At 70.8% G+C, this 55705-nt stretch carries 55 protein-coding genes and 2 pseudogenes; 27 read left to right on the top strand and 30 right to left on the bottom strand.

Annotated elements, in window-relative coordinates; all coding sequences use genetic code 11:
• Positions 1-28: 28 nt before the first annotated feature.
• Together DFR74_RS27110 and DFR74_RS27105 are read right to left on the bottom strand one after the other, a co-directional pair.
• Positions 29-748: a VIT1/CCC1 transporter family protein gene (locus tag DFR74_RS27110; protein WP_067508726.1), complete on the bottom strand. Its 720-nt coding sequence runs from the start codon at positions 746-748 to the stop codon at positions 29-31.
• 31 nt (positions 749-779) lie between these two features.
• On the bottom strand, positions 780-1157 hold the full coding sequence (locus tag DFR74_RS27105; protein ID WP_147265947.1) for a hypothetical protein: 378 nt from the start codon (positions 1155-1157) through the stop codon (positions 780-782).
• A gap of 194 nt (positions 1158-1351) precedes the next feature.
• On the opposite strand from DFR74_RS27105, the gene DFR74_RS27100 reads away from it, so the two are divergent.
• Positions 1352-2068: a chromo domain-containing protein gene (locus tag DFR74_RS27100; protein WP_147265946.1), complete on the top strand. Its 717-nt coding sequence runs from the start codon at positions 1352-1354 to the stop codon at positions 2066-2068.
• Here DFR74_RS27100 and DFR74_RS27095 read toward each other — a convergent pair whose 3' ends face one another.
• The gene (locus DFR74_RS27095) at positions 2069-3070 is read right to left on the bottom strand and encodes an AraC family transcriptional regulator (RefSeq protein ID WP_067508720.1); all 1002 of its coding nucleotides are present in this window, start codon (positions 3068-3070) and stop codon (positions 2069-2071) included.
• 69 nt (positions 3071-3139) lie between these two features.
• On the opposite strand from DFR74_RS27095, the gene DFR74_RS27090 reads away from it, so the two are divergent.
• From DFR74_RS27090 to DFR74_RS27080, 3 genes are all read left to right on the top strand, one after another.
• On the top strand, positions 3140-4642 hold the full coding sequence (locus DFR74_RS27090; RefSeq protein WP_067508718.1) for a flavin-containing monooxygenase: 1503 nt from the start codon (positions 3140-3142) through the stop codon (positions 4640-4642).
• Between the two features lie 309 nt (positions 4643-4951).
• Positions 4952-5365 carry a DUF7144 family membrane protein gene (locus tag DFR74_RS27085; protein ID WP_067508797.1) on the top strand — a complete coding sequence of 138 codons (414 nt, stop codon included), beginning with the start codon at positions 4952-4954 and terminating at the stop codon, positions 5363-5365.
• A gap of 36 nt (positions 5366-5401) precedes the next feature.
• Entirely contained in the window at positions 5402-6457 is a 1056-nt protein-coding gene (locus tag DFR74_RS27080; protein WP_067508716.1) for a DNA glycosylase AlkZ-like family protein, read from the top strand.
• 133 nt (positions 6458-6590) lie between these two features.
• Here DFR74_RS27080 and DFR74_RS27075 read toward each other — a convergent pair whose 3' ends face one another.
• The 5 genes from DFR74_RS27075 to DFR74_RS27055 all read right to left on the bottom strand — a co-directional run bounded on the left by DFR74_RS27075 (position 6591) and on the right by DFR74_RS27055 (position 10636).
• Positions 6591-7073, bottom strand: coding sequence for a hypothetical protein (locus tag DFR74_RS27075; protein ID WP_067508713.1), 483 nt, complete (start codon positions 7071-7073; stop codon positions 6591-6593).
• A gap of 64 nt (positions 7074-7137) precedes the next feature.
• The gene (locus DFR74_RS27070) at positions 7138-8202 is read right to left on the bottom strand and encodes a DNA polymerase III subunit beta family protein (RefSeq protein ID WP_067508711.1); all 1065 of its coding nucleotides are present in this window, start codon (positions 8200-8202) and stop codon (positions 7138-7140) included.
• A 94-nt stretch (positions 8203-8296) separates the two neighbouring features.
• The gene (locus tag DFR74_RS27065; protein ID WP_067508709.1) at positions 8297-9013 is read right to left on the bottom strand and encodes a VTT domain-containing protein; all 717 of its coding nucleotides are present in this window, start codon (positions 9011-9013) and stop codon (positions 8297-8299) included.
• Positions 9014-9335: 322 nt separating this feature from the next.
• Complete coding sequence (locus DFR74_RS27060) at positions 9336-10364, bottom strand: cation diffusion facilitator family transporter (protein ID WP_067508707.1); 1029 nt, start codon at positions 10362-10364, stop codon at positions 9336-9338.
• Positions 10365-10462: 98 nt separating this feature from the next.
• Positions 10463-10636, bottom strand: a complete 174-nt coding sequence (locus tag DFR74_RS27055; RefSeq protein ID WP_228791172.1) for a hypothetical protein — start codon at positions 10634-10636, stop codon at positions 10463-10465.
• Positions 10637-10661: 25 nt separating this feature from the next.
• On the opposite strand from DFR74_RS27055, the gene DFR74_RS27050 reads away from it, so the two are divergent.
• On the top strand, positions 10662-11162 hold the full coding sequence (locus DFR74_RS27050) for a CGNR zinc finger domain-containing protein (RefSeq protein ID WP_067508703.1): 501 nt from the start codon (positions 10662-10664) through the stop codon (positions 11160-11162).
• 7 nt (positions 11163-11169) lie between these two features.
• Here DFR74_RS27050 and DFR74_RS27045 read toward each other — a convergent pair whose 3' ends face one another.
• Together DFR74_RS27045 and DFR74_RS27040 are read right to left on the bottom strand one after the other, a co-directional pair.
• Positions 11170-11583 carry a hypothetical protein gene (locus DFR74_RS27045; protein WP_067508701.1) on the bottom strand — a complete coding sequence of 138 codons (414 nt, stop codon included), beginning with the start codon at positions 11581-11583 and terminating at the stop codon, positions 11170-11172.
• 341 nt (positions 11584-11924) lie between these two features.
• Positions 11925-12581, bottom strand: coding sequence for a TetR/AcrR family transcriptional regulator (locus DFR74_RS27040; RefSeq protein ID WP_067508699.1), 657 nt, complete (start codon positions 12579-12581; stop codon positions 11925-11927).
• Positions 12582-12685: 104 nt separating this feature from the next.
• Here DFR74_RS27040 and DFR74_RS27035 point away from each other — a divergent pair, with 104 nt between their 5' ends.
• The 8 genes from DFR74_RS27035 (at position 12686) to DFR74_RS27000 (ending at position 22413) form a co-directional block, all read left to right on the top strand.
• On the top strand, positions 12686-14140 hold the full coding sequence (locus DFR74_RS27035) for a cytochrome P450 (RefSeq protein WP_067508697.1): 1455 nt from the start codon (positions 12686-12688) through the stop codon (positions 14138-14140).
• Positions 14137-14328 (top strand): ferredoxin, encoded by a 192-nt coding sequence (locus DFR74_RS27030; RefSeq protein ID WP_067508695.1) that lies wholly within the window; start codon positions 14137-14139, stop codon positions 14326-14328. Before DFR74_RS27035 ends, DFR74_RS27030 begins: the two co-directional genes overlap by 4 nt.
• Positions 14329-14379: 51 nt before the next feature.
• Positions 14380-15804, top strand: a complete 1425-nt coding sequence (locus DFR74_RS27025) for a DUF1254 domain-containing protein (protein ID WP_067508693.1) — start codon at positions 14380-14382, stop codon at positions 15802-15804.
• A 151-nt stretch (positions 15805-15955) separates the two neighbouring features.
• Positions 15956-17077: an acyl-CoA dehydrogenase family protein gene (locus tag DFR74_RS27020; RefSeq protein WP_067508795.1), complete on the top strand. Its 1122-nt coding sequence runs from the start codon at positions 15956-15958 to the stop codon at positions 17075-17077.
• Between the two features lie 312 nt (positions 17078-17389).
• The gene (locus DFR74_RS27015; RefSeq protein WP_147265945.1) at positions 17390-17839 is read left to right on the top strand and encodes an Rv3235 family protein; all 450 of its coding nucleotides are present in this window, start codon (positions 17390-17392) and stop codon (positions 17837-17839) included.
• Positions 17840-17988: 149 nt separating this feature from the next.
• Positions 17989-19491 (top strand): hypothetical protein, encoded by a 1503-nt coding sequence (locus DFR74_RS27010; protein ID WP_067508690.1) that lies wholly within the window; start codon positions 17989-17991, stop codon positions 19489-19491.
• 471 nt (positions 19492-19962) lie between these two features.
• Entirely contained in the window at positions 19963-21282 is a 1320-nt protein-coding gene (locus DFR74_RS27005) for a hypothetical protein (protein WP_147265944.1), read from the top strand.
• A 291-nt stretch (positions 21283-21573) separates the two neighbouring features.
• Positions 21574-22413 carry a DUF72 domain-containing protein gene (locus tag DFR74_RS27000; protein WP_198161725.1) on the top strand — a complete coding sequence of 280 codons (840 nt, stop codon included), beginning with the start codon at positions 21574-21576 and terminating at the stop codon, positions 22411-22413.
• 6 nt (positions 22414-22419) lie between these two features.
• On the opposite strand, the gene DFR74_RS26995 is transcribed toward DFR74_RS27000, so the two are convergent.
• Positions 22420-23091, bottom strand: coding sequence for a TetR/AcrR family transcriptional regulator (locus DFR74_RS26995; RefSeq protein ID WP_067508684.1), 672 nt, complete (start codon positions 23089-23091; stop codon positions 22420-22422).
• Between the two features lie 244 nt (positions 23092-23335).
• Here DFR74_RS26995 and DFR74_RS26990 point away from each other — a divergent pair, with 244 nt between their 5' ends.
• Positions 23336-24007, top strand: a complete 672-nt coding sequence (locus tag DFR74_RS26990; protein ID WP_228791176.1) for a hypothetical protein — start codon at positions 23336-23338, stop codon at positions 24005-24007.
• A gap of 61 nt (positions 24008-24068) precedes the next feature.
• Here the strand turns inward: DFR74_RS26990 and DFR74_RS26985 are convergent, their stop codons facing one another.
• Entirely contained in the window at positions 24069-25766 is a 1698-nt protein-coding gene (locus tag DFR74_RS26985; protein ID WP_067508791.1) for a GMC family oxidoreductase, read from the bottom strand.
• Between the two features lie 115 nt (positions 25767-25881).
• The gene (locus DFR74_RS26980; protein ID WP_067508682.1) at positions 25882-26487 is read right to left on the bottom strand and encodes a TetR/AcrR family transcriptional regulator; all 606 of its coding nucleotides are present in this window, start codon (positions 26485-26487) and stop codon (positions 25882-25884) included.
• A 101-nt stretch (positions 26488-26588) separates the two neighbouring features.
• On the opposite strand from DFR74_RS26980, the gene DFR74_RS26975 reads away from it, so the two are divergent.
• Positions 26589-27731, top strand: coding sequence for an acyl-CoA dehydrogenase family protein (locus tag DFR74_RS26975; RefSeq protein WP_067508680.1), 1143 nt, complete (start codon positions 26589-26591; stop codon positions 27729-27731).
• 1 nt (position 27732) lies between these two features.
• Here DFR74_RS26975 and DFR74_RS26970 read toward each other — a convergent pair whose 3' ends face one another.
• The gene (locus DFR74_RS26970) at positions 27733-28905 is read right to left on the bottom strand and encodes an esterase/lipase family protein (protein WP_067508678.1); all 1173 of its coding nucleotides are present in this window, start codon (positions 28903-28905) and stop codon (positions 27733-27735) included.
• Positions 28906-29153: 248 nt separating this feature from the next.
• Between DFR74_RS26970 and DFR74_RS26965 the strand changes: the two genes are divergently transcribed.
• Positions 29154-30392 (top strand): PucR family transcriptional regulator, encoded by a 1239-nt coding sequence (locus tag DFR74_RS26965; protein WP_067508676.1) that lies wholly within the window; start codon positions 29154-29156, stop codon positions 30390-30392.
• Positions 30393-30452: 60 nt separating this feature from the next.
• Here DFR74_RS26965 and DFR74_RS26960 read toward each other — a convergent pair whose 3' ends face one another.
• Positions 30453-31727 (bottom strand): diguanylate cyclase domain-containing protein, encoded by a 1275-nt coding sequence (locus tag DFR74_RS26960; protein WP_067508674.1) that lies wholly within the window; start codon positions 31725-31727, stop codon positions 30453-30455.
• Between the two features lie 297 nt (positions 31728-32024).
• Between DFR74_RS26960 and DFR74_RS26955 the strand changes: the two genes are divergently transcribed.
• Positions 32025-32294: a DUF2277 domain-containing protein gene (locus DFR74_RS26955; RefSeq protein WP_067508672.1), complete on the top strand. Its 270-nt coding sequence runs from the start codon at positions 32025-32027 to the stop codon at positions 32292-32294.
• 72 nt (positions 32295-32366) lie between these two features.
• Here DFR74_RS26955 and DFR74_RS26950 read toward each other — a convergent pair whose 3' ends face one another.
• Positions 32367-33512 (bottom strand): acyl-CoA dehydrogenase family protein, encoded by a 1146-nt coding sequence (locus DFR74_RS26950; RefSeq protein WP_067508670.1) that lies wholly within the window; start codon positions 33510-33512, stop codon positions 32367-32369.
• 121 nt (positions 33513-33633) lie between these two features.
• Between DFR74_RS26950 and DFR74_RS26945 the strand changes: the two genes are divergently transcribed.
• Positions 33634-34341: a TetR/AcrR family transcriptional regulator gene (locus DFR74_RS26945; RefSeq protein WP_084537558.1), complete on the top strand. Its 708-nt coding sequence runs from the start codon at positions 33634-33636 to the stop codon at positions 34339-34341.
• A gap of 7 nt (positions 34342-34348) precedes the next feature.
• On the opposite strand, the gene DFR74_RS26940 is transcribed toward DFR74_RS26945, so the two are convergent.
• Positions 34349-35068 (bottom strand): Mut7-C RNAse domain-containing protein, encoded by a 720-nt coding sequence (locus tag DFR74_RS26940; RefSeq protein WP_067508668.1) that lies wholly within the window; start codon positions 35066-35068, stop codon positions 34349-34351.
• A gap of 44 nt (positions 35069-35112) precedes the next feature.
• On the bottom strand, positions 35113-35844 hold the full coding sequence (locus DFR74_RS26935) for a PaaX family transcriptional regulator C-terminal domain-containing protein (protein ID WP_067508666.1): 732 nt from the start codon (positions 35842-35844) through the stop codon (positions 35113-35115).
• A 165-nt stretch (positions 35845-36009) separates the two neighbouring features.
• On the opposite strand from DFR74_RS26935, the gene DFR74_RS26930 reads away from it, so the two are divergent.
• Complete coding sequence (locus tag DFR74_RS26930) at positions 36010-37641, top strand: acyl-CoA dehydrogenase family protein (RefSeq protein ID WP_067508664.1); 1632 nt, start codon at positions 36010-36012, stop codon at positions 37639-37641.
• Positions 37642-37662: 21 nt separating this feature from the next.
• Positions 37663-38691 carry a crotonase/enoyl-CoA hydratase family protein gene (locus tag DFR74_RS26925; RefSeq protein ID WP_067508662.1) on the top strand — a complete coding sequence of 343 codons (1029 nt, stop codon included), beginning with the start codon at positions 37663-37665 and terminating at the stop codon, positions 38689-38691.
• A 7-nt stretch (positions 38692-38698) separates the two neighbouring features.
• On the opposite strand, the gene DFR74_RS26920 is transcribed toward DFR74_RS26925, so the two are convergent.
• From DFR74_RS26920 to DFR74_RS36770, 4 genes and pseudogenes are all read right to left on the bottom strand, one after another.
• Positions 38699-38902, bottom strand: a complete 204-nt coding sequence (locus tag DFR74_RS26920; protein ID WP_067508660.1) for a hypothetical protein — start codon at positions 38900-38902, stop codon at positions 38699-38701.
• A gap of 95 nt (positions 38903-38997) precedes the next feature.
• Positions 38998-41610 carry a LuxR C-terminal-related transcriptional regulator gene (locus DFR74_RS26915; protein ID WP_067508657.1) on the bottom strand — a complete coding sequence of 871 codons (2613 nt, stop codon included), beginning with the start codon at positions 41608-41610 and terminating at the stop codon, positions 38998-39000.
• Positions 41611-41722: 112 nt separating this feature from the next.
• Complete coding sequence (locus DFR74_RS26910) at positions 41723-42178, bottom strand: GAF domain-containing protein (protein ID WP_067508655.1); 456 nt, start codon at positions 42176-42178, stop codon at positions 41723-41725.
• Between the two features lie 312 nt (positions 42179-42490).
• Positions 42491-42826: pseudogene (locus DFR74_RS36770) on the bottom strand (LuxR C-terminal-related transcriptional regulator); the annotation flags it as partial.
• Here DFR74_RS36770 and DFR74_RS36765 point away from each other — a divergent pair.
• Positions 42809-43138, top strand: a pseudogene (locus DFR74_RS36765) (hypothetical protein); the annotation flags it as partial. The pseudogenes DFR74_RS36770 and DFR74_RS36765 sit on opposite strands and share 18 nt — an antisense overlap.
• A gap of 3 nt (positions 43139-43141) precedes the next feature.
• Here DFR74_RS36765 and DFR74_RS26900 read toward each other — a convergent pair.
• Both DFR74_RS26900 and DFR74_RS26895 read right to left on the bottom strand, forming a co-directional pair.
• Positions 43142-44251 carry a TerD family protein gene (locus tag DFR74_RS26900; protein WP_170160803.1) on the bottom strand — a complete coding sequence of 370 codons (1110 nt, stop codon included), beginning with the start codon at positions 44249-44251 and terminating at the stop codon, positions 43142-43144.
• 217 nt (positions 44252-44468) lie between these two features.
• Complete coding sequence (locus DFR74_RS26895; protein WP_198161724.1) at positions 44469-45161, bottom strand: glycosyltransferase family 2 protein; 693 nt, start codon at positions 45159-45161, stop codon at positions 44469-44471.
• 198 nt (positions 45162-45359) lie between these two features.
• On the opposite strand from DFR74_RS26895, the gene DFR74_RS37350 reads away from it, so the two are divergent.
• A complete protein-coding gene (locus tag DFR74_RS37350) occupies positions 45360-45890 on the top strand; it encodes a hypothetical protein (RefSeq protein ID WP_067508651.1) in 531 nt (176 codons plus the stop codon).
• Positions 45891-46075: 185 nt separating this feature from the next.
• Entirely contained in the window at positions 46076-46657 is a 582-nt protein-coding gene (locus tag DFR74_RS26885; RefSeq protein WP_067508644.1) for a TerD family protein, read from the top strand.
• Between the two features lie 6 nt (positions 46658-46663).
• On the opposite strand, the gene DFR74_RS26880 is transcribed toward DFR74_RS26885, so the two are convergent.
• The 4 genes from DFR74_RS26880 to DFR74_RS26865 all read right to left on the bottom strand — a co-directional run bounded on the left by DFR74_RS26880 (position 46664) and on the right by DFR74_RS26865 (position 51168).
• Positions 46664-48307, bottom strand: a complete 1644-nt coding sequence (locus DFR74_RS26880; RefSeq protein ID WP_195125664.1) for a SulP family inorganic anion transporter — start codon at positions 48305-48307, stop codon at positions 46664-46666.
• Entirely contained in the window at positions 48304-50127 is a 1824-nt protein-coding gene (locus DFR74_RS26875) for a phosphoenolpyruvate carboxykinase (GTP) (protein WP_067508640.1), read from the bottom strand. Before DFR74_RS26875 ends, DFR74_RS26880 begins: the two co-directional genes overlap by 4 nt.
• Positions 50128-50220: 93 nt before the next feature.
• The gene (locus DFR74_RS26870; protein ID WP_067508638.1) at positions 50221-50520 is read right to left on the bottom strand and encodes an ArsR/SmtB family transcription factor; all 300 of its coding nucleotides are present in this window, start codon (positions 50518-50520) and stop codon (positions 50221-50223) included.
• 171 nt (positions 50521-50691) lie between these two features.
• Positions 50692-51168 (bottom strand): MarR family winged helix-turn-helix transcriptional regulator, encoded by a 477-nt coding sequence (locus DFR74_RS26865; RefSeq protein WP_084537555.1) that lies wholly within the window; start codon positions 51166-51168, stop codon positions 50692-50694.
• A gap of 57 nt (positions 51169-51225) precedes the next feature.
• On the opposite strand from DFR74_RS26865, the gene DFR74_RS26860 reads away from it, so the two are divergent.
• The 4 genes from DFR74_RS26860 to DFR74_RS26845 all read left to right on the top strand — a co-directional run bounded on the left by DFR74_RS26860 (position 51226) and on the right by DFR74_RS26845 (position 54853).
• Complete coding sequence (locus DFR74_RS26860) at positions 51226-52236, top strand: methyltransferase (protein WP_067508636.1); 1011 nt, start codon at positions 51226-51228, stop codon at positions 52234-52236.
• Positions 52237-52299: 63 nt separating this feature from the next.
• Complete coding sequence (locus tag DFR74_RS26855; RefSeq protein ID WP_084537554.1) at positions 52300-53235, top strand: metal ABC transporter substrate-binding protein; 936 nt, start codon at positions 52300-52302, stop codon at positions 53233-53235.
• Positions 53232-53981, top strand: coding sequence for a metal ABC transporter ATP-binding protein (locus tag DFR74_RS26850; protein WP_067508634.1), 750 nt, complete (start codon positions 53232-53234; stop codon positions 53979-53981). The genes DFR74_RS26855 and DFR74_RS26850 overlap by 4 nt, the downstream gene beginning before the upstream one ends.
• A gap of 50 nt (positions 53982-54031) precedes the next feature.
• On the top strand, positions 54032-54853 hold the full coding sequence (locus tag DFR74_RS26845; RefSeq protein WP_067508783.1) for a metal ABC transporter permease: 822 nt from the start codon (positions 54032-54034) through the stop codon (positions 54851-54853).
• Positions 54854-54980: 127 nt separating this feature from the next.
• Here DFR74_RS26845 and DFR74_RS37345 read toward each other — a convergent pair whose 3' ends face one another.
• The gene (locus DFR74_RS37345; RefSeq protein WP_067508632.1) at positions 54981-55373 is read right to left on the bottom strand and encodes a type II toxin-antitoxin system death-on-curing family toxin; all 393 of its coding nucleotides are present in this window, start codon (positions 55371-55373) and stop codon (positions 54981-54983) included.
• On the bottom strand, positions 55370-55558 hold the full coding sequence (locus DFR74_RS26835; protein WP_147265942.1) for a CopG family transcriptional regulator: 189 nt from the start codon (positions 55556-55558) through the stop codon (positions 55370-55372). Before DFR74_RS26835 ends, DFR74_RS37345 begins: the two co-directional genes overlap by 4 nt.
• Positions 55559-55705 lie beyond the last annotated feature (147 nt).

Here is a 55705-nt window from a genome sequence, read left to right as displayed (position 1 = left end):
GACACCGCGCGCGGCGAAGGTCAGAACGTCAGACCGCGACGCCCGCGACCTGCCCGATCCCGTACGTGATCACCATCGCCAGCGCGCCGCCGAGCACGACCCGTCGGATCGCCTTGCGCCGCGGACTCCCGCCCAGGCGCGCGCTGATCGACCCGGTGAGCGCCAGCGCCACCAGCACCGTCACGAAGGTCACCGGGATGCGCGCGGTGACGGGCGGCAGCAGGATCGCCAGCAGCGGCAGCAGCGCGCCGAGGGTGAACGAGACCGCCGAGGACAGCGCGGCCTGCCAGGGATTGGTGAGTTCGGTCGGATCCAGCCGCAGTTCGGCCTCGGCGTGGGCGGTGAACGCGTCGTGCGCGGTCAGCTCCTCGGCGACCTGCCGGGCGGTCTGCGGGGTGAGGCCCTTCGCCTCGTAGATCTCGGCCAGCTCCCGCAGCTCGTAGTCGGGATAGTCGCGTAATTCCTTGCGCTCCTTGGCCAGTAGCGCCTGTTCGGAATCCCGCTGCGTGCTCACCGACACGTATTCGCCGACCGCCATCGACAACGCGCCCGCGGACAGGCCCGCGATACCCGCGGTGAAGAGCGTGGTCGTGTTGGTGGTCGCGGCCGCCACACCGACCACCAGACCCGCGGTCGACACGATGCCGTCGTTCGCGCCGAGCACCCCGGCGCGCAACCAGTTCAGCCGAGTCGCGAAGCCCTGCCCGTGCGGCTCGTGCGGCGGATCTCCGATGCCCGTCTCGTCCATACCCGGAGGATATCCCCGGACGGGCGCGCGGTCAGTGACGCACGCGGCGCGGCCTGCGCACCGGGACCGGATGCGGGACAAGCTTGCGGTGCGCGAACTGCATCACCCCGAGCAGGGTGAGCGCGAGCAGGGCGGCCAGGTAGTCGCCGAACGCGAGGGACAGCACTGCGAAACCTCCGAGGATGGGTACTTCCAACAGGGCGCACCAGCCGAGGATGCGCAGGCGGGTGGCGTTGGCGTCGAGCCAGCGCACGCCGTCGTCGATGATCTCGCCCGCCGTGTCGGGGCAGACCATGCCGTCGCCGACCTGCACGAACCGGTGCACCGCGTCGTCGCGCTCCAATTCGCCCAGCCAGGTCCGGTCGATGAGGCGTTTGCCTTCTTCGGCCACCTCTCGGACAGTGTCCACTCCGACCCCTTCCGAGTCGATACTCGGGGCAGAAGTCTAGGCCCACGCGGCCGAGGTTCCTAGAGGCGATGTCCGGCGCCGCCCGATGTCCGGCCACGCCGATCCCCAAGGCGCACAGTGTCGTCGATGGGTGACGGCGCCGTCAATGGGGCTACTGCCCGCGCGGCCGGAGGGCGACTGGCATGCTGACCGGCATGATCAAGATGCGGTCTTCGCGTGTGCGTGTAGTGGCGGGAATCGCGGCGGGTGTTCTGCTCGTCGCGGGATGCGGTGGCAACGACGAGAAGTCGGCGAGTTCCGCACCGCCCCAGACGCCGCGCGACCAGCTGCTGCTCACCGCGGACGAATTTCCCGGCGACGCAAAGAAAGTCGACCTGCCCAAGGAGCGTCTCGAGGCCGCCGCCGCGGATCTCACCGGCGCGCAGCAGAATTCCACCATCACCCCCGAGGAGTGCGCCACCACCCAGGCCGACCTGAGCGCCGCGACCAAGGACCTGCTCTCGGACTCCGAGATCATCGGCGCCACCGACGAGAAGGCCGGGCTGATGTTCATGGAGTTCGTCTCCGAGGGCGCGGGCGACTTGGCCACGGTGCGCGACGGCAACGCCAAGTGCGGTGAGGTGACCGTGACGTCGACCGTCGAGGGGCGCCAGATCAGCACCGTCGCCAAGGTGGAGAACCTGGCTTCGCCGGGCGATCTGGACGGTATCGACTCGCTGGTCTACCGCTCCTCGAGCACCTCCACTGTCGGCGAGGGCCGCCCGCTGACCTCGGTGGCGTACATGGGCATGGCCGTGCTGCGCGACACCACCGTGGTGGTGCGGGTCGGCGCGCTCAGCGATGCGGTGGATCAGGCGGTCTTCGACCAGCTCTTCCTGGACGCCGTCCGCAAGGTCGAGCAGGCCGACTGATCACCGCGCGCGCCGCACGCCGGTGGGCGTGCGGCCCCACCAGCGCCGGCAGCCGCGGGTGAAGGTCGCCTGTTCGGCGAAGCCGAGCAGCGAGGCGATCTGGCCGATCGGCAGATCGGTGGTGGTGAGGTAGCGGTGCGCCTCGTCGCGGCGCACCTCGTCGAGCACGGCGGCGAAGGTGGTGTGCTCGACGGCCAGCCTGCGTTGCAGGGTGCGGGGGTGCATGGTGAGAAGCCCTGCCACCGAACCGATCTCGGGTGCGGAGGTGCCGAGCAGCTGGCGCACGGCGGCGCGCACGCGCGGCGTGACGGCGGGGCCCGCGTCGGCGGTCTGCGCGGACAGGAACGCCATGGCCAGCCGGTGCAGGTGCTCGTCGCCGCCGGTCAGCGGGCGGGCGGCCAGGGCGGTGGGCATGCGCAGGATCGCGGCCGGTCTGCCGACGCGCACGGGCGCGGCGAAGAACTCCTCGTAGGCCGACAGCGGCGCGGGCGGGTGGTACGGCAGTTCCACCGAGCGCAGCCCGTAGCGCTCGCCCACCAGGCGCTGGATGGCGCGGTGCACGAACCCGAGACCCACGTCGGTGCCCTGGACCGGGTTCGGCAGTCCGGGCGCCACGCCGTAGCGCAGGGCGAGCACGCCGCGTTCGCCGTACGGGTCGGGCTCCAGGGTGAGGCTCAGCGAGCGGGCGTGCACGAACAGGTAGCGCGAGGTGCATTCCAGCACGTCGCCCAGGGTGGGGGAGTTGCGGATCGCCAGCGCCAGCGGGCCCAGCATGTCCAGGTCTTGGCGGCGCGCGATGAACAAGCCCAGGTCCGGGCGGTTCAGGTGGTGGGCGGCCAGTTCGAAGGCCGCGGCGACCGCCATATCGGACACCAGCAGCTCGTCGGTGTCCAGCGCCGCCACGGGCAGGCCCGCCGCGATCGCGTACTCCTCCGCGTCGCCGCCCAGCTCCGCGACGGCGGCGCGGAAGCCGCGCAATCCGGCCGATCTGATCACCGACATGTCGTACAGAGTCAAATACTTGTCGTGTGAAGTCAAGCATGACCGCCGGTTCTCCCGCACACTGGTGCCATGACCGAGACCGCTGTCGCCCCGGAACACCTGGATGTCGTCATCGTCGGCGCGGGACTGTCGGGCATCGGCGCCGCCTACCGGCTCCAGACCGAATGCCCCGGCAAGAGCTACGCTGTGCTGGAGGCGCGCGACGCCATGGGCGGTACCTGGGACCTGTTCCGGTACCCGGGCATCCGCTCGGATTCCGACATGTTCACCCTCGGCTACCCGTTCGCGCCGTGGCGCGACGCGAAGTCCATCGCCGACGGGCCCTCGATCCTGCGCTACATCCGGCAGACGGCTGCCGAACACGGCATCGACGGCCGAATCCGCTACCGCACCAAGGTGATCGGCGCCGACTGGTCCGGCGCCGACGCGCGCTGGACGCTCACGCTGGCCGAGCGCGACGCCGACGGCCGCACCGTCGAGCGCACCCTCACCTGCGGGTTCCTCTACACCTGCGCGGGCTACTACGACTACGACCGCGGCCATGCGCCCGAATTCCCCGGCGCCGGCACGTTTTCCGGGCGGATCGTGCACCCGCAGTTCTGGCCCGAGGACCTCGACTACGCCGGTCAACGCGTGGTGGTGATCGGCAGCGGCGCCACCGCCGTGACGCTGGTGCCCTCGATGGCCGAGAGCGCCGCGCACGTGACCATGTTGCAGCGCTCGCCCACCTGGATCAGCGCCGTGCCCGGCCGCGACAAGTACGCCGACAAGATCCGTGAAGTGCTGCCACCGGGCTTGGCGCACACCGTGATCCGCACCAAGAACATCCTGTTCAGCATCGGCTTCTACCAGTACTGCCGCCGCCGTCCCGGCTCGGCGCGCAAACTCCTCACCGGGCTCACGACGCGAATCCTGAAGGACGAGAAGGCCGTCGCCGAGCACTTCACGCCCACCTACGACCCGTGGGATCAGCGGCTGTGCGCCGCGCCGGACGCCGACTTCTTCCGCGCGATCCGCAAGGGCAAGGCCGAGGTGGTCACCGATCACATCGAAACCTTTGTGCCGGAAGGCATCCGGCTGAAGTCGGGCCGGGTGCTGCCCGCCGACGTGATCGTCACGGCCACCGGGCTGCGATTGCAGGCGTTCGGCGGGATCGCCCCGACCGTGGACGGTGTGCCCGTGCCGCTGTCCGAGCAGTTCGTCTGGCAGGGCGCGATGCTCACCGGCATTCCCAACTTCGCGGTGTGCATCGGCTACACCAACGCGTCGTGGACGCTGCGCGCCGATCTCACCTCCCGCCTGGTCTGCAAGGTGCTGCGGCACATGGACGCCAAGGGCTACCCGGCGGTGGTGCCGCAGGTGCGCGGTGAGCTGGCCGAGCGGCCGCTGCTCGATCTCGCCGCCGGCTACGTCCAGCGCTCCATCGGCGACTTCCCGCGCCAGGGTGACCGGCATCCGTGGCGGGTGCGGCAGAACTACCTGCTCGATTCGGCGACCACGCTGCGGACGAATCTGGACAAGTCGCTGCGGCCGGTCGCGCGAGAGGACGCACGAATGCTCGCGTCGCGGTGAGGTCGCGCTACCCCGCATCGCGCCAGCGCCCGGTCCACGGCGACCTCACTGATATCCGCGCTCTTACTTCTCTCGGCGCCGGAATCCGTGCGGGCGAGCGGTTCGCTCATCCGATCGGGTGACGTTCGTTTGCCGGAGCTCACGCCCGGCACCGGGACGCGGTCGAGACGCGCTGCGGGTTCCGGACCTGGTAGCGCTGACCGCCCCTCCGCCCGCGCGCCCACCGGCGTTGTTCACCCGGAACGGGTGAGGAATCACCGGGCGGTACCGGTTGGGATGGACATCCAGGATTCTCCTTCGCGGAAGGGCATGCAGATGACCACTCCCCAAACCCAGCATCCGGTCCGCCAGGGCATCGCGGCGGGCACCTCGATCGGTGCGGCGATCCTGCTCCTCACCGTCGGCGTACTCCAGATCTTCGAGGGGATCTCCGCGGTGGCCGAGGACGAACTGTTCGTCGTGGGGCCGGAGTACGTGTACCAGTTCGACGTCACCGCCTGGGGCTGGATCCACATCGTGCTCGGCGCCGTCCTCGTGGTCTGCGCGCTCGGGCTGATGACCGGCACCACGTGGGGCAAGGTCGCCGCCGTCATCATCGCGGCGCTGTCGATCGTCGCGAACTTCCTGTGGTTGCCGTACTACCCGTATTGGTCGCTGCTCATCATCGCGCTGAATATCGTGGTGATCTGGGCGGTGTCCACCTGGCGCACCGACGCGACCTAGTAGGCGGCCGGGCGGGTCGCCGGGACGGAGGCGGACATGCCCGCCGCGACCGCACTGGACCGGACACGATGGCTCGGCCATCGCTGGCGAGCGCACGGACTCGCCGGCGAGGCCGCGTGGGACGACCTGCTGCTGCTCGGGTTCCAGGACAGCCGGGGCGACGGCGCGCGACAGTCGCTGCGGGTGCGGGCGGATCGGGAGTCACTCGACCGCACCGTCACGCCGGCCGGGCCGCTGATCGTGTGGTGGACGGTGCGCGGCGCGCCGCACGCCCACCGGCTCGAGCACATGGACTTCCTGCGCGACGCGCTCGCCCCGGTCGACAGCGATGAAGGCGGCGCGGACTATGTCGACGCCGTGACCGAAGTGGCGGCGGCATTGCGCGAGGTGGTCGTCGCACCGATCGGCAAAGGAGAGGCGAGCACGGCCGTCACCGGTCGTGTGTCGCGTAAGCACATCGCGTGGTGCGAGCGGTGTGGTGCCGAGCATGTTGGCGATGCGGTGTTCCGTGCCGCGGGCCGCCAGGCGCAGCTCGTCCTGGCGTCGGACGAGACCCGCACGACGCTGTTGTATCCCACCCCGCCGCACCCGGATTCGGACCGGCCCGGATCGCGGGGCGAACTGTTGCGCGCGTTTTTCCGGGTGAACGGCCCGATCACCCGTCCGCTGTTCCGCGACTGGCTGGGCGCGGACGTGGACGAGGCTTGGCGCGATCCGGACCTCGCGCTGGTCCGCGTCCGCGTGGACGGCCACCGCTACGAACTGCCCGAACGGCTGGTGGACGAGCTCGTCGCCGCGCCGCCCGCCGAGGGCGTCGCGCTGGTCCCGGCGCACGACCCGTACCTGCGGCAGACCGACCGGGCGCTGCTCGTCCCCGACACCACCCGCCGCGCCCAGGTGTGGCGGGCAGTCTCGGCCCCCGGCGCGATCCTGGTGGACGGCGAGGTCGCAGGCACCTGGCGCTACCGTCGCACCGACCACCGGATGACGCTCACCCCCTTCGATCCCCTGCCCACCCGGGTGCGCACGGACGCCGAAGAAGCGGCTCACCGGACGACGGGGGACGATCGGCTCGAACCGGACTGGGCGTAGGGCCCAGTCGCGGCGCTCCGTCGAGTGCTTCCACAGATCGGACCATCGCCCTGCGACGGCTCGATCACCAGGCCATGGGCTCGACGGCAGGCAGGGGCGGCAGCGCGCGGCCGACGTGCGCGCAGGCCCCTACTCAGCGAGGTGCGGAAGCCCGGGGTTCGGTCCGGCCCGCGTCGATGTCGGCCTCGATCTCGTCCAGCGCCGTGCGGATCATCGCGCCGTAGGCGTCGTCGGCGAGCGCGTCCACGTGGGCGCGGGCGGCGGCGAGTTCGTCGCGGGCGGCGGCGAAGGAGCCGAGGCGGCGGAAGTTGTCGGCCAGGTTCAGGTGCAGGGAGGGGGAGAAGCCGCGCGCGGTCGGGCCCGCGCCTGCGGCCGCCACTTGCTCGTCGGTGACGCTGTCGGCGGCGTCGAGGGCGCGGATATCCCAGGTCAGCGCCCGCGCGGGATCGTCGTGCAGGTCGGCGAGGTAGTGCGCGAGCGCGCAGCGGTGCAGCGCGTCGCCGAGCGGGCCGATCTCGCGCCAGAGCGCGGTGAGCTCGGTGCGCGCGGCGTCGCGCTCACCCGCGCGGCCACGTTCGACGGCGGCGGTGATGGCGTTCATGGTGGGGTCGGTCATCGAGAGTCCTTTCGGAACGGGCGGTTTCGAGGGGGCGCAGGACACGTGCGTTCCGCAGTGGTGGTCATCGGTCATCAGGGTCCAGCGACACGCCATCGGCCCTCACCGGGCCCGGCGGCAGCATCGGCATGGCGAGGCTGGTCAGCGCGCCGTCGGTCGCGGAGCGGACCACGGCGGGCAGGTCGTGGCCGGCCAGGTCGAGCATGATCTCCGGGCCGAGGGCGGTGTCGATCGCGGGCCGCAACACGGCGGGGGAGAAGGTGATGCGCAGCGGATCCCCGGTGACGGCCGCCGGCAGGGCGCTCCCCGCCAGACGCAGCTCGCCACCGGTGATGTCGAAGGTCAGCGCCTCGGCGTCGGTCTCCAACCGTGCGAGCAGCTCCGCTCGCTGCACGAGTACGCGGGTACGCACCTCGGGGAGCCCGGTCAGCACCGCGCGATAGTCGGGATACTCCTCGGCGATGCCCGCGCAATGCCGCTGAATTCCGCCGTCGGACAACTGCACACCGTGGTCGGTCGGCGTCAGCACTATCTCTCCCGCACCCGACAACCACCTGTCGAGCGGTTCGAGGGCGGCGGCCTCGACCACGCGCGACCAGCGGTCGGTACTCGCGCGCACCGGCGCGAGCCCGCGGGTGGAGAGCCGGTAGCGGTCGGTGGCGGTGAGGGTGAGCGCGGTCGCGTCCGATTCGATCAGCACACCGGCCAGCACCGAATCCCCGCTCGCCGCGGCCGTCACCACCTGGGCCAGAGCCCCGGCCAGCGCCGGGCCGGGCACCGCGACAACGCTCGCCGCGAACGCCGACTTGACCTCGGCCGCCACCGCCGCGGCCTCGGCCGCGCGGCGCGCCAGTGCGGCGGCGTGTTCGTCGAGCAGCCGTCCCGCGAGATCCCGGTCGCCCGCGAGCACCCGCGCGATCGTGTCCAGCGGCACCTCCACACCGCGCAACCGCCGGATCAGCGCGGCGCGCTCGCCCTGGGACCGCGTGTAGTACCGGTACCCGGTGACGGCGTCGACCTCGGCGGGCACCAACAATCCGCAGTCGTCGTAGAAGCGCAGCGCGCTCGCGGTCAGGCCGCTGGCCCGCGCGAGCGCGCCGATGGTGATCAGCTCTTCGGAGTTCGGCACCCGGCCATCATGGGACTTCGACCAACCTGAAGGTCAACCCGCCGGAAAACGCGAACGCCCCGGCCGTGCGGGCCGGGGCGTTCGGGAAGAGAACTCAGGAGCGGGTGGGAACTTCCTCCGCCTCCGCGGCGGGCTCACCCCGGCGGCGCGCCAGGATGCGCTTGCCGACCTCGACCACGATCGGCATCACCGACACCGCGACGATGAGCAGGAAGATGTAGTCGATGTTGTCCCGCACGAACTCGATCTGGCCGAGCAGGTAGCCGAGGTAGGTCACACCCGAACCCCACAGCACGCCGCCGAGCACGTTGTAGGTCACGAAGATCCGGTACTTCATCCCGGCCGCGCCCGCCACCAGCGGCGCGTAGGTGCGCACGATCGGGACGAAGCGGGCGAGCACGATGGTGATCGGGCCGTGCTTCTCGAAGAAGGCGTGCGACTCGTCGATGTACTTCTTCTTGAAGATGCGCGCGTCGTTGCTCTTGAACAGGGCGGTGCCGCCGCGCGAGCCGATGAAGTACCCGACTTGGTCACCCAGGACGGCCGCGATCGGAATCAGCACCAGCAGCACCCCGATCGGCGCGAACGGCGCGATCTCGGTGGACTTCGACGCCGCGATCAGGCCCGCCGTGAACAGCAGCGAATCGCCGGGCAGCAGCGGGAACAGCAGACCGGATTCGATGAAGACGACCAGTAGCAGGCCGATCAGCATCCAGGTGCCGAACGAGTTGAGCAGGTTCACCGGGTCCAGGAACCCTGGCAGCAGTGCGAGATTGGTGGTCACCGATCCCGTTGCGGTGTGAATCGTCATGTGTTCGCTACCTGGCTACCTTCCCGATCTGCCCGAAGCGCTCGCCGATGTCGAGCGCCCCTCTTACCTTCGAACCAGCGATACCGCGGACGGACCGGTTCGCCCGTCCGCCCCGTGCGAGGCGCGGCCCCGCTTCCACGATAGATGCTCTTCGGCCCCGCGCGGTTCCGGCGTGTCGCGGTACCGCGGGTGGCCGCGCCGCAACCGGCTCGTCCGGCCACCGGACCTGAGACACAGTAACACCAGCCCCCGCGCGGATCACCCCGCGCGCGAGCCCCGCTCGATGCCCGATTCGCCCGATTCGCTCGGGGCGGCGGGCTGGTCAGGCGCGATGCACCCGGCCGTGTGGTTCGGCACAGTGCAGTTCCGGCGGCGGTGCGTCCGCCTCGGTGGCGTGATCGATCTGGAGGGTGGTGTGCTCGAGGCCGTACTCGTCGTGCAGGACGCGTCCGATCTCGGCGCGCACGGCGTGGCAGTCGGCCCGGTCTTCGACCAGCACGTGCGCCGACAGCGAGGGCTCGCCGGAGGTGATCACCCAGACGTGCAGATCGTGCACCTCGGTCACGTGGCCGACGGTGACCAGTCGCGCGCCGATCGCGTCGGGGTCCAGGTCCGCGGGCGCGGCCTCGAGGAAGATGCGCCCCGATTCGCGCACCAGCGCCCAGCCCGCCTTCACCATCAGCGCGGCCACCACGAGCGCGGCGATGGCGTCGGCGCGGGCGAATCCGGCCAGCCACACGGCCGCGCCCGCGACCGCCGTGCCGATGAAGGCGTAGAGGTCGTTGAGGATGTGCTGGAACGCGCCTTCGACATTGAGGCTGTTGCGATCGGCCTTGCTGATGCACCACGCGGCCAGGATGTTGACCACGATGCCGAGCAGCGCGGTGAAGAACACGAGCGGGCCCGCCACGTCGGGCGGCTCGATCAGCCGGTGGATGCCCTCGTAGGTGAACCACACCGCGAGCAGCAGCAGCGTGATGCCGTTGGCCTGGGCCGACAGGATCTCCGCGCGCTTGTAGCCGAAGGTGTAGCGCCCGCCGGGGGGCCGTTTCGACAGCCGGATGGCGACGAGGGCGAGCGCGATCGCGGCGGCGTCGGTGAGCATGTGCGCGGCGTCGGTGAGCAGCGCGAGCGAGTTGGCCATCAGGCCGACGACCACCTCGCCCGCCATGAACGTGACGATCAGCGTGAGCGCGGCGCCCAGCCAGCGCGGGTCGGAATCGGCGGAGACGCCGTGGTCGTGCCCGTGCCGGCCGTGTCCGTGGTGATCGTGGGAATGCCGCTCGCGCGGGTGCCCGTCGGCATCGGCGGCGGATGCCCCCGGCGACGGCGTCGCGCAATGATCTCCCATGATCGAGAACCCTTTCCTCCGTGGCGGATGCCGGAGGGAAGCCTAGCCTATCTTGCAGACATGCGCATTATCGCATTTGTAATCCCAGGTGAGGGGGCTCAGCAGCAGTCGACGGCCGGTTCGGTGAACCCGCCGCGTCCCGCGAGCGCGACCACGGTGCCGTGTTCGCTGATCAGCCACTGTCCGCAGACGCAGCGCAGGTAGCGGACCGAGCCGTGCGCGGAGACCAGGGTGGGCGAGGGCCAGGAGCAGGAAGGGCAGGTAGCGAGCATGCGTCCAGCCTGATGTAATGGCTTTATGCATTTCAACCCTTACGGCGGCACGGCGGCCGAACTCGCGGCGCTCCTGGTCAACGCCGACCCGAGGACGGATATGCGCGAGGTGCTGATCGAGACGGGCTACAAGCCGATCACCACCCTCGACGCGACGCAGTCCGCGGAGTTGCGCCGCTGGATCGCGCGGCTGCGCGAGGTGTTCGAGCGGCCTTCGGTGCGCGCGCTCAACGAACTGCTGGCCGAGACCACGAGCCAGCCCTACATCTCGACCCACGACGGCCGCGCCCCGCATCTGCACTACGCACGAGAGGATGCCCCGATGGACGAGCGCGTCAAGGCCTACACCGCGGCCGGACTGGCGTCGCTGTTCTGCGAGGACGCCGGGCGCATGGGCCGCTGCGCGCGCGAGGGCTGCGACACCGTCTACGTGGACACCTCCCGCAACGGCAGGCGGCGCTACTGCTCCACGCGATGCGCGAACCGCGTGCACGTGGCCGAGCACCGCCTGCGGAGCACGGCCTGAGCCCCGCTCAGTTGGTGACGCGCGGGTGCTGCCGGAAGTGGGGATGCTCCTCGGCGCGCATCCAGCGCCCGAACGTGGCCTGGCCCGCGTCGTCGCGGCGGATCGGGCTCACCCAGGCGCGCCGCGGTGTCTGACCGCCGCTGCGCGGGCCGTGGGTGACGAGCGGCACCTCCCGCGCGACGAGGTAGTAGTCGCCGTCGCTGTGCGCCTCGGGCAGGTATTCACAGAGTTGCTCGGCGGCGTCGCCCAGGTCGGCGCCCGCCACCACGCCGTGGCGCGGGCTCGGCCCGTCGGCCTCGACGACGACCGCGGACACGCTCCACATGCGGTTGCCGGGCAGCAGGTTGCCCGGGGTGTCGGGGTCGCCGAGGCGGGGTCCGGTGGTGTCCTGCGCCGCGGCCGCGTACGCGCTCTCGATCATTCCGCACCTCCGGTGGTGGGACGCGGGTACGCGCGACAGTAGAGCTGGTGGATCATCGTGCCTCCCAACGTCTTCAGAAGAGAACAGCCGGTCTTGGGGTGTGGGGACATCGTGTACCCGGGGCCGGTGCGCCATTTCCGAGGACGACCGACCTGTAAATCAGTGTATCGGCTCGGCTACGTGGCCGTTACCGATTGATCACCGGGGTGTGGTGAAAGACATTCCGCCGCACCATGTTTCAACCGATCGGAAATAAAGCCGCGATGATTCCGAGGCGGTGACCAGGTGGGATGCGTTCGGCCGAAAGGGTTTTCGAGGCGCCTTGCTCTCGACCGCCGCCGCTACGCCGGATCGCTGGTGCGCCGCGCCACCTCGGGCAACCTGTCGATCATCGCGATCGCGAACTCGGCCAGCAGATCGATCAGCCCGTCGCGGTCGACGGGCAGCTCGCCGTCCAGCCACGCCAGCATCAACTCGGCCGCGCCGCCGGTGATGAGCTGGGAAGTGGCCGCGACCGCCGTGTCCTGGCCCTCGGGCAGGTCGAGCACCAGCCGGGTCTGCTCGATGATGGTGGTGGCCACCTCGCGCATCCCGGCGAACCGGGTGCGCATCAGCGCCTCGCTGCCGTAGGTCTGGGCGAGCATCACCTTGGCGCGGCGCGGGTCGTCGGTGAGGTCGGTGACCAGCGCCGCGACGCCCGCGCGGATGCGGTCGGCGGGCGCGCCGCGGGTGTCGGCGACCGCGCGGCGGGCGCGGGTGAGCGCCGAGGTCTGCACGTCGACCAGCAGGTCGCAGGCCATGGTGTCCAGATCGGGGAACGCCTCGTAGAAGAAGCGCGGGCCCACCTTGGCCTGTTCGCACACCCCGCGCACGGTCAGCGCGGCCGGACCGTGGGTGCCGACGATGTCGAGTGCGGCGTCGAGCAGGCGCCTGCGCCGGTCCTCGCGGCGCTCGGCGGTGGAGGCACCTCGGTAGGTGCCGGTGGATGCCCGGGTCACGCTCGCAGTTTTTCACACGACGTAATTGGGAAACAACTGTTTACGGAAACGCGCGTTTCCGATATGGTCTGAATCACACGCAGAGTCGCGGAAGGGAGACGGTCATGCACCCGCCCCAGCAGGTCGCCGACGGCGCAAGGCAACTGCGAACCCGGTTCTTCTGGCGTGTGCAGCGCGCGGGAGCCCGCGTCGTCGGGCGCTACCCCGTGCGGCCGCGTCCGCTCGCCGATCCGCCGCCGGGAAGCGGGTTGCGCCCGACGCCCGGCGATTTCGGCCCGCCCGGCATCGGCTACACCTTGCAGACGCTGGCCGACCCGATCGCGTTCTCCCGCAGGCGTTTCGAAGAACTGGGTCCGGTCAGCTGGATGGGTGTGCTCGGGCGGCCCGCCGTGGTGGTCGTCGGTCCGGAGGCGTTCGAGGTGGTGTTGCTGGACCGGGAGAAGGTGTTCTCGGCGCAGCGTGGCTGGGAGTTCCTGATCGGCCCGTTCTTCCGCGGCGGGCTGCTGTTGCGCGACTTCGACGAGCACCTCTTCCATCGCCGGATCATGCAGCAGGCCTTCACCCGTCCCCGTCTCGTGGGCTACCTCGACCTCACCACGCCGCTGCTGCGCCGTGGCATCGCGCGGTGGCGGCCCGCCTCGGACTTCCCCGTCTACACCGAAGTCAAGAAGCTGCTGCTGGAACAGGCCACCGAAGTGTTCGCCGGCGCGGAACTCGGCGCCGAAGGGGCCCGGCTCGGGCACGCCTTCGAGGACGCCGTGCGCGGTGGCGCCGCGATCGTGCGCACCAACGTGCCCGGCGGGGTCTGGTCCCGTGGGCTGCGCGGGCGCGCGGTGCTGGAGGAGTACTTCCGCCGCGAATTGCCCGCCAAGCGCGCGGGTTCGGGCACCGACCTGTTCAGCGTGCTGTGCCGGGCGACCACTGCGGAGGGGCACGCCTTCACCGACGACGAGGTGGTCCAGCACATGATCTTCGTGATGATGGCCGCGCACGACACCAGCACCATCGCCACCTCCATGCTGGCCTACGAACTCGGCAGGCACCCGGACTGGCAGGAGACGCTGCGCGCCGAATCGCGCGCCCTGGGCAAGGACGCGCTGGATTACGACGACCTGGACCGGCTGCCCACGCTGGACATGGCGTTCAAGGAGGCGCTGCGCATGTACGCGCCGGTGGCGCAGCAGGTGCGGGAAACGTTGCGCGACACCGACATCCTGGGCCACTACGTCCCGCAGGGGACGCTGGTGCTGTGCGGTCCGTACTCCATGATGCGCACCGAGGAGTACTGGCGCGACCCGCACGCGTTCGATCCCGGCCGGTTCGCGCCCGAGCGCCGCGAGGACAAAGCGCACCGCTTCGCGTGGGCGCCGTTCGGCGGCGGCGCGCACAAGTGCATCGGCCTGTACTTCGGCGGGATGACGGTGAAAGCCGTGATGCACCAGATGCTCTTGCGCTATCGCTGGACCGTGCCGTCCGGCTATCGCGTCCCGCTGGTGGCGGGCACGGGGCCCACACCCGCCGACGGACTGCCCCTCCGGCTGGAACGGATCCGCGCGTGAGACTGCTCGCCGACCTGGACCGCTGCGAGGGGCACGGCATGTGCGAGGCGCTGGCGCCCGAGCTGTTGCGCGTCGGCCCCGACGGCGTGGTGGTGCCGAGCCCCGGTCCGGTCGCCGACGCGGACGCCGACCTGGCACACCTCGCGGTGGACAGTTGTCCGGTTCGAGCGTTGCTGATCGACCCCTGATCCGCCCGTACCGCGGTTCGCTGGCAAATTCGTGGCTATACTCGCGGGCACATGAATGAGCGGGAAGGTGATCCGGACCCCGGCGTGCGGCGCGGCATCGCGCGACGGACGGTACTGAGCTTGGCCGGCGTGGCGCTGGCCGCAGGACTCGGGGCCTGCGGACGGGCCGAGCAGACGACCACGGCGGCCTCTGGCGAACTCCGGGCGATCGCCCACGACGCCTACGTCTTCGGGTACCCCTTCGTCCTGATGGACGTCACGCGCACGGCCTCGCTCGCCGTCGCGCCCGCCGATCGCCTCTGGCACGCCACCGCGCCGCCGACCCCGGAACGCCACGACGTGGTGCGAATGAACCTCGACACGCTGTATTCCAGTGCGTGGCTGGATCTTTCCGAGGAGCCGGTGGTGGTGCGGATGCCCGCGGTGGAGCCGGGGCGGTTCTGGTTGCTGCAATTCATGGACGCGTGGTCCAACACCGTGCACAATCCGAGCGGCATGCGTCCCCAGGTGCAGCCGGGCACCACGACGCCGCCCTACACCTACGTCATCACCGGGCCGGGGTGGTCCGGCGACCTGCCCGCCGGGCTCACGCCGCTGCCGATGCCCACCCCGACGGTCTGGCTGCTGGGCCGCATCCAGGTGAACGGGCCCGACGACGTGGCCGCCGTGCGCGCGATCCAGCAGGAGATGCGGGTGGCCACGCTCAGCGACTGGGTCGCGGGGCGCGAGACCGCCTCGACCGCCGCTCCGCCGCCGACCGACGAGACCCCGGCGGAGCGCGTCGCGCGCATGGACCCGCGCGAGTTCTTCGACCGCCTGTGCGCGCGGATGAGCACCGATCCGCCCGCGCCGGTGGACGCGCCCGCGATGGCGCGCTTCGCCAGGATCGGCGTCGAACCGGGCGGCCGGATCGAAGGACTCACCGAGGAGGATCTGCGCATGGTGGTGCGGGACGCCACCCAGACCATCGGCGTCTACGTCGATCCGCAGACCCGGCTGGAGAACGGGTGGTCCTTCGATCCGCGCACCGGCGTGTACGGCACCGAGTATCTGCACCGCGCCGCTGTCGCGCGAAAAGGTTTGGGCGCCAACCTTCCTCAGGATGCGATCTATCCGACCTTCTTCGGGGACGCCGATTCCGACGGTGTGCCGAACCGGTTCCGTCTGCGGTTCGAGGCGGGCGCGCTGCCGCCCGTCGACGCGTTCTGGTCGCTCACCGCGTACGGGGCCGACGACCGCCTGGTGCCGAACGCAGCGGGTATCCAGTCGATCGGTCACGAGGTGCCCGTGGTGCCCGCACCGGACGGGTCGGTGGAGCTGGCGATCCAGCACGAGGACCCGGGTGATGCTGTGCCACAGGGCAATTGGCTGCCGATCCCGCGTGAGGGGGCGTTCTCGCTGACGCTGCGGATGTACGCGCCGCACACCGAGGCGATCGAGGGGACGTGGCGGTTGCCGCCGGTCACGCCGATCTGATGCCCGCGAGGTGTGGCGGTGCGCGTTCGCCCGGCGAGGTCCACATCGGGCGGCATCCGCTACCGCCCGCCGAGCCCGTTTCGGACCCCCGCGCGCGACGCGCCGCCTACCCTGGCAACGTCCCGCCGATCCAGTGAACGGAGTGTTCACCGTGACCGATTCTTTCGAATTCCCGGTCCGAGCCGACGAACGGGAGCCGCTCGCGCGCGTGGCGCGGTTGGCCGACGAATTCCGCGCCACCGCAGCCGAATTCGATGAGCGGGCGGAGATTCCCGTGGCTCACCTCGCGGCCCTGCACGAGGCGGGGCTCGATCGCGCCGTCCTGCCGGATCGGGTCGGCGGCACCGGGCTGAGCTATCGCGCGTTCGGCTGGGTGGTGCGCACGCTGGCCGCGGCCGACCCGTCGATCGCGACCATCTGGACCATGCACGCGGGGGCGGGGGTCGCGCTGGCGGAGATCACCGCCGAGACCATGGGTTCGTTCTTCGCCGAAGAGTTCCTGGCGGGCAAGCGATTCGCCAACGCGCTGAGCGAACCGGCCAGCGGCAACAGGTTTCTGCAACCGCAGCAGGTGGCCGAGCCGGGCGCGGGCGGCTGGACGCTGACCGGGGCGAAGCGGTTCGTCTCCGGCGCGGAGATCGCGGATTACCTGCTGGTGAACGCCCTTGTCGACGGTCAGCCGACCTTCTTCGGCGTGGTCCCCGACGACACGGTGTCGGTGATCCCGATCTGGGACACGCTCGGCCTGCGCGCCACCCGCAGCCAACTGCTGTCGTTCGACCGGACCGTGCTGCGCGCCGAATATCGCGGCAGGCGACCGGGTCCCGGCGATTTCGCGGTAATCCCGGCGGGCCTGCCCGCGATCTCCCTCGGCATCGCCGACGCGGCCCTCGACGCCCTGGTCGAGCACGCCCGGTCGCGCGAGATCCTGGGCGCGCCACTGGCTCACCAGCAGTGGGTGCAGTACGAGGTGGCCGACGTCCAGACCCGCCTCGCCGCCGCCCACGCCCTCTATGAGCGCGCACTCGACTTGGCGGACAACGCGATTCCCGCCGCGCTGCCCACCATGGGCCGCGCCAAGTACCTGGCCAACAAGGTCGCCGTCGACGTCGCCCAACTCGGCGTCCGCGTCGGCGGAGCCTCGGGATACCTGAAGCGCTCACCCATCCAACGCCACCTCCGCGACGCCGAAGCGGGCCAGCTCATGGCGTATTCGACCGAGGTGCTGGCGGGCGTCATCGGACGCGAGGTGCTGGGCGTCGAGGAGGGGTGAGCGCGCGGAGTGAGGTGCTGCAATTGGTGCGCTTCCGGCAACGTGCGGAATGGATCTGCCGAGTGAAACAGCCCACGGCACCGGGGCGACACCGACTACTCGCAAGGTGACCGGTCGGTCTCGACGCCGAGGTCGATGGCGGATTCCAGCCGGAGTGTCCGATTTTCTGCCTGCAAAGAGTGGGTTTGCCGGAGGGGAATCACGTAGTGGACTACGCATGCCCGGTGCGAACGGATCGGCAGAATCGGCCTCTCGTCAGGGGTTTCGAGTCGAGGGGGCCGGGTGTCGGGGTGTGACGAGGTGTTTTCGGCGGTGCCGCGCAACGAGCCGCCGCTGGGGGAGCCGCCGCGGCGGATGCGCTCGCGGGGAGCGTCGCGGATCGGTGACGGGTTGCGGATCGCCCTGCGGGAATCGCACGGGCCGGAGCGCGACCGTGAAGACGCCGCGGCCGCGCACACCTTCGCCGTCCAGGCCCTTCGCCTGCTGTTGGAGGTGCTGGACCGCCGCAGGCCACCCGCCCAGCTCGCCACGGTGGCCGAGCCGGCCGTGGTCGCGGCCGTCCGCACGCTCGCCGCGAGCGAACCCGAGGCCCGCCGCAAACTGGGCACCGCCGTCCTGGTCCGCGTCGACGCGATCCCGGTCGACGACCGCATCGCCGAGATCTGCGCGGGCTACGAACGCGGCCACCGCCGCTTCGCCCTCGCCGCCCGCGTCGTGCGCACCGGGCGCAAATGGCGGTTGACCGCGGTGCGTGTGGGGTGAAGGACAACACACCTCGGGTCCCGCGCACGTGATGCACCAGCGGATCCGTGCGACGCGGGCGCGTCGGGGGCGCGGGTGTGGCAGACTCTCGGCGACGGACGCGGCCGGTGGACGACCGTGTGGAAGGTGATGCGGGAGTTGGGATCGCGATGGAGTTGAGCGCGATCGAGCGCCAGGTGGCGGTGGATCGCAGTGCGGCGCGGGACCGGACGTTCGAGGCCGAGGTGCGGTTGGCCGCCTCGCTCGGCGAACTCGCCAAGGCGCTGCTCGCGACCAGGACCAACGGCGCGCCGCGCGACCGCACCACCGAGGCGCTGGCCCCGGCGCAGGAGTCCGTGGGCATCCGGCTGCACTGGCTGATCCAGGGCGAGGTGTCGGCGCGGTTCGCGGGCGAACTCCAGGACGCGCTGCGCGTCTTCGAGCAGGCCGCCCGCCAGACCGGGCACCGGGAACTCGCGGCCAGCACCATCCGCAACGCATGCCACGCCTATCGCGAAGTGGCGCAGACCTTTCCGCAGGTCGCGGGCATGTGCGCCGACGGTCTGGGCAAATGCGGCGTGTGGCTGGGCAGGCTCGACCAGGACGCCGCCGTGGCCGCCGCCGAGGACGCCGCGCGCATCCGCGCCGAACTCGCCTCCGCCAATCCCGATCTGGCGGGCAAGTACCTGGCCAGCCTCAGTACGCTGTTGCGCACCTTGATGATCGGCCGTTCCCGCAAGCAGGCGCTGTCGATGTATCGCGAGCGCTACTCGGCCTACACCTCGACCGGTATGTCGATCCGCTTGCGCGCCTGCGGAATCCGCGATCTCGACCTCACGCCGAAGTCGCTGAACGCGCTGCGCGAACTGGAGTGCCGCACGCTCGAGCAGGCGGGCAGGCTCACCCAGACCCAGATCCTGCGCAAGACCTCCGGCGACCTGTCCACCGTCGAGGAGATCAACTGGCGGCTCGCCCTGGTGGGCCTGCGCCCGCTCGTGCCGGGCGAGGACCCCGAGCCGCCGTCGATGCCGTTGGAGATCGGCCCCACCTTCGGTGCGCTCGCCGTGCGCTGTCCCGACCGCGACGCCATCGCCCAGCTGCGCGAGGCCGTCGCGGCCGCCTACGCCGAGGACGACATCGAGCTGGTGGACAGCTCCACCTATCTCGTCGCCGACGACGAGGACTGGGTGATCGGCCGCGCCGACTTCAACACCGCCCCCTCACTCGGCGACGATGTGGTGATCATCGAGATGTCCTACGGCGGCTGGGTCACCGTGATGAGCCTGAACTGGGAACTCGCGCCCGTGGGGAAACATCCGCTGGCGCTGCGTCTTTCGCGGCAGTGGCCGGTGGTGTCGGTGACCGTCACGGAGAACACCTCCTACGAGCTGTGCCGCTACGAGCAGGGCCGCGCCACCCAGTACGCCGCCCTCGGCCGCCCCAGCGGACCGGCCACCCTGGACGAACCGCTGGCGCCGTTGGATTTCGGCGTGCTGGCGGCGCACGGGGCGAACTTCGCGACCGAGAACAAGCTGCGCGCCGCGTTCGGCAACACGCAGTCGTTCGCGAACCTGACCTATCTGCCCTCGGCGGGCATCCGCCAGCTCCGCAAGACCATGCCGCTCATCGATCACGAACACGTGTTGTTCTTCCGCAAATCCGGGCGCCCCTGAAATGCGTGGCGCGGGCCGCGAATTCGAGTAGCGCGCTACGCGCGAACCACCCCCGCGCCCGGACCTACGCTCGTCGCAACGTTGGAAATGGTTCACGCCGCGACGAGCGCGGGTGCAAGGAACGACGTCACCGATCCAGCTCCGGCTGGGTACTTCCGGCGATCACGGTCGAGGGCCGCGCTCACCGGTGGCACGCTCCGATCCGGGACTTCCCGGCTCGGCGTCGGTGCGCTCTCGCTTCCTCGCCGGGCTGTCGGGTGGTGACGCGGGATCCATCGTGCGCGTGGTGTGTCGGGACCGTGCCCTGATTGTCGGGTGATGTTGTGTTGATCGTGTGCGCGCGGAGGCGATCATGTGTCGCGCTCGGACCGTTGCGCGGGCACCCGGTGATCGGGCCCGGTCACGTGGTGGCACCGGGGCGTGCGCCCGAAAAGCGCCCGGTGAAACGATCTCTGAACTACCTTTGACCTGGTGCGACACTGCACGGGGGTGGTGGAGTCGATCACGGTGTTCCTCGGTGCCGTGATAGGCGGACTCGCGCTCGCCACGCCCATCACCCTGGCGTGGGCGCGCGGCGCGACCACGCTGGAGATGGAGTTGGCCGCGCACAGCCTGCCGCGCGCCACCGCCATCGGGTGCGTGGTCGCGGTGGTGGTCGCGGTGTTCGTGAGCACGGCCGACTCGCCAATGGTGGCGTGGCTCATCGCGCTGGCCGCGATGACGGCCCTGCTGGTGAATCACCTGCTCGGGCGCGGATTCGCCGCGATCGCGCCGCTGAGCACGCTCAACTACATCGACTCCATGGCGGGCGGCGCGCTGCTCGGCGGGTTGCTGGCCGCCGTGCCCCTGCCGTCGTTCTCCGCCGCCGCGGGGGCGCTCGGTGCGCTCACCAGCATCGTGCTCGGGGATATGAGCGGCGCGCGTTACGAGCGGCCCGCGCGGCCGAGCGCGTGGTTCGTCGCCGAACCGCTCTCGCTGTGGTTGCTCGGTCCCGCCACGCTGCTGGTGGTGGTGTGCGCGCTGCGGAACCGGCGGCCGCGTCTCCCGCGGGTGATCGCCGTGGAGTTGCCGCTGCGGCCCATCGTGGCCGTGCTCGCGGTGATGACCGTGACGCTCGGCGGGTCGGAGTGGCTGGCCCGCCACGGCTCCTCGCCGAGCGCGGTCGCCCTCGTCGCGGTGGGAACGGTCGCGGTGGCCGCCGTCGCGGCGCTGCTGCTGCCCGATCGCGACGGCGTGCTGGTGCTGCTCGCGACGGCGGTGGCCGCCGCCGGCGGGGCCATCGTGCTGACGCCGCTCTCGATGTGGACGGTGCCGCTGCTGTTCGGCGCGACCGTGGGCGGCATGGTGCTCGGCACGCAGTGGCCGCACCCGATGGTCGCGCTGGGCGTGCTCGGTGCGCTCGGCCTGTTCGGCGCGCTCACCGCCGTGCCGCGCGAGACTCCCGTCGCGGCCGCGGGCACCGCGGGCATGGCGCTGGCCGTGGTGACGGGCTACTGCTTCACCTCGGCCGTCTCCGGCTACAGCCCGAGCCTGGTCCTCGCCATCGGCACCCTGTTCGTGCCCGGTGTGGTGGTCGCCGTGCGGGCCCGCGTCTTCGGCGGCCCGCTCGACGCCCCGCCCCGCGACAGCGACCCCGGCCTGCTGCTGCGCGCGGCCCCCGGCCTGACCGCGGTCTTCGTCACCGTGGGCTGCGCTTTCGCCATCACCCTCCTGTACCGCCTCCGCGAACCCGAATCCGCGCGCTCGGAAGGCCCGGCCCAGAGCGGCGGGGCAGCCCCGGCTCCGGGCTGAGCTGGGAGGCCGCCGTTGGGCGGCATCCGAACCGAGATCGTGGCCGCCCGATGGCTTCGGGCTGAGGTGTCGACACGCCCAGCCGAGGCCTCCGGCTCCGGGCTGAACGCGCCAGCTTCCGGCCGCGTCGCGGGCTCGGGAAGGACCTGGCACCGTCCTGGGAAGCGGTGCGGTGACTGTCGGCCGGGCGGATCGGCCCCAGGACCGGGTTACCTGCATGTCGCTGATCGGCAGGGCTGGGACCGGGATTCCGGGAGACACGGCCCGCGCGCCGTGCGCTAACGTCGCGGCATGCGGCTTCACGTGGGATGTGCGATGTGGACCCACGCGGCGTGGCAGGGCAAGGAGATGGGGGCGGGGGAGAGGCTGCGGTGGTACGCCGAGCGGTGTGACGCCGTGGAGGGCAACACCACCTTCTACGCCACGCCGGCCCGGCGGACGGTGGAAACCTGGGCGGCGCAGACCGATCCGGATTTCCGGTTCGTGGTGAAGCTGCCCAAGACGATCACCCACGAGCGCAGGCTCAAGGACACCGACGCCGACCTGCGCGAGTTCCTGCACGCGATGGAACCGCTGGGCCCGCGCATCCACACCCTCTGGGCGCAACTGCCCGGTTCCTTCGGGCCGAACGATCTCGGCGCGCTGGCGCTGTTCCTGCGCGGATTGCCGGGTGAGTACCGGTACTGCGTCGAGGTGCGCCACCGTGCGTTCTTCGACGACGACCGCGCGGGCGCCACGCTGGAGAGCCTGCTCGGCCGCATCGGCGCGGAGTGGACGATCTTCGACACCACCGTCCTGTTCGACGGCGCACCGGTGACCGCCGCCGAACAGGAGGCGTGGTCGAAGAAGCCGCGCGTCCCCCGGCGCACCCGCGCGCTGACCGAGCATCCGATGGTGCGCTACCACGGCCGCGACGACCCCGAGCGCACCGTCGCGGGCTGGCGCCCCTGGCTCGACACGGTCGCCGGATGGTTGCGAGAAGGCCGCTCGCCCACCGTGTTCGTGCACACCCCCGACAACGCGTCGGCCCTCGACCTGGCCCGCCGCTTCCACGCCGAGGTCCGCGCCCGCGTCCCGGAACTCGACCCGCTGCCCGAGCCGGTCGAGCGCGATCCGATGACGCTGTTCTGATCCGCGTCAATCCCGCAGTCCGAGTACGGTATTCGCGAACTCCACGAACAGGTCCGCGTATCCGGGGACGGCGGCCGGGCCCTCCGCGATGACGATGCGGCGGGTCCGTTCGCCGATCGCCTCGGGCACCAGCGTGATGAGATCGTCGGCCAGCGCGGGCAGGTCCGGATCGGCGGCGCGGGCCTGGGCGTGGAAGATCCGGTACAGCTCGGCGAACCGGTCCACGGCCAGATCGCGGTAGGCCACCGCCGCCTGATCCACCTTGAACGACTCCACCAGCACCACCCGCGCGAAATCCGGTTCCCTGGCGACCATTTCGCAGTAGGCCACCACGATGCAGCGAATCCTGGTGCGCGCGTCGGCGCCGGGCGGCAACTGCGCCAGCTCCTCGGCGATCCTGGTGGCGACGATGTCGATGCCGGTGTGCACGGCCTCGACGAAGCAGTCCTCCTTGTTGGCGAAGTGCTCGTAGAACGTGCTGCGCGAAACCCGCGCCAGCCCCACGATATCGGTGAGGGTGGTGCTCGAATAGCCCTTGGCGTCCACGCTTTCGACCATCGCTGAGATGATCCGCCCGCGCTGCGAGGCGAGTACCGCTTCGCGTGCCGCGCGGTGCCTTTCGGCGAATCCACTGCGGGGTAGCGTCGCGGGGCGCACGATCGCCCGGTCCTGGCGCATATGTGCCTCCCTGTGTCGAACCCTGATCGGGGGAGCGCGGCCGCGCTCTCACGGCCGGTGCGTCGTTGCGTGGCTCCACCCGTCGGGACTATCGGTGGACGGCCCCGATTCGTTGCCACCCGTATGCCGGGCGATCACCCGCCGTACCTCTGGTGACCTGTCTGCGCCATTCGCCGGGCAATTCCGGCGCACCTGTGCAATCTTGTTATTGCGCAACGGTATTGATACGGAGGGTGCGGCGGTCATGGCGTCGGACACGTTCGAGCTCGGCGACCGCGGTCGCGCGCGCCGGTCCGGCCCGCGCCGGATCCGTCCCGGATCGTCGGTGCCGATGTGGCCGGGCATGATCGAGCCCCAGCCCGGACAACCGCTGCGCAAGCAGGCGCGCAGGCGGCCACCGCGCGGCCCGCGGCGGCCGTGGTTGGTGGGTGGCGCGACCGTGGTCGCGTCGCTGGCGGCGGTGGCCGTGGTGCTGGTGTACGCGGCGGCGGGGGCGGGCCCGAAACAGTCCGCGACCGTGGGGGATCCGGTGCTCGGCGGTGGACCGGGGTGCGAGCCGACCAGAACCGAACAGATGGTGCGCGGCAACGGAACCGGCTCGCGCGACAGCGGCCCCGACGTGGTGCTGGCGTTCCAGTACGCCTACTACGTCACGCGATCCGGCGCGGACGCGCGGGCGGTCACCACCTCCGACGCGTCGGTGTCGAGCGAGGCGGTCATCGACGCGGGCATCGCCTCGGTGCCGCCCGGCACCGACCACTGCGTGCTGATCTTGCCGCTCCCGGACGGCCGGTTCGACGTGGTCATCACCGAATCCCGAGCCGACGAGCCCGCCCGCACCTACCGCCAGGTCGTCAGCGTCACCGAGGCGGGCGACGGGTTCCGCATCACCAAGATCGCCCGGCCCGACCTGTGAGGGTCGTCCGCGGGGAGCGGAAAATCGTTTGGGCCTGAACCGATCTCGCGTCGCGCGGTCCTCACCGCACCGGTTCGATCGGCAGGCGTAGGGCGGCGGGCGCCGTCGGCGGCACCACGGGGCGACGCGGCGGAATCGGCGCCAGACGCCGGTACGGCGCTCCCGCCGCGGGTCGCGGATCGGCCTCACCCTTGTTTGGCCACAAGGAGAGAGCGCGCTCGGCCTGGGCCGTAATGGTGAGCGACGGGTTGACGCCCAGATTCGCCGAGATGGTGGAGCCGTCGATGATGTGCAGCCCGGTGTAGCCGTACACGCGGTGGTACGGGTCCACCACACCGGTCTCCGGACTGTCTCCGATGACGCAGCCGCCGATGAAGTGACCCGTCATGGGAATTCCCAGCACCCCCGACGCGGTACCGAGCGGGAACCCGTCGATCTTGTCCGCCACACGGCGTGCCACCTCGTGCCCCGACGGCAACCACGTCGGATTCGGTTCACCCGCACCCTGTTTCGTCGTCATCCGGCGGCGCCCGAACCAACCGCGCGCGGTGTAGGTGGTGATCGAGTTGTCCACCGACTGCATCACCAGCAGCCCGATGGTCTGCTCCGACCAGTGGCGTGGAGAGTAGGCGCGCGCCAGATCGCGCCGGGCCCGCCACAGGGCGCGCAGCCAGCGCCGCACGCGTGGCATGTCACCGCTCACCAGCACGGTGGCCATGAGCGCGAACGCGTTGCTGCCGCGTCCGTAGCGCACCGGCTCCACGTGGGTGTCGGCGTCGGGGTGGATGGACGACGTGATCGCCACGCCCTTGGTGAAATCGGCGTCGTCGCGCCGGGTGCGCGCGCCGAGCAACTCCTCGGAATTCGTCCTGGACAACTTGCCCAGCATGGGTGAGAGGCCCGGCAGCGAACCGGTGTCGCGCAACCTGTGCAGCAGCCGCTGGGTGCCGAGCGCCGCGGCCGCGAAAACCACGTGCTCGGCGGTGAAATCGCGCCGCCCGGCCCGCACGACGCGGCCGGTGCGCCGGGTCGACACGGTGTATCCGCCGCCGGGCAGCGGGCGCACGTCGGTCACCGTGGTGAGCGGAAACACCTCGGCCCCGACCTTTTCCGCGAGGTAGAGGTAGTTCTTGACCAGGGTGTTCTTGGCGTTGTGCCGACAGCCCGTCATGCACTCGCCGCAGTGCGTGCAGGCCCGCCTGCTCGGCCCGACGCCGCCGAAGTACGGATCGGGCGCGTCCTGCCCCGGCCGCACGCCGTCACCGCCGAAGTACACGCCGACCGGTGTGTGCCGATAGGTGTCGCCGACGCCCATCTCCTCGGCTACCTCCCGCATCACCCGGTCCGACCGGGTGGTGGCGGGGTTGGTCGTCACGCCGAGCATGCGCCTGGCCTGGTCGTAGTGCGGGGCGAGTTCGGCGCGCCAGTCGGTGATGTGGCCCCACTGGCGGTCGGCGAAGAACCGGTCCGGCGGCTCGTAGAGGGTATTGGCGTACACCAGCGAGCCGCCGCCCACGCCCGCGCCCGCCATCACGAACGTGTCCTTCAGCAGCGCGAGCTTCTGGATGCCGTAGCACCCGAGGGCCGGCGCCCATAGGTATCTCTTGATACGCCACGAGGTTTCGGCGAACTCGTCGTCGCGGAAGCGCCTGCCGGCCTCCAGCACCGCGACGCGGTAGCCCTTCTCCGTCAGCCGCAGCGCCGACACGCTGCCGCCGAACCCCGAACCGACGACCACCACGTCGTAGTCGAATCCCATGGTCAGCACACCTTCCTCGCCGCGTTGGTATCCCCACGGTAGGGACGCCCGGCGCGGCGGTGGGACACAGCGACGGCCAACAAATCGGCATTTCCGGCCACCCCCCATCAACCCCTCACCCGCGCAGCGCGACCTCCGCGAGCGCGGTCCAATCGGCCAGCACCTGTTTGCGGCGGGCGCGGTCGCGGCCCACCATTTCGTCCAGGGTCGCGCCGCGCACCACGTTGATCGTCAACCAGAACGCCGATTCCAGGCGCTCCCTGGGGATTTCGGGTCCGATCAGCTCGGCGCAGCGGTCCTGCAACTCCACCGTGAGATCGTGCTGCACACGCAGCATCTCCCGGCGCAGCGCGCTCTCACCTGCGATGCCGACGTAGAGCTCCACGCAGGCGCGGCCCAGTTTGCCCGCGAACGTCGCCGTCACCAGCTCGACCAGGACGGCGCCCGGGGCCGTTCCCGCGGGCAGCGTGCGCAACCGCCGGTGCAGCGCCTGGCGCTGACGCTCGGTGAGGTGCCCGATCGCCTGGGTGAACAGCTCCTGCCGGGTGTGGAAGTGGTGCAGCTGCGCGCCGCGCGTGACGCCGGCGCGCGCGGTGATATCGGCGATCGAGGCGCTGCCCCAGCCGACCTCGGCCAGGCTGTCGATCGCCGCGTCCAGCAGCTGGGCGCGCGTGCGCAGACTCTTCTCCTGGTGCTTGTTCGGCGGCAGCTCGGAAACCATCGACCCAGTATAGGGGCAGAAAAATGCGTGCTGCATTGCATGTAATAAGATGTCGGTCGTACTGTAATCGGGTCCGACCACCCCGCCGCGGAGATGATGAGATGCCCGTCGAACGACTGTTGCCCACCGAGGACGCCCGCGATCTGCTCGAGCTCACCCGGGAGATCGCCGACAAGGTGCTCGAGCCCGACGCCGCCGCCTTCGAGAAGGAGGAGCGCTACCCGGCCGAGGCGTTCCGCGCGCTCGGCGCGGCGGGGCTGCTGAGCCTGCCCTACCCGGAGGAGTTCGGCGGCGGCGGCCAGCCCTACGAGGTGTATCTCCAGGTGCTCGAGGAACTGGCGGCGCGCTGGGCGGCGGTCGCGGTGGCGGTGAGCGTGCACGGCCTGTCGTGCCATCCGCTGTTCGCCTATGGCACGCCCGAGCAGCGCGAGCGGTGGTTGCCGGAGATGTTGTCGGGGAACGTGATCGGCGCGTACAGCCTGTCGGAGGCGCACGCCGGGTCGGACGCCGCGGCGCTGCGCTGCAAGGCCACGCCCGTCGAGGGCGGCTACCGCGTCGAGGGCACGAAGGCGTGGATCACCAACGGCGGCCGCGCCGACTACTACACGCTGTTCGCCCGCACGGGCGAGGGCTCGCGCGGCGTCTCCTGCTTCCTGGTCCCGGCCGACGCCGAAGGGCTCAGCTTCGGCAAGCCCGAGGAGAAGATGGGCCTGCGCGCCGTCCCGACCACGACCGCCGCCTACGACGGCGTGTTCCTGCCCGAGGAGCGGCGGATCGGCGACGAGGGGCGCGGGCTGCCGATCGCGTTCAGCGCGCTGGACTCCGGCCGGCTCGGCATCGCGGCCGTGGCGACGGGCCTGGCGCAGCGGGCGCTCGACGACGCCGTGGCCTACGCCAAGGAGCGAGAGGCGTTCGGCCGCAAGATCATCGACCACCAGGGCCTCGGATTCGTGCTCGCCGATATGGCCGCCGCCGTCGACTCGGCCCGCGCCACCTACCTCGACGCCGCACGGCGCCGCGACGCCGGCCTGCCGTATTCGCGGCAGGCCGGCGTCGCCAAGCTGGTGGCCACCGACGCGGCCATGAAGGTCACCACCGACGCGGTGCAGGTCTTCGGCGGCTACGGCTACACCCAGGACTTCCCGGTCGAGCGCTATATGCGCGAGGCCAAGATCACCCAGATCTTCGAGGGCACCAACCAGATTCAGCGCCTGGTCATCGCCAGGAACCTGGCGCAGGGCTGAGCTACAGGCGCCCGCCGCCACCCACCAGCCACGGGTTGAACGCGCAGTCCAGCGCCGGGTGGGTGGCCGGGTCCAGCGCGTTGAGCGCGATCGAGACCGAGCGCGGCGAGTACATCATCGTGAGGTGGTCGGAGAAGTCCTGTTCGCAGCCGGCCTGCAAGGTGATGTTGTGGACCGTCGCGCCCGGACCGGCCTGCAGGAACGTCCAGTCGTACGGGTTGGTGACCTCGTCGTAGCGCGAGCCCACCGCGGTGTACTCCACGCCGGGCACGGTGTCGCCGCCCGCGTTCAGCTCCGCGTAGAACGCCGAGCCGTGCGCCTGCTGGATATTGGAGATTCCGACGATCGGCTCGTAGAACCCGAGGATGTTCACGCCGAGGTTATTGATGACGCGGCCCAGCGTGGCGATACCCATCAGGCTGGTGCCGTGGTGGGTGGCGCCGAAGGTGATCAGCTTGCCCACCTTGCCCGCGCCGCCCTCGAGCTTCAGGTAGCGGTTGGCCACCGTGCCACCCTGCGAGTGCCCGACGATATCGACCTGTTCGGCGCCCGTCGCGGCGCGTACCCGCTCCACGAATTCGGCGAGCTGGCGCGAGGATTCCTCCATCGGGCCCACGCCATAACGACCGGGTAGCACGGTCCCGAGGCCGCCGCCCTCCAGCAGCCCGGAGCGCCCGAAGTTGAACGCGAACACGCAGTATCCGGCGCGCGCCAACTGCGGCGACATGTAGGAGAACGTGTCGAAGGCGTTGAGCCAGGTGCCGTGCAGCAGCACGACCGGGCGCGGGCGTTGCGCCGTGGGCTTGCAGTCCCAGCGGTTCGCGCCCTGCGGCGCGGCGTCGGGATTCAGCAGGCCGTGGGCGAACGCGGCGAGCGCCGCGGTCAGTTCCGGCCCTTCCCCGACGGCCGCGGAGGCGGTGCTCTTGGCCCAACCACTGCCGCTGGCCGAACCCGAGGCGCTGCCGGTGTCCACGATGGCCTTGGGCTGCCTGCCGTCGGCCGCGGGCATGAGCCCCGCCGAGAGGGTGTCGGCGAAGGCCGTGAGGGCTGGTTCCGAATCCGCCTGTGGCGCACCGGCGGCCACCCCCGAGCCGAGTCCGTGCGGGAGCGCCAGCCCCGCGATCATCGCGGCGCAGGCCAGCCCGCGCCGCGCTCGTTGCGTCGTTGCAAACATCCGTTACTTCCCATCCGATCGTCCGCGCGACCCGGGTGGGCTCGACTATGGCGTAGGGCACAATGTCGTTCGAATGTGATCAGGAGCACCCGGAAAGCGCGGTAACAGTAAATCTAGGAGCGGTCGAGCGCGTTCGTCACTGCACGGCCCGACGAAGTACTCGAACAGATGGTTGTCGCCCATGACAAAGTTTGGGCCACGGCAACGGACACGTTGAGCTCATCCCTGTACTCCGACACAATCGGCCCATGGTTGTCGCTCCATCCCCGGTCACCGGGAACGTTCCCCTGGTGACCCGTCTGCTCACCAGGTGGCCGCAGATCGCCGAGCGCATGCTCGCCGCCGGTCTCGGCGCCACACCGCCCGCCGCCGACCTGCCCGACGGGCATTTCACGGCGGAGGTCCTGCCCACCATCTACGCCTGCGGCCGCGCCGTGCTCCAGGCGATCGGGGAGCAGCGCGAGTTCACCAGGGCGGAGGTGGCGGCGTTCGTGGTGCCGGTCGCCGAGCGGCACGCCGAGGACCGCTTCCCGCTGGCCACCCTCATCGAGGCCATCCACGGGTCGGCGCAGTCGGTGCTGGCCGAGGCCGCCGCGCTGGCCACGCCCGAGGAGAAGGACGAACTCGTCACCGTCGGCTCGCGCCTGCTCGACCTGCTGATGCACATCAACCTGACCGTCGTGGACACCTACACCGAGGTCGAGCAGTCCATCTACAACGCCGAGCGCGAGGCGCGCCGCGAACTGTGTACCGCGCTGCTGCGCGGCCTGCCCGCCGACGAGCTCGCCGCCCGCGCCGACACCCCGCTCACCGATCGCTATACCGTCCTCGCCATCCACCTGCGCCCCGACCGGCAGTCCACCCCGGCCGCGGATCTGCTGGCGCGCAGGCGCATTCGCGTACTGCACCGCACCCTGGACGCGCTCACCAACGGCACCGCGCTCGTCGCGTTCGACGGCAGCGCGGGAATCGCGTTGCTCCCCAACCACTCCGAGGTGTCGGTCGCCGACGCCGCGCGCTACGCCGACCTGGCCACCGATCTCACCGCGCAGTTCGGCACGCCGGTGTTCCTCGCCGAATGCCGTGCCGTGGCGCGGCCGGGCCTGCCCGAGGCCGCTGAACAGGCCGCCGAGGTGGCCACGCTGGCGCGGCTGCTGGACCGGCCCGCCGGCCGCTACCACCTCGACGACCTGCTGCTCGAGTATCAGCTCACCCGTCCGGGTCCCGCGCGTGACCGGCTGGCCCAGCGCATCGCGCCGCTGCTGCGCAACCCGCACCTGCTCGAAGCGCTGGAGGCGCACCTGCAATTCGGCTCGGATCGCAAGGCGGCCTCGGCGCGGTTGCACGTGCACCCCAACACGTTCAGCTACCGGCTGCGCCGCATCGCCGAACTCACCGGCATCGACCCCGGCGAGCCGGGGAATTCGCGGATGCTGGCGGCGGCGCTCACCATCCACCGGCTCTACCCGGCGGCTGACATCGCTTGAGCCCGGAGGCGGTACCGCAGCGTCACCACGCAGGGATCCGACATCGCCTGAGCGGCAGCGCTATCCGGCCGCGGCCGACTTCTCCCGGTACATGGCCACATCGGCGTCGTGCAGGAGTTCGGCCGCGCTGCGGCGATCGTCTTCATAGCGCGTCGCGACGCCGATGGAGGCCCGCACGGAGAGCCGATGCCCCTGGGCCACAACGGGTTCGGCCACCGCCTCGGCCAGCCTGCGCAGCACCGGGTCGGGGTCGACGTCGGGACCGCGCAACACGACGAGGAATTCGTCGCCGCCGAGCCTGCCCACCAGATCGGTGCGGCGCACCCGGTAGCGCAGCCGCTGGGCGATGACGCGCAGCACCGCGTCGCCGACCAGGTGACCGTAGCTGTCGTTGACGGCCTTGAACCCGTCGAGGTCGACGAACAGCACGGCCGCCAGCGTGCTCTTCGGATCGGCCAGCGCGGTCTCCAGCTCCGCGAGCACGGTGGAGCGGTTGAGCAGGCCGGTCAGCTCGTCGTGGGTGGCCTGGTACTGCAATTCGCGCTGGCTGGCGCGGGTGGCGGTGATATCGGTGAACGAGGTGACCACCGGTGAGCCCCGGTCCAGCGGCTCGAGCAGCCGGCAGCTGCCCGCCAGCCAGCGCCTGCGGCCCGCGCCGTCGATACCGAACACGAACCGGGTGACCGGCTCGCCCGTGGCCATGGTGCGCGAGACCGGATGGTTCTCCACCGGCAGTGGCTCGCCCTCGGGATCGACCATGCGCAGCGGCAGCGCGGTGAGCTTCTTGCCCACGAGTCTGCCCGCGCCACAATCGAATATGCGCAGCGCGGCCGGATTGATGGACTCGATGCGCCCCTGCCTGCTGATCACCACCACGCCCTCCTCGAGCTGGGAGACGATCGCGGTGAAGTGCTGTTCCAGCTTGCGCTGCGCCTGTTCGGCCGCGTACTGGGCGCTCAGGTCGTGTAGCACCACTTGGTAGGCGCGCCGCCCCTGCCAGATGGTGAGCACCGAGACGGTCTGCACCGGGATCCGGGTGCCGTCGGCGCGCAGCAGCGTGATGACGGCGCGTTCGGAGGCGTCGCCGGTGCAGGTGAGTCCGTCGATGCGGGCCATGGTCGAGGCGATCGAGTCGGGCGCGATGAAATCGGCGACCGGGCGGCCCACGATCTCCTCGGCGGACCGGGCCGCGAGCAGCCGCACGCCCGCCGGATTCAGATAGACGACGGTGCCGCGCTCGTGCACGCAGATGGCGTCGGGGGAGTGCTCGATCAGCGAGCGGTACCGCTCGGCCGCCTGCTCCGCATCCCCCACCGAGGTGGTCTTCTCGTCCATGCGAATCCCCGTTCGTCGAACGACACGCGCGGTTGCGTCGATTTCCGCGACCCCGCCGGATCCGGTGATCGCCCACCCTGCGCCGCGATCCGAACGAGGTTGCCGGTGCTGCCATCCACTAGCCGAGAAAAGCTCAGAAAAAGAGACTAGATGGTATCGAATGGACAGGATACCGCTCACATCGAAGGTACAGCAATCGGCGCACCGCGCGCCGTCGACGCGGGCTGATCAGCGTCTTCACCGGCCGCGATCCCCGCATCCGGCGCACCTGTCACCGGGTCGCGCTAGCCTCGGGTCATGTGCCGAAACATCACCCCGTTGCGCGGGCTCGAGCCCGCGGCGACCACCGAGGAGATCGAGGCGGCGGCGCTGCAATACGTGCGCAAGGTCGGCGGGCTGTCGAGCATCTCGGCGGCCACCCGTCCCGCGGTCGACGCGGCGGTGGCCGATATCGCCGCGATCACCGCGCGCCTGCTCGCCGAACTGCCCGACCGCAAGGTGCCGCCGAAGACCGTGCCGCCGCTGCGCAGGCCCGAGGTGCAGGCGCGGATCGCCGCGCGCTCCTGAGCCCCAGCCCCCGGCGACCGGCCGTTGCGGCCCGGCCGCCGCACCCGCGTGAGCGCGACGACCGGCCGGCGCTCACAGCGAGCGGGCGATGATCTCCTTCATGATCTCGTTGGTGCCCGCGTAGATCATCTGCACGCGGTTGTCGACCCACATCCGCGAGATCGGGTACTCGCTCATGTACCCGTAGCCGCCGTGCAACTGCAGGCATTCGCTGGCGATCGACATGGCGCGCTCGGTGGTCCACCACTTCGCCATCGCCACCGTCGGGATGTCCAGTTCGCCCGCGATGTGCTTGGCGATGCAGTCGTCGGTGAACACCCGCGAGATCTTGGCCTCGGTGGCCACCTCGGCCAGCTTGAACTTGGAGTTCTGGAAGCCGAACACCGGCCTGCCGAACGCCTCGCGCTCCTTGGTGTAGCGCAGTGTGTGCTCGAGCGCGACCTCCATGCCCGCGGTCGCGCCGACGGCGATGATCAGGCGCTCCTGCGGCAGTTGCTGCATGAGCTGGATGAAGCCCTGGCCCTCCTGGGTGCCGAGCAGGTTCGACACGGGCACCCGCACGTCCTCGAAGAACAGCTCGGAGGTGTCCTGGCCCTTCTGGCCGATCTTGTCCAGCACCCGGCCGCGCCGGAAGCCCGCGCGCTCGGCCTCCACCAGGATCAGGCTGATGCCCGCCGCGCCCTGGGAGGTGTCGGTCTTGGCGACGACGATGATCAGATCGGCCTGGGAACCGTTGGTGATGAACGTCTTCGAGCCGTTGATGACGTACTCGTCGCCGTCGCGTACGGCCTTGGTCTTGATGCTCTGCAGGTCCGAGCCGGTGCCGGGCTCGGTCATGGCGATCGCGCCGACGGTCTCGCCGCTGGCCATCTTCGGCAGCCAGTGCTTCTTCTGCTCCTCGGTGCCGTAGGCGAGCACGTAGTGGGCGACGATGCCGTTGTGCACGGTCTGGCCCCACGAGGTGTCGATCGCCCTGGCCTGCTCCTCGATCAGCACCGCCTCGTGGGCGAAGGTGCCGCCGCCACCGCCGTACTCCTCCGGGATGGACAGGCACAGCAGGCCGAGTTCGCCCGCCTTGTTCCAGAGGTCGCGGTCCACGTGGTGCTGGGCGATGAACTTGTCGACGTTGGGGGTGACCTCTTTCTCGAAGAACGCGCGCGCGAGGTCGCGCAGCGCGTCGAGATCGTCGTTCATCCAACACGACCGGTAGGCGGCCATCGAGACTCCTTGGGCTCGGCGTACGACTGGCAATACTTGTGACCAGTATTTACGGGTACAGTGTGTACCATCACTCGCGACGAGACAAGAGCGGCGGCGAGATCGCGATACGGTGAGCCACGTGGGACGACAGCGCTGGACCGATACCGCCGAGACCCGCCGCTCGGGCGCACGCGGACCGGGTGGCGCGGAGCGCCGTCGCGCGCTGGTGGACGCGGCCATGGCCGCGATCGAGGAGCACGGCCCCGATGCCTCCATCGGGCTCATCGCCGACCGCGCCGGACTGGTCCGCACCCACGTCTACCGGCACGTCGCGGGCAAGGAGGAATTGGACCGCGCCGTGGCCCGTCGCGCCTACGAAGACCTCACCGCGCGCATCCGCGCCACCTTCGACACCGACGGCACGCCCATCGAGATCATCCGCGCGCCGATCGCGGTGCACGTCGGCTGGGCGGCCGAGCATCCGAACCTGTACCGCTTCCTGGTCGGTCGCGACTACCGGCGCGGCGGCGACCAGCCGCGCATCGGAGGCAGCGCGTTCGCCGCCGAGATCTTCACCGCCGCAACGCGATACATTCCGCGCTTCGGCGCCGACCCGGCCGCCGCCGAACGGCTCATCGTCGCGCTGGTCGGCCTCATCGACGCCTCGGTCCGCTGGTGGCTGACCCACGGCGGGGACGCCGCCGAGGTCCTCGCCGACCGGCTCACCGCCGAATCCTGGTTGCTCATCGACCATCACCTGCGCGCCGTGGGCATCGCACTCGACCCCGCGGCCCGGTTGCGGGACCTGTTGATCGCGGGCGAGGACTACCGCGGCGCGGGGGAGTGAGCGGAGCTCAGGCCCCGAACTTCTCCTGCGCGTCGGCCACGATGGCGTCCAGGCGCGCGTGATGCGCGCCCTTCCAATAGGTTTGGCCGCAGTCCAGGCAGCGGGCGAAGGTGTCGTAGGTCTGGCCCGTGCGGTCGGGGAGGTCGTCCACCTCGACCCGTTCCGCCGCGCGGAGCAGCCCGTTGCAGGTGGTGCAGCGCGTCCACGGGGTGAGCGCGGGCGCGAAGCGGGACAGCACGTCGTCTAGCTGGTCGACCGGCCGGTGGCTGTACACGTAAGCGCCGGCGAAGATCTCGCGCCTGCGCAGCAGCCCCCGGTCGCGCGAGAGCAGAACGCGGCGTTCGGCCGCCGACCGCGCGGCCAGCGCCGCGTCGCCGATATCGGGGTTCTCGTAGGCGGCGTCGATGCCGAGCAGTCGCAGCCGGCGCGCCAGCGTGCCGAGGTGGATGTCGAGCAGGAAGCGCGGCGGTTCGGCCAGGCGCTGCGGACGGGTGACGGCCCGCACCTCGAGCGTCTCGCCGTCGGCGGGGATGTGCCCGGCGCCGACCGGCGCGCCGTTCACCAGCAGCGCGCCGACCTCGGTGAGCGGCACGCCGAGTGACTCGACCACGTGTCCCGCGGTCGACACGCCGTCGATGCGCGCCGTCGTCGGCCCGGCGCGCCGCGCGGCGGGCACGAAAACCCCCAGTTCGGCGCCGAACGCGACCGTGATCTCCCCGGTACCCACCCCGCCAGCATGCCAGTGGGCAGCCGGGGCGACCACCCGATTGTTCAGCCGGCCCGGCGCTGCGCGGCGAACGCGACGAATTCCGCACGGAAGGCGAAGTACGAGTCGCGCAGGTCGGGGCCGGGCCAGTCGGCGGGCAGCAGGTCGGCGGGCAGCATCGGGTCCACGAGGATGTGGCGCACGGTGGCGGCGGCGACCTCGAACCGCTCGGCGATCGTGGTCGCGCCGGCCATGGCCGTCAGCAGCAGGCAGGCGTCGCGGGCCCAGTCGGCGGGGCGGAACAGGCGCTCGGACAGCTCGTGCGGGGAGTCCTCCGGGTGGCCGGTGAAGTACGTCAGCCGCCGCCGCGCGGCGGGCGCGAACGTGCTCGCGAGGTTCGCGGGCCGGGTCCACACGCCCTCGCGCACCTCGCCGAACTTGTTGGTGCGCAACGCCTCCCGGATCGCGGCGCGATCGGTCGAATCGTCGGCGCCCACGGTCACCACGGCCAGCCGCCAGGTCCCGTCCCACGGCTCGGCGGGCGGGTGCATGGCCTCGTCCTGGCGGCGCTGCCGGTCGATGAGCCGCGCCGAGAGCCGGTACGCGCTGTCGGTGCGCTCCAGATCGCCCGCCGCCACCATGCGGGTGAGCGCGGCCCGCACCGCCGACTCGCCGAGTCCGAGGCCGGTGGCGATGCGCACGATCCAGCTCACCGGCGCTTCGGCGGGGTGGGCGCCGAGCAGGGCGCTGAGGATCGCCGAGCGCGCGGTGAGCGTGCGCACCGGCGTCGAAGGCATGCGCCGATGCTAGTCGGCCGCGCGGGGCGGTTCGTACGGCCGGGCTATTGCAATAATTCAGCGCATAGGTGACCATGTGCAATATCGACGCCGTGGGAGAGCACACGCCCACGGCCGGTGTCGCGGCCCGGTTGCCGCGGCGACTACTCGGCGAGGAGTGACGCGATGGCGACGCACGAGGTGACCAATCAGGTTCCGCCCCTGGAGGATTACGACGCGGCCGAACAGCCGGTGATCCTGGAGGCGCTGCGCCGGGCCGGCGCGACGGACGCGCTGGACGACCTCCACGCCGTCGGGCGGATCGCGGGCAGCGCCGAGGCGCAGCGCCTCGGCGACCTGGCCGAGGCGCACCCGCCGGTGCTGCGCACGCACGACCGCTACGGCCACCGCGTCGACGAGGTCGAGTACGACCCGGCCTATCACCGGCTCATGGACCAGGCCGTCCGCTTCGGCCTGCACGGCGCGCCGTGGGCCGACCCGAGCCCGCACGCGCACCTGGTCCGCGCGGCGAAGATGAGCGTGTGGGGCCAGGTCGACGCCGGGCACGGCTGCCCGATCTCGATGACCTACGCCGTGGTCCCCGCGCTGCGCGCGAATCCGGAGCTGGCCGCCGCCTACGAACCCCTGCTCGCCGCAAGGGAATACGACTTCGGCCTGCGCGTGCCCTCGGCGAAACGCGGTCTGATCGCGGGCATGTCGATGACGGAGAAGCAGGGCGGGTCCGACGTGCGAGCCAACACCACCGCGGCCGTGCCCTCGCTCGACGGCTCCTATCGGATCACCGGGCACAAGTGGTTCACCTCGGCCCCGATGTCGGACTTCTTCCTGGTCCTGGCGCAGGCGCCGGGCGGGCTGTCCTGCTTCTTCGTCCCGCGCGTCCTGCCCGACGGCACTCGCAATACCTTCCGCCTGCAACGCCTGAAGGACAAGCTCGGCAACCACTCCAACGCCAGCGCCGAGGTCGAGTACGAGGACACTGTCGGCTGGCTGGTCGGCGACGAGGGGCGCGGCGTGCCCACGATCATCGACATGGTCAACCTCACCCGCCTGGACTGCACGCTCGGGTCGGCGGGCGGGATGCGGGTGGGCGTCGCGGCCGCGGCGCACCACGCCGCGCACCGCCGGGCCTTCGGGGCGCACCTGGCGGACCAGCCGCTCATGCGCAACGTGCTGGCCGATCTGGCCGTGGAGGCCGAGGCGGCCACGACGGTCGGCCTGTGGCTGGCCGAGCTCACCGACCGCGCCGTGACGGGTGACGAGGCCGCCGACCGGCTGCGGCGGATCGCGCTGGCCGTCAGCAAGTACTACGTGTGCAAGCGCGGCCCGATCCACGCCGCCGAAGCGCTGGAATGCCTGGGCGGCAACGGATACGTCGAGGAGTCCCGGATGCCGCGCCTCTACCGCGAGGCCCCGCTGCTGTCGGTGTGGGAGGGCTCGGGCAACGTGGCCGCGCTGGATGTGTTGCGCGCCATGGCCAAACAGCCCGACACGCTCACCGCCTTCTTCGCGGAGGTGGAGGCGGCGGCGGGCGCCGACCGGCGCCTGGACGCGGCGGTCGCCCGATTGCGCGGGCAGTTCAGCGATGTCGACACGATCCAGTACCGCGCGCGGCGCGTCGTCGGCGAGATGGCGCAGGTGCTGCAAGGGTCGCTGCTGGTGCGTTTCGGTCACCCCGCCGTGGCGGACGCGTTCACGGTGAGCAGGCTGGGCGCCGACCGCGGCGACGTGTTCGGCACGCTCCCGTCCGGCGTCGACACCGCCGCGATCATCGAGCGCGCCACGCCGAAGCTGTCCTGACCGCGAATCGAAGGAGATCCGTTGAGCGACAACGCCGATCACGCGGGCGCTCGGCCCGCCGCCTGGTACGAGGGCCTCACCGAGGGGCCGGACTCGCTGTTCGCCGACCGCGAGCGCGCCGAACCGGAGATCGAGTACCGCACGCTGACCTATGAGGTGGACGGCCGGATCGCCCGCATCACCTTCAACCGTCCCGAGCGCGGCAACGCCATCACCTCCGACACCCCGGTCGAGCTGGCGGCGGCCGTGGAGCGGGCGGATCTGGACCCGCGCGTGCACGTCATCGTGGTGTCGGGGCGGGGCAAGGGTTTCTGCGGCGGATACGACCTGTCGATCTTCGCCGAGGGCGGCGGACTCGCGATGGACGGTCCCGACGAGGCGACGGGCACCGTGCTCGACCCGGTGGTGCAGGCGCGCAACCACAATCCTTGGGGCACTTGGGATCCGGTGGTCGACTACCAGATGATGAGCCGCTTCAACCGCGGCTTCTCCAGCCTGCTGCACGCCAACAAGCCGACGGTCGCGAAACTGCACGGCTTCGCGGTGGCGGGCGGCACCGATATCGCGCTCTACGCCGACCAGATCATCTGCGCCGACGACACCAAGATCGGCTACCCGCCCACCCGCGTGTGGGGCATTCCCGCCGCGGGCATGTGGGCGCACCGCCTCGGCGATCAGCGCGCCAAACGCCTGCTGCTCACCGGCGACTGCCTGACGGGCAAACAGGCCGTCGAATGGGGCCTGGCCGTGGAATCGTGCCCGGCCGAGGAACTCGACGAGCGCACCGAGGCGCTGCTGGCCCGCATCGCGCGGATGCCGATCAACCAGCTCGTCATGGCCAAACTCGCGCTCAACAGCGCGCTGCTGGCCCAGGGCGTGGCCAACTCCGGCATGATCAGCACCGTCTTCGACGGCGTCTCGCGCCACTCCCGTGAGGGCTACGCCTTCCAATTGCGTTCGGCCACCGTGGGTTTCCGCGAGGCCGTGCGCGAACGCGACGAGCCCTACGGCGACTGGAAGCGCGAGAGCCCCCGGCCGCCGACTCCGTGAGCCCGCCTCAGTCGGGCAGCCGGCGCATCTCCACCAGGGTGAGGCCGAGGTTGTCGATCATCGCCAGCACGGCGCGCATGGCGGTCTGATCGGGGACGGGTCCGTGCAGGGACGTCGCGCACGGACACGAGGTGGCGGTCAGCTCGGGGAACGCGGCCCGCGCGCGGTCGGAGAGTTCGCCGTCGATGATGAACTGATAGCGGACGGCCATGGCACTCCTCTCGCGGCGCGAACGTGTGCGGGTGATCACCGAGTCTGCTCCGGACGGCGGCCTGGTGCCTCACACGTCGCGGATGAGATCACCGCTCAGAGCAGGCCGCTGCGGCGGGCGTGATCGAGGGCCGCGACGCGGGAGTTGGTGCCGAATTTCGTGTAGATCGCGCGCATATGGGTTTTCACGGTGTTGATCGAGACGCCCAGGTCCTCGGCGATCTGCTGGGCGGTGCGCCCCGAGGGCAGATGCTGGAGCACGGTCGTCTCGGCGTCGGTGAGTCCGGGCCGAGTGTGCCCGTGGTGGGCGGACGGATGCCTGCGCACCCGATCGGCGAACGCGTCGCGGCGGCCCAGCCGGCCCGAGTACACGTCCAGCAGTTCGATGGCGGCGGGCACGTCCAGGAACGGGCGCACCAGGTGATCGGGTTCGGCCCGCCGCAGCGCCTGCTCCAGCCCGCCGCGCGCCTTGCCGGTGGTGCCGAGCCGGTGCTGCGCCGAGGCGTACAGCAGCCACGCGACCACCGCGGTGCGCGCATGCAGGGCGTCGAGGATGCCGAGCAGCGGCTCGATCGCGCCCAGCACCGCCTGAGCGTGCTCGGCGGCGTCGGCCAGCATGGCCCGGGCCACCGTGAGGTCGGGCAGGTCGCCGAACTGGCGGTGCGCGCGGTTGGCCAGCAGGTGCGCGGGCCGCGCCTCCCCGGCGTTGAGCAGGGCGGCGACGACCTGCGCGACGAGGGTCGCGGTGGCGGCGGGCACCGGCCGCTCGTCCAGCAGCAGGTGCGTGGTGTGCCGCAGCGCGTCCACGGCGGCGGGCCGGTGGCCGCAGCGCGCGGCGTCGACCATCAGCGCGATCGTGTGGCCGTGCCAGCCCGCCAGCGGACTGTGCGATCCGTCTTGGCCGGTGCGCGCGGCCAGGGCGCCGTCGAGGTGGCGGGCGTCGGGTACCTCGCCGCGCAGGTGGGCGGCCAGCGCCGAGATCGCCATGACCTGCGCGGCGTCGGTGGTGCCGGTCAGGTGGTGCTCGGACGCGACGGCCAGGGCACGGTCGGCGCGCTCGCGCATCGAGGCCGTGGCGTCCCTGGCGGTCGCGACGAACGCCAGCCGGGTCAGCGCGCGCAGCGCCAGCCGGGGGTGGCCGGTGTGGTTGGCCAAGGTCAGCGCGCCGAGCAGCCGCTCCTCGGCCCGGTGCGGGTGACCCTCGACCAGCAGCGCGGTGGCCGACTGGATCGCGAGGTAGCCGTCGATATCGGGGTGACCCGTGACGGCGGGCGCCGCGGTGGACACTTCGCCCAGCCGGGCGCCGGAGGCGGCGAACAGGTCGGCCGTCACCGCGACGGCCAGGGCGTCGACCCAGTCCGGCGGCGCGAAGGACGGGTGCGCCGACCGTCGCGCATCGGCCACGTCGAGCAAGTTGCGCGCGTCGGCGGTGCTGCCGTGGAACAGCGCGTCCAGCACCCGCAGCAGCCACACGAACGGGTCGTCCAGCGCGGTGGGCAGGCGCCGGTGCAATTCGTCGAAGACGGCGGGCCCGTCACCCTCCAGTACCAGCGCGACACCGCGCTCGGCGAGGTATTCGTGCAAGTGCGCGGGGTCGGGTACGGACAGCAGGTGGGTCACGGCCTGCCGGTGCGAGCCTGTCTCGCGCAGCGCCCGCGCCGCGCGCAGGTGGAGTTCGCCGCGCGCGCCGGCGTCGAGCCGGTTGGCCTCGGCCAGGAAGTACGCGCGCAGCATCGGGTGGTAGGCGAACCAGATGTCGCCGTCGCGCACGACCGAGGTGAGCGGGAAACTCATCCGGTCCAGCTCGTAGAGCGCGTGTCCGGCGCCGCCGCCCGTCAGCTCGTCGGCCAGCCGCTCGGTGAACGCGGCCGGAACGCTGGTGTAGGTGAGGAACATGCGCAGCGAGGGCGCGAGCGCGGAGATGAGTTCGCCCACCAGGAAATCCGACACCGCGTGCGGCGGGCGGGCCAGGGTGGCGAGCGCGGCGGCCCGGTCGCGCGCGGTGGACAGGTAGATGGCCGCGATCCGCACCAGGGCGGCCCATCCCCGGGTGAGCGCGGTGACGGTGTCGAGTTCGGCACCGTCGAGGTCGCAGCCGTGCTCGCGGCACAGCGCCTCCACTTCACTGCCGTCGAGCGCCAGATCCTCGGCGCCCCAGCGCACCAACTGTTCGGGCAGGCCCGGCAGATGCCACCGCAACGGCGGATCGAACCGGCCCGAGATCACGGTGGTGACACCGGGAGGCGCGTGGAGCAGGAAGTGTTCGAGTCCGGCCAGTTCCAGTGGCTCGGTGATCAGGTGGGCGTCGTCGAGGACGATCACGAGCGGGTCGCCGCGCGTGGCGAGCGCGTCAACCAGGGCGGCTGCCTCCGAACCCGGCGCACCGAGCGCGCGTTGCGGCGCGGGCATGCCGAGCCCTTCGCGCAGCGCCGACCACAGCGTGCCGTCGCCGTCGGGCTGCTCACCGAGGGCGACCCACACCACCTCGCGGACCTGCCGGGTGCCCGCCCACTCGGTCAGCAGGACGGTCTTCCCGCTGCCCGCCGGCGCGCACAGCAGCAGCGCCCGGTGGCGCGGGGATTCGGCGATCGCGTCGAGCCGCCGCAGCAGCGCCGGCCTGGTGATCGGCGCGAAGGACAGTGCCGGCAGTGGGGAGAGGGCCGCGCTGCCGCGGGTCGTGCGTAGATCGGGGCCGTGTGAGCTGGCCACCGTGCCTCCTGGACCGAGTGCCGACTTGTCGCGCCTGGCTCAGGAATTTACCGGATGGAATTACTTCTTGGTCGTCACGACCGATCTTGTTATCAGGTCTTGTCCGTCCGGTTCACCCGAGCCGGGCCGCGACGCCATGTCCCTTGGGGTGAAAGGCGTTTCTGCGGTGCGAGTACAGGCCGAGCAGGCCGAGTACCTGGTCGTCCGCGATGAGCGGATGACAGTACAGCGACCGCACACCCAGCGCGTGCAGGTGTGCGCAGTAGTCTCGCCAGCGTTCCTCGTCGGTGAGGTCGGCGATCAGCACGCGGCGGTGCGTGCGGACCACATCGGCGCCGGGGGAGTCGGGGTAGTCGCCTTGGGCCTGCTCGAGTGTCGCGGCGTCGCGACACGACCAGCCGACGACTTCGAATCCGTCCAGGCCCCAGGCCGTGATGCCGACCAGCGGGTGGCCGGGCAGCAGACGGGCGATATTGGCGGCCGCCTGAGCGGGGAACGCCGGAGAGTCAGGGGGGAAGATCGCGCCCGGGCCGGGGGAGACCGGGGCCGAGATCGGTGTTTCTAGCATGCGGGCACCTCACTGACAGCGCGTCCGCGGGTGTGGTCTCCTCGACGCCACCACCCGTCGGCCGGAGCGCGCCGACTGGCCATCCACTTTCGCTGCCCCATCCGGGGCGATACACCGCCCGTCCCCGCACGGGCGTCTGCCGCCGGTGAAGGCGGCGTGAAAGGTTGCGCACCAAGGGATCCACTTACCACCCCGGGGTGCACGGAGGGAACCGTTCACCTGCACACAGGTCACGCTCCCGCTCGGGATGTGACGGCCACCACATTAACACCGCCCGGTCGGTCCGAGGGCGGGATTCGGCGGACCCGCCGGTCACGGCTCGATCAGCCCGGCGCGGATCGCGTACCTGGTCAGCGCGAGGCGATCGCGCAGGTCCAGCTTCTGCAGAATGTCGGCCCGGTGCCGGTCCACCGTCTTGGCGCTGATCACCAGGGTCCGCGCGATATCGCGGGTGGAGTGGCCCTCCGCGACCACTTTGAGAATCGCCTCCTCGTGCGGGGTCAGGATGGCCTCGGGCAGCGCCGACCCCTCCCGCGCCCGGTGCAGGTACTCGCGGATCAGTGCGGTGACCGCGCCGGGATAGAAGAACGGCTCCCCGCGCATGGTGGCCCGGCACGCCTCCAGCAGGTCGCGGTCGGCCACCTGTTCGGGTCGGCGGTGGTGGGCATGTTCGTCGACAACATCCCCTACACCGCCACCATGGCGCCGGTGGTGGAAGGCGTGGTGGCCGGGGCGCCCGACGGCGGTCCGGGGCAGGCGCTGTGGTGGGCGTTCGCGTTCGGCGCCGACTTCGGCGGCAACGGCACGGCGGTCGCCGCGAGCGCCAACGTCGTCGCCCTCGGCATCGCGCGCCGCGCCGGTCATCCGATCTCGTTCTGGCAGTTCACCAAATACGGGTTGGTGGTCACCGCGTTGAGCTCGGTGCTGGCGTGGACGTACGTGTGGTTGCGGTACTTCTGAGTCTCAGGCCAGGTACGGGCCCAGCTGCGCGACCGCCTCACCGGGATGGGTGGCGGCGATCGGGCGCCCGATCGCCTGGAGCTTCCATCCGCTGCGCGCCAGGTACAGCTTCGCCGCGATGACGCCGGTGTGGGTGCCGTCGCCCGCGAGGTCGAAGTGCGCGAGCTCCTTGTCGTCCACGCCGTCGACCACGCGGCAGAACGCGTTCCGGATGCGCTCGAAGGTCTGGCCCTGGTAGGAGGTGATGACGAAGACGATGGTCGCCACCTGGTGATGCACGCGGGTGAGATCGACCGAGATCACCTCGTTCTCGCCCTTGCCGATGCCGGTGAGGCTGTCGCCGAGGTGCCGGATCGCGCCGTCGCGCGAGGTGAGCTGGGCGAAGTAGACGGCGTCGAGCAGGTAGTGGTCGCGGTCGAAGATCAGCGCGGCGGCGTCGAGGTCGGCGTGGTCGCTGCCCTGCGCGCCGGGGACCGGGTCCCAGCCCAGGCCCATGCGCAGGTACTGCAGATCCGTCCCGGCGTCGGTGCGCAGCCGCACGGTCTGGTTCACCAGCAGCGGCAGCGGGCGATCCGCGCTGAGCAGCAGTTCCTGCTCCGGCTGCACGTGCTCGACCGGTCCGCCGACGCGCAGGTGGTTCTCGGCGAGCACACCGGCCAACCCGGCGGGGTGACCCTCGTTCAACCCGCTGATCTGCCAGCCGTTCTCGGTGCGCTCCAGCTCCACGGCCACGGCGGCCGACGCGCCGCTCACGCCGGTGAGCCGGTGGTTCAGCACGTTCGCGCCGAGCGCGTCGAACACGTCCACCACCACCGGGCCTGCGTCGGAGAACACGTGGTGCGGGTTGTCCAGCGCCACCACGATCCGCACCGAGACCACCTGCGGCGCAAGCGTATTCATCCGGATGGCGAGCGAGGTCGGCTGCCCGCCGCGCGCGTCGGCCCGCCGCACGTCCTCGGTATGCGGTTCGGCGCACGCCGTGCCCGCCTCGTCGCATTCGGCGTCGTGGTCGCTGCGGAACAGCGCCACGATGTGCGCGGGCTCCCCGCTGTGCGCGATCACCACCAGTTCGTGCGTGGTCAGCGAACGTGTTTGCTCCGAAACCTCAGGCACGCGATCCTTCTCCGCTCGGGCCCGGCACCCCCGGACCTGTGAATACCGTCCGCCCGGCGTCCTCCCGCGCCGGACCCTGTCGCGGTGCGCCGGCATCGATCCCGGCCACCCGGCCCGCGACACCCTCGCACACGGTTGTCTGTTCGAGGATAGTCAGCCTGTGCCGCCGATGTGGGCGCCGGACACGAACTCGCCGGTGGGAAAAGGGCGCCCGGCGTCACTCGACCGCGAACTCACCGGCGGTGAGAGGCGAAGCCTGCCACGGGGGAGCCGCTCGCAAAAGTGCCACTCGGCTGCGAACAAGCGAAATCTGCTCCCCCTCCCCCTCGAAGCCAGAGACTTTCGTGGATGTCTGCGCGCGGTGCTTCCGATACCGCAACGTGGGACCGCGCACCACCACACCGGGCGCCAAGGCCGACGCCGCCATGAGCAGTGCGGTGTCCTCCATTCCGTGCGCCGCGCTCCACCCGCCGACGGTGAGCAGCAGGTCGCGCCGCCACATCACCCCGGCCGGATGCACGGGCACGTGATAGCGATCCGGTTCGGTGATCCACGCGTCCACCAGCGCGCCGCGCGGAATCGGCCCGTCGGGCAACGCGATCGGGAATTCCCGCAGTGCGCCCGAGGCATGCAGATCCCGCGCCGGACCGACCGCGAAACCGGCGTCCGGGTGGTCGCGCAGCGCGGTGAGCAGGGTGCGCAGTGCCGTGGGCTCCAGTTCGTCGTCGGCGTCGAGATTCTGGATCAGCGGCGCGGACGAGCGGCCCAGCGCCACGTTGCGGGTGACGGCCGCGCCCGCACGGGTCCCGTTGGCGGACAACGACACCCGCGGATCGGCGAGCGCGCCGCACCGGGACAGCGTGGTGGGGATGCCGTCGAGTTCACCGTCCACCTGGACGGCCAGCGCCAATCGGTGTGGGTCTGCGCGGCCAGGGAGCGCCAGGCGTCGGGAGGTAGCGCTCGTAGGCGGCGTGCACCGCCGTCAGCACTTCTACCCGCATAGGCACCAGAGCGAGCCTGGCAGGCGCCCGAACGCACCCGCGAGGCGATCGACGTCGCACTCAACGGCCTCGCGCCGGGCACGCCGTTCGAGGGGCAGGGTGAGCTGTTGCGGACCCGCGCCGCCGAGGCGGTGCGCGAGCACCCGCGCGACCACATGTTCCACCTGCGTCTGTCTACGGGTGAATTCCTCTGCGGCCATTACGATCCCGCGCTCGAACAGGTCGACACCGCGCTGGAACTGCTGCCCGCGATCGGCTGGCGGGGCAGTCATCAACTGCTGCTGGAGCAATTCACGTCGCAGCGCACCGCGATCTTGCAGGGCCGCGCCACCGCCCGTCGCGACGCCGAACGCCAGGAACGGCTGGACCACCACGAGCGGACGATCGAGGACCTCGTCGGCAATGTGCGCCGCTCGCTGTTGCGCTCGGTCGAACTGGTCACGACCTTCGCCGCCGTCATCGCGTTCGCCGTCGGCTCGCTCCAGATCACGCTCAACGGCAACCTGGATCTGAAGGGCCGGGCGATCCTGATGGCCGAGCCCGGCGGCGGCCTGCTCTTGTTCGCCCTGGTGATCGCAGGCGGCTCCTGGCTCATCACCCGCAACCTCAGCACCGCGCGCGGCAACGACGAGGAGTGAGCAGCAAACCGGCCCCGCGATGGGTCGGGCCCTGTGCGAATTGTCCGTATCCACCGGTAGCGCAACGTCGTTCGGTGCTCGCGCGATTGCGCTGTCCACCAGCGGGATTGACGATTCGTTAACCACCGGTTCGCGGAATCTCCTGTCCCGCACCGCCTTCACCGAGCCCATGTACGCTCGGCTCCGTGATTACCCTCAGAAAAGAAGACGGGGCGGCGGATCTCGCGGGCATCACCAAGCTGAGCGTCGGCGTGAGCTGGGACCCGAGCGGTGGCACGAGCGGCGGTGCGCTCGGCTGGGCGCGGCGCAAGCGCGGCGTGGACCTCGACCTCATCGCGATCCTCATGCAGGGCTCGGAACCGGTGCGTTTCGCCGGTCTCGACTCGCTCGACCCGCTCGGCAACGGCTCGGTCGTGCACAGCGGCGACGAGCAGACCGGCGCCGCCTCCGGTGACGACGAGACCGTGCACGTCACCCTGGCCAACGTGCCCGACGGCATCGACGCCATCGTCTTCGTCGCGGCCGCCTTCAAGAAGGGTTCCAGCTTCGAGAAGGCGAACAACATCTCGTTCAAGATCTACGACGCCTCCGGCGGCAGCTCCCAGCAGGTGGCCGACATCTGGCCCTCGCTGCTCGGCGACGAGAACGCCAACGCGGTCGCCCGCGCCTTCCGCAACGGCGCCGTCTGGCAGCTCGAGGTGCTCAACCGCAAGGGCAAGATCAAGCAGGGGGACAAGCAGGCGCTGCTGCGTTTCGCGATGGAATAAGGGGATTCAGTCCGGCACCAGTCCGCCGGCGAGTACGCGGTGCGCCGCGTCGATCGCGTCCGGCGTGTGCTCGAAGATCTGCGCGTCACCGCCCGCGGGCAGCGCCCCGACCGCCGCGAGGCGTCGGCGGTGATGGTCGCGCAGACCCGACATCAGCACCGTGATGTGCCGGTGCTCGAGTTTGCGCACGGCGTCTTCGAGCACGAGCGCGCCCGTGGTGTCCAGCGCCGTCACGTGCCCCATGCGCAGGATGACCACGCGCACATCGGACACGTCGGCCAGCTCCAGCAGGAAGCGGTGCGCGGTGGCGAAGAACAGCGGGCCGTCGATGCGGTAGGCCACGATGTGGTCGTGCAGCAGGGACCGCTCTTCGGCGAGGTGGTCGTCCTCGTCGAGCGGAACCTGGTGCAGCCCCGCCTCTTTCGCCACCGAGCGCAGCGCGAGCACCACGGCGAAGCCGACGCCGACGGCCACCGCCGTCACCAGGTCCAGTGCCACCGTGACGCCGAAGGTGACGACCATGATGAGCGCGTCACCGCGCGAGGCTCGCGCGATCGCGGCGAGCGAGGCGGTCTCGACCATCCGCACCGTCGTCGCGAGCAGCACACCGGCCAGCGCGGCGACGGGGATGTCGGCGACCAGCGGCGCCGCCAGGTACACGATGCCCGCCAGCACCGCGGCGTGCGTGAGCGCGGAAAGCCTGGTGCGGGCCCCGGATCGGACGTTCACCGCGGTTCGCGCGATCGCGCCGGTGGCGGGCACGCCACCGAACAGCGGCGCCGCCACGTTCGCCAGACCTTGCCCGAACAGTTCCCGGTCCGGATCGTGCCGAGTGCCGACCGCCATCGAGTCCGCCGCCGTCGCCGAGAGCAGCGATTCCAGCGCCGCGAGCGCGGCCACGGCCAGCGCGGGCGCGATCAGCCCGCCGAGCTGATCGAAGTGCAGGAAATCGAGTGTGGGAGCGGGCAATCCGGACGGTATCTCCCCGATCGGTGCGAGCTGGAGCCCGAACACCTGCGCGACCACGGTGGCGCCGACGACGGCGAGCAACGCGAACGGCAGTTTGGGCAGGTACCGCCCACCCACCAGCAACACTGCCGCCACCGCGAGCGCGGTCACCAGCGGCAGTGGGTCGGGGTCGGCGGCGAACCGCGACACCGCATCGGCGGCCGCCTGCCACACCTTCTCGCCGTGCGCGTCGGCGACGCCCAGCGCCGCCGGGAACTGCTGTAGCGCGATCACCACCGCGATCCCCGCGGTGAACCCCTCGATCACCGGGGCGGGCATGTACCGCACGGCCCGCCCCACGCCGGCGATCGCGAGCACGATCAGGACCAGGCCCGCGATCAGCCCGACGGCCAGCACGCCGGACGCGCCGTGCTGGTGCACGATCGGCACCAGCACCACGGTCATCGCGCCGGTCGGGCCCGACACCTGGAAGCGCGACCCGCCGAACACCGCCGCCACCGCGCCCGCGACCACGGCGGTGGCCAGCCCGGCCGCGGCACCCAGACCCGACGAGATGCCGAACCCGAGCGCCAGCGGCAGCGCGACCAGCGCGACGATCAGGCCCGACAGCAGGTCGGCACCCGGTTTGCGCACGGCCGCCCGCCAATCGGACCACCGCGGCAGCAGGTCCCGCGCGCTCACCGCGCGTCGGCCAGCCGCAGCTTCAGCGCGGCGAGCTGTTCGCGCAAGCGGTCGGGCAGCCGGTTGCCGCCGATGGTCGCGTACCACTCGTCGATCGACGCGGTCTCCGCGATCCACTCCCCGGTGTCGACGGCGAGCGCGGCCTCGGCGAGTTCCCTTGCGCCGTCCGGTAATCCGGACAGATCGAGCGCGTCGACGGGCGGCACCCAGCCGATCGGCGTGCGCACGCCCTTGCCCTCGCCCTCGATCCGCGCGAGCGCCCACTTCAGCACCCGGACGTTGTCCCCGAAGCCCGGCCACAGGAACTCACCGGCCGCGCCGCGCCGGAACCAGTTGACCTGGAAGATCTTCGGCAGTTTCACGGGGTCGGCGTCCGCGCCGAGCCGCAGCCAGTGCGCGAAGTAGTCGCCCACGTGGTAGCCGAGGAACGGCAGCATCGCCATCGGGTCGCGGCGTACCACACCCACCGCGCCCGCCGCCGCGGCCGTGGTCTCCGACGACAGCACCGAGGCGGTGAAAACGCCGTGCTCCCAGTCGAAGGTCTCCGCGACCAGCGGGACGGTGCTCGCGCGGCGGCCGCCGAAGAAGATCGCCGAGATCGGCACCCCGGTGGGATCGTTCCATTCCGGCGCCACCGAGGGGCACTGCTCGATCGGGGTGCAGTACCGCGAATTCGGATGGGCGGCGGGTCTTCCCGAGTCCGGGGTCCAGTCCCGCCCGTGCCAGTCGATCAGGTGGGCGGGCGGAGTGTCGGTCATGCCCTCCCACCACACGTCGCCGTCGTCGGTGCGGGCGGTGTTGGTGAAGATCGAATTGCCCAGGGCGATGGTGGCTATCGCATTCGGGTTCGTCTTCGCGCTCGTCCCCGGCGCGACGCCGAAGAAGCCCGCCTCCGGATTCACCGCGTAGAGCCTGCCGTCGGCGCCGAAGCGCAGCCAGGCGATGTCGTCGCCGATCGTCTCAGCGCGCCAGCCGGGCAGCGCGGGCTCGAGCATGGCCAGGTTGGTCTTACCGCACGAAGACGGGAATGCCGCCGCGATGTAGTGCGTACGCCCTTGCGGCGAGGTGAGTTTCAGGATCAGCATGTGCTCGGCCAGCCACCCCTCGTCGCGGCCGAGCACCGAGGCGATGCGCAGGGCGAAGCACTTCTTGCCGAGCAGGGCGTTGCCGCCGTAGCCCGAACCGTAGCTCCAGATGGTGCGCGTCTCCGGGAAGTGCGCGATGTACTTGGTCTTGTCGCACGGCCACGGCACGTCGGCATGGCCGGGCGCCAGCGGCGCGCCCACCGAATGCAGGCACCGCACGAAATCGACCGCGTCGGTGAGCTTCTCCCACACCGGCTCGCCGGAGCGGGTCATGATCCGCATCGACGCCGCCACGTACTCCGAATCCGTGATCTGCACACCGTATTTCGGATCGTCGGCATCGAGCGGGCCCATGCAGAAGGCGATCACGTACATCGTGCGGCCCGCCATCGCGCCCCGGTAGTGCTCGGTCATCACCGTGCGCATGTCCACCGGGTCGACCCAGTTGTTCGTCGGGCCCGCGTCGTTCGGGTCGGTCGAGCAGAGGAACGTGCGGTCCTCCACCCGGGCCACATCGTCGGGGTCGGAGACGCACCAGAACGAATTCGGCTTGGCGGTGAGCGGCACCAGGGTGCCCTTCTCCACCAGGAGCCCGGTCAGCCGGTCCCATTCCGCGCGGGAGCCGTCGCAGAACACGACCCGCTCCGGTGCGGTCAGTTCGGCGACCTCGGCGACCCAGGACAGCACGGCGGCGCTGCGGGTCGGGGCGGTCGCTTCGGCGCTGCGGTCGGACACGGCATCACTCCTTCTGTGAACTTGCCAGATATTCAGTTTAGAAAGTCTGCAAACAGCCTGTGTGCGAGGGTCTTGGTGCGCTCTCGGAGGGGGTCAGGCCGTGTTTTCCAGTGCCTCGGCTTGTCCCGCGACGACGCCCGTCAGGATCGCCCGCGCCGTCGCCAGCAGTTGCGCGACCTCGGGGGAGGTGAGTTCGTAGGTGACCGACAGTCCCTCGCGCCGCGCGGTGACCAGTCCGGCCCGCCGCAGGATCGACAGTTGCTGCGACAGATTGGCCGCCTCCACCTCGATCTCCCCGAGCAGTTCCGACACCGCGTGCTCGCGCTGGCTCAGCAGCTCGAGCACCCGGATACGCACGGGATGGCCGAGCGTCTTGAAGAAGTCGGCCTTCATCTGATAGAGCGGCCTGCTCGATCCGGGCACCCGCGCCACTCCCTTTCCCACTCGCGTGCGCGCCCGGTGATCACCGGACCACGCTGGTTGCAGAGTTTAGCAATCAGCGCAATCGGTGTCGTTCGCAGGTGACCGAAGACGGTACCGAGGCACACCTGGAGCCGGGTGCGCTCACGGGCGGTGGGCGCGGATCTCCGAAAGGGTCGGCGGCGGTTCGGTGCGGCCGGTGAGGTCGGCCAGGGTGGCCCACAGCTGGTCGTAGCGGTCGGGGCCGAGGCGGTGCTGCCAGTCCTCGAGTACGTGGGCGACGGCGCGGTGGATATCGCGTTCCAGGTCGCGGCCCGCCGGGGTGAGCCGGATGAGTTTGGCGCGGCCGCCCGCGCCGGGGGCGCGGAGCAGGTAGCCGTGGCCTTCGAGGTGGGTGACGAGTTCGTGCATGGACTGCTTCGTCATGCCCGCGTGCGCGGCGAGTTCGGCGGTGTGCGAGCCGTCGATGCCGCCGAAGCGGAACAGTTGCAGGTGGGCGGGACGCAGGTCGGGATGGTGCGGCGCGATCTCGGCGTGGATGGCGGCCAGGGCCTGGTCGAACGCCACACGCAGCAGTCCGAAGCGCCTGCCCGGCGCGGGGGTGCTGTCTTCGATTGACACCCGAGTCAGGCTACCTTACCGTAGCTGGTCAGGAAACCTGACTGTGAGGAGTGGCTCGTGATCGTCGAACAGGGCGCCAGGGAACAACTGGGGGTATTGCTGGCGGGCAAATGGGTGGTGCCGGTCATCGGGGCGGTGGCCGAACTCGGGATCGCCGACCTGGTGGCCGACGGTCCGGTCGAGGTGGCCGAGCTGGCGAAATCATCGGGAACGCACGAGAATTCGCTGCACCGGCTGTTGCGGGCAGCGGCGAGCATCGGCGTCGTCAGCGCCGACGGCGACACCCGCTACGGTCCCACCGCGCTGTCGGAATGCCTGCGGGCCGACGTGCCGGGCTCGCTGCGCGCCGCCGCGATCATGTTCGCGATGGATCCGTTCTGGTCGCCGTACGCGCGGATCCGGCACAGCGTCACCACCGGGGAGCCCGCGTTCGACCTGCATTTCGGCACCACGATCTACGACTACCTGCGCGACCATCCCGAGCATGCGCGGGTGTTCGGGTCCGCGGCGGCGGCCTTCCACGCCGAGGCCATCCGCTCGGTACCGCACGCCTTCGACTTCTCGCCCTACGCCACCGTGGCCGACATCGGCGGCGGCACCGGCGCGTTGCTCGGCGCCGTACTCGGGGCGAATCCCGGTGTGCGCGGCGTGCTGCTCGAACTGCCCGAGGTGGCGGAGTGCGCCGAAAAATATTTGGCGGCAGCGGGTTTGGAAGAGCGCGTGGACATCGTGCCTGGCGACTTCTTTGTCGGGGTGCCGCGCGCGGACGCATACCTGATCAAGAGTTGCCTGCACAACTTCCCCGACGACCGCGTGGTCGAGGTGTTGCGGGTGATCCGGTCCGCGATCCCCGACGGCGCACCGCTGCTGGTGATCGAGACGGTCATCCCGCCCGGCGACGGTCGGCACTACTCGAAGTTCGACGACATCGAGATGCTCGTCATAGCTGGCGGGGCGGATCGGACGCGGGCTCAGTGGTCGGGCCTGCTCGCCGCCGCCGGATTCGGCCTCGACCAGGCGTTGCCGTGCGGCGACCGGTTCTCGATTCTGCTCGCGATGCCGCGTTGACCGGGTGTTCTTCGCAACTCGACACTTGAGATTTAGGTGAACCGAACTTTACTATTCGTAACTATGAAGGTTTGGCTCCACCGGTGGTCGCCCGTGCGCGTGTTCATACCCCTGCTCGTCGCGGTAGGGGTGGTGTGTACGGCGACCGCCTGCGGGGAGTCGCGCGGAGCGAACGACAAGCCGGTCGTGCTCACCACGTTCACGGTGCTGGCCGATATCGCGCGCAACGTGGCGGGGGAGCACCTCGCGGTGGAGTCGATCACCAAGGTGGGCGCGGAGATTCACGGCTACGAACCGACGCCGGGCGATATCCGCAAGGCGTCCACGGCCGACCTCATCCTCGACAACGGGCTCAACCTGGAGGCGTGGTTCGGGCAGTTCGTCGCCGATCTGGACGTGCCGCACGTGGTGGTGACCGAGGGCGTCACGCCCATCTCCATCGCCGAGGACGCCTACGCGGGCAAGCCGAACCCGCACGCGTGGATGTCGCCGCTGAATGTGCAGATCTACGTCGACAACATGGTCCGCGCCTTCGCCGACCTGACCCCCGACCACGCCGAGGCGTTCCGCGCCAACGGCGAGGCCTACAAGGTGCAGTTGCAGCAGATCCACGACGAGCTGACCGGCACCCTGTCGGCCCTGCCCGCCAACGAGCGCGCGCTGGTGACCTGCGAGGGCGCGTTCTCCTACCTGGCCCGCGACGCCGGCCTCACCGAGAAGTACATCTGGGCGGTCAACGCCGAACAGCAGGCCACCCCGCAGCAGATCACCTCGGCCATCGACTTCGTGCGCGCCAACCGGGTGCCGGCCGTGTTCTGCGAGTCGACCGTGTCCGACGCCCCGATGCAGCGCGTGGTCGAGGCGACCGGGGCGCGGTTCGGCGGTGTGCTGTACGTGGATTCGCTGTCGGAGGCCGACGGGCCGGTGCCGACCTACCTCGAGCTGCTGCGCCACGACGCCAAGACCATCGCCACGGCGCTGACGGGAGCCACGCTATGAACCCGAGTATCGAGATCCAGGGCGTCACCGTGCATTACGGTGACGTGCTCGCCCTCGACGGCGTCGATCTCACGCTGCGTCCCGGCCGGGTCTGCGGGCTGATCGGCATGAACGGCTCCGGCAAGTCGACGCTGTTCAAGACCATCATGGGGCTGGTGCGCCCCGATCGCGGCACGGTGCGGGTGGACGGCGGTTCGCCCGCCGACGCGCGCAAGGCCGGCGTGCTCGGCTACGTGCCGCAGAGCGAGGACGTGGACTGGAACTTCCCGCTCACCGTGCGCGATGTGGTGATGACCGGCCGCTACGGGCACATGGGATTCACCCGCCGCCCGCGCCGCGCCGACAAGGAGGCGGTGGCCGAGGCGCTCGCGCGGGTCGAGCTGACCGACCTCGCCGAGCGGCAGATCGGGCAGCTCTCCGGCGGGCAGCGCAAGCGCGCTTTCGTGGCGCGCGGCATCGCCCAGGGCGCCACGATCCTGCTGCTGGACGAGCCGTTCGCCGGCGTGGACAAGCGGTCCGAGCGCACCATCAGCACGCTGCTGCGCGAGCTCGCCGATTCCGGTGTGTCCATTCTGATCTCCACGCACGACCTGCACGCCCTGCCCCAATTGGCCGACGAGGCAGTGCTTTTGATGCGGCGCGTGCTCAAGCACGGTGACCCGCACGAGGTGCTGCGCCCGGAGAACCTGGCGCTGGCGTTCGGCCTGGACGGCGACGACCGCGATACGTTCGCGAAAGCCGGGTGAGCGCGGTGACTTTCGCCGAACTGTTCCTCGATCCGCTGCGCTACGACTTCATGGTGCGGGCGCTGGCCACCACCGTCACCACGGCCGTGGTGTGCGCGGCGCTCTCGTGCTGGCTGGTGCTCATCGGCTGGTCGCTGATGGGTGACGCGGTGTCGCACGCGGTGTTGCCGGGCGTGGTGCTCGCCTACATCGTGGGGGCGCCGTTCGCGATCGGCGCGGTGATCTTCGGGTTCCTCGCGGTCGCGCTGATCGGGGTGGTGCGCGACACCAGCCGAGTGAAGGAGGACGCAGCCATCGGCATCGTCTTCACGACGCTGTTCGCGTTCGGGTTGGTGCTGGTGTCGGTGACGCCGAGCAACACCGATCTCAACCACATCATCTTCGGGAACCTGCTCGGCGTGAGCCGCGGCGAACTGGTGCAGATCCTCATCCTCGCCGCCATGGTGCTGGCGGCGCTGATCCTCAAACGCCGCGATTTCACCCTCTACGCCTTCGACGCCACGCACGCCCACGCCATCGGCCTGCGCCCGAAGCTCCTCGGCGCGGCCCTGCTCGGGCTGCTCGCGCTCACCGCCGTGCTGGCCCTGCAAGCGGTCGGCGTGATCCTGGTGGTCGCCATGCTCATCATCCCCGGCGCCACCGCGTACCTGCTCACCGACCGTTTCGGTCGCATGCTCCTCATCGCCCCCACCATCTCGGCGGTGTGCTCGGTCGCCGGCCTCTACATCAGCTACCACCTCGACACCGCCCCCGGCGGCATGGTCGTCGTCGTCCAAGGCATCGCCTTCACCCTCGCCTACCTCTTCGCCCCCCGCCAAGGAATCATCGGCCGCCGCCTCACCACCCGCCGCCGCACGCCCGCGCCCGCGTGACAAACCGGGTTCGTTCGTATGACCGGCCATCGCGACGCTGATCGTGATCCGAACCAGTCGGCGATAGCCGCGTAGCGCCCCGACGTGGGTAGGGTGCGGTGTCCGACCGTGAATGAGGACCGAGTTGTCAGGCTGGTCCGGCGAACTTCATGAGTGTCGTCGCCGACTGTTTCAGGTCGAGCTCGCCCATCGCGACGGCGTTGACGAAGGTGTAGGTCTCTAGTACGGGTGCGTTCTCGAGCGTGATTCGAAAGCCGTTCAGACCCAAGAACACGACTGCCGACGTCCACGCGGTTCGCTTGTTTCCGTCGATCAGCGCGTGATTGCGGGCCAGCGACTCCAGCAGCGCCGCCGCCTTGTCGAACAGGCCCGGATATGCGTCTTGGCCGAACACTGTTGTGCGATAACGGAACACGTGTGCCTGGAGAAGCCCCGGGTCGCGCACGACGGCCGACCCTTCGGTGACGACGTACGCGATCTCCAGCACATCCTCGATGTCGAGATAGCGGACGTCGCTCACTTCAGCTTGTCCAGCAGTTCGCGGTGCTCGGCAACGGCGAACGCGATCTCGGCTCGAACCGACTCACGATGGCGCCGGCGTCGCACGTACTCGGCGATGGCCGCGTTGGCGATGGTGTTCATGCGGCGCCCCTCGGCCTCCGCTTGTTCGCGCAGGTCGGTTTCATTCTGGTCGGTCAGCCGCAAGTTCATAGCGGTCCGAGTTCGTCACGCTACCGACGGAGGGTGCCCTCAGGTCCCCTACCCTTCCCGCCCCAGCGAGAAGTACTCCGACTGCCGGGGCCGCGCCGCCAACGCCAGCACCGACGCCACTTCCTCGACCCCCTCCGACAG

The organism is Nocardia puris, from assembly GCF_003315035.1.
GTDB classification, from domain to species: Bacteria; Actinomycetota; Actinomycetes; order Mycobacteriales; family Mycobacteriaceae; genus Nocardia; species Nocardia puris.
This window is presented reverse-complemented; position numbering and strand designations above follow the sequence as displayed.

Excerpts from the sequence above, each read along its gene's own strand:
- DFR74_RS26965 (WP_067508676.1), top strand. The coding sequence starts at position 29,154 with ATGGTTGTCGCTCCATCCCCGGTCACCGGGAACGTTCCCCTGGTGACC.
- DFR74_RS27065 (WP_067508709.1), bottom strand. The coding sequence starts at position 9,013 with ATGACGATTCACACCGCAACGGGATCGGTGACCACCAATCTCGCACTG.
- DFR74_RS27110 (WP_067508726.1), bottom strand. The coding sequence starts at position 748 with ATGGACGAGACGGGCATCGGAGATCCGCCGCACGAGCCGCACGGGCAG.
- DFR74_RS27045 (WP_067508701.1), bottom strand. The coding sequence starts at position 11,583 with ATGATCGAGAGCGCGTACGCGGCCGCGGCGCAGGACACCACCGGACCC.
- DFR74_RS26970 (WP_067508678.1), bottom strand. The coding sequence starts at position 28,905 with ATGTTTGCAACGACGCAACGAGCGCGGCGCGGGCTGGCCTGCGCCGCG.
- DFR74_RS26920 (WP_067508660.1), bottom strand. The coding sequence starts at position 38,902 with ATGGCCGTCCGCTATCAGTTCATCATCGACGGCGAACTCTCCGACCGC.
- DFR74_RS26845 (WP_067508783.1), top strand. The coding sequence starts at position 54,032 with ATGGTGCGGGCGCTGGCCACCACCGTCACCACGGCCGTGGTGTGCGCG.
- DFR74_RS26855 (WP_084537554.1), top strand. The coding sequence starts at position 52,300 with ATGAAGGTTTGGCTCCACCGGTGGTCGCCCGTGCGCGTGTTCATACCC.
- DFR74_RS27035 (WP_067508697.1), top strand. The coding sequence starts at position 12,686 with ATGCACCCGCCCCAGCAGGTCGCCGACGGCGCAAGGCAACTGCGAACC.
- DFR74_RS27075 (WP_067508713.1), bottom strand. The coding sequence starts at position 7,073 with ATGACCGACCCCACCATGAACGCCATCACCGCCGCCGTCGAACGTGGC.
- DFR74_RS27095 (WP_067508720.1), bottom strand. The coding sequence starts at position 3,070 with ATGTCGGTGATCAGATCGGCCGGATTGCGCGGCTTCCGCGCCGCCGTC.
- DFR74_RS27025 (WP_067508693.1), top strand. The coding sequence starts at position 14,380 with ATGAATGAGCGGGAAGGTGATCCGGACCCCGGCGTGCGGCGCGGCATC.
- DFR74_RS26995 (WP_067508684.1), bottom strand. The coding sequence starts at position 23,091 with ATGCGCCAGGACCGGGCGATCGTGCGCCCCGCGACGCTACCCCGCAGT.
- DFR74_RS26990 (WP_228791176.1), top strand. The coding sequence starts at position 23,336 with ATGGCGTCGGACACGTTCGAGCTCGGCGACCGCGGTCGCGCGCGCCGG.
- DFR74_RS26975 (WP_067508680.1), top strand. The coding sequence starts at position 26,589 with ATGCCCGTCGAACGACTGTTGCCCACCGAGGACGCCCGCGATCTGCTC.
- DFR74_RS26910 (WP_067508655.1), bottom strand. The coding sequence starts at position 42,178 with ATGCTAGAAACACCGATCTCGGCCCCGGTCTCCCCCGGCCCGGGCGCG.
- DFR74_RS27000 (WP_198161725.1), top strand. The coding sequence starts at position 21,574 with ATGCGGCTTCACGTGGGATGTGCGATGTGGACCCACGCGGCGTGGCAG.
- DFR74_RS27090 (WP_067508718.1), top strand. The coding sequence starts at position 3,140 with ATGACCGAGACCGCTGTCGCCCCGGAACACCTGGATGTCGTCATCGTC.
- DFR74_RS27085 (WP_067508797.1), top strand. The coding sequence starts at position 4,952 with ATGCAGATGACCACTCCCCAAACCCAGCATCCGGTCCGCCAGGGCATC.
- DFR74_RS26935 (WP_067508666.1), bottom strand. The coding sequence starts at position 35,844 with ATGCCTTCGACGCCGGTGCGCACGCTCACCGCGCGCTCGGCGATCCTC.
- DFR74_RS26930 (WP_067508664.1), top strand. The coding sequence starts at position 36,010 with ATGGCGACGCACGAGGTGACCAATCAGGTTCCGCCCCTGGAGGATTAC.
- DFR74_RS26850 (WP_067508634.1), top strand. The coding sequence starts at position 53,232 with ATGAACCCGAGTATCGAGATCCAGGGCGTCACCGTGCATTACGGTGAC.
- DFR74_RS27050 (WP_067508703.1), top strand. The coding sequence starts at position 10,662 with ATGCATTTCAACCCTTACGGCGGCACGGCGGCCGAACTCGCGGCGCTC.
- DFR74_RS26980 (WP_067508682.1), bottom strand. The coding sequence starts at position 26,487 with ATGGTTTCCGAGCTGCCGCCGAACAAGCACCAGGAGAAGAGTCTGCGC.
- DFR74_RS27080 (WP_067508716.1), top strand. The coding sequence starts at position 5,402 with ATGCCCGCCGCGACCGCACTGGACCGGACACGATGGCTCGGCCATCGC.
- DFR74_RS26870 (WP_067508638.1), bottom strand. The coding sequence starts at position 50,520 with ATGAAGGCCGACTTCTTCAAGACGCTCGGCCATCCCGTGCGTATCCGG.
- DFR74_RS27055 (WP_228791172.1), bottom strand. The coding sequence starts at position 10,636 with ATGCTCGCTACCTGCCCTTCCTGCTCCTGGCCCTCGCCCACCCTGGTC.
- DFR74_RS26960 (WP_067508674.1), bottom strand. The coding sequence starts at position 31,727 with ATGGACGAGAAGACCACCTCGGTGGGGGATGCGGAGCAGGCGGCCGAG.
- DFR74_RS27010 (WP_067508690.1), top strand. The coding sequence starts at position 17,989 with ATGGAGTTGAGCGCGATCGAGCGCCAGGTGGCGGTGGATCGCAGTGCG.
- DFR74_RS26985 (WP_067508791.1), bottom strand. The coding sequence starts at position 25,766 with ATGGGATTCGACTACGACGTGGTGGTCGTCGGTTCGGGGTTCGGCGGC.
- DFR74_RS27060 (WP_067508707.1), bottom strand. The coding sequence starts at position 10,364 with ATGGGAGATCATTGCGCGACGCCGTCGCCGGGGGCATCCGCCGCCGAT.
- DFR74_RS27100 (WP_147265946.1), top strand. The coding sequence starts at position 1,352 with ATGATCAAGATGCGGTCTTCGCGTGTGCGTGTAGTGGCGGGAATCGCG.
- DFR74_RS26950 (WP_067508670.1), bottom strand. The coding sequence starts at position 33,512 with ATGGCCGCCTACCGGTCGTGTTGGATGAACGACGATCTCGACGCGCTG.
- DFR74_RS26955 (WP_067508672.1), top strand. The coding sequence starts at position 32,025 with ATGTGCCGAAACATCACCCCGTTGCGCGGGCTCGAGCCCGCGGCGACC.